At 60.9% G+C, this 57,297-nt stretch carries 52 protein-coding genes and 2 pseudogenes (2 of these 54 running past the window's edge); 35 read left to right on the top strand and 19 right to left on the bottom strand.

Going from position 1 to position 57,297, the window contains the following annotated elements:
• From LQ231_RS27305 to LQ231_RS18555, 4 genes and pseudogenes are all read left to right on the top strand, one after another.
• Positions 1-622, top strand: a pseudogene (locus tag LQ231_RS27305) (5-oxoprolinase/urea amidolyase family protein); its annotated part reaches 1,613 nt to the left of the window's first position; the annotation flags it as partial.
• Positions 623-892: 270 nt separating this feature from the next.
• Positions 893-2,113, top strand: a pseudogene (locus LQ231_RS27300) (carboxyltransferase domain-containing protein); the annotation flags it as partial.
• A complete protein-coding gene (atzF, locus tag LQ231_RS18560; RefSeq protein WP_230172831.1) occupies positions 2,113-3,921 on the top strand; it encodes an allophanate hydrolase in 1,809 nt (602 codons plus the stop codon). The pseudogene LQ231_RS27300 and the gene atzF, both read left to right, overlap by 1 nt.
• Positions 3,922-4,070: 149 nt before the next feature.
• Positions 4,071-4,916: an asparaginase domain-containing protein gene (locus LQ231_RS18555; protein WP_230172829.1), complete on the top strand. Its 846-nt coding sequence runs from the start codon at positions 4,071-4,073 to the stop codon at positions 4,914-4,916.
• Positions 4,917-4,947: 31 nt separating this feature from the next.
• On the opposite strand, the gene LQ231_RS18550 is transcribed toward LQ231_RS18555, so the two are convergent.
• Positions 4,948-5,661 (bottom strand): GntR family transcriptional regulator, encoded by a 714-nt coding sequence (locus LQ231_RS18550; protein ID WP_230172824.1) that lies wholly within the window; start codon positions 5,659-5,661, stop codon positions 4,948-4,950.
• Between the two features lie 258 nt (positions 5,662-5,919).
• On the opposite strand from LQ231_RS18550, the gene LQ231_RS18545 reads away from it, so the two are divergent.
• The 6 genes from LQ231_RS18545 (at position 5,920) to LQ231_RS18520 (ending at position 11,812) form a co-directional block, all read left to right on the top strand.
• Positions 5,920-7,008 carry an ABC transporter ATP-binding protein gene (locus LQ231_RS18545; RefSeq protein WP_230172823.1) on the top strand — a complete coding sequence of 363 codons (1,089 nt, stop codon included), beginning with the start codon at positions 5,920-5,922 and terminating at the stop codon, positions 7,006-7,008.
• Between the two features lie 31 nt (positions 7,009-7,039).
• Positions 7,040-8,329 (top strand): PotD/PotF family extracellular solute-binding protein, encoded by a 1,290-nt coding sequence (locus LQ231_RS18540; protein WP_230172814.1) that lies wholly within the window; start codon positions 7,040-7,042, stop codon positions 8,327-8,329.
• Positions 8,330-8,489: 160 nt separating this feature from the next.
• Complete coding sequence (locus LQ231_RS18535; RefSeq protein ID WP_230172812.1) at positions 8,490-9,395, top strand: ABC transporter permease; 906 nt, start codon at positions 8,490-8,492, stop codon at positions 9,393-9,395.
• A gap of 2 nt (positions 9,396-9,397) precedes the next feature.
• Positions 9,398-10,216 (top strand): ABC transporter permease, encoded by an 819-nt coding sequence (locus LQ231_RS18530; RefSeq protein ID WP_230172810.1) that lies wholly within the window; start codon positions 9,398-9,400, stop codon positions 10,214-10,216.
• A gap of 4 nt (positions 10,217-10,220) precedes the next feature.
• On the top strand, positions 10,221-10,964 hold the full coding sequence (locus LQ231_RS18525; RefSeq protein ID WP_230172808.1) for an aspartate/glutamate racemase family protein: 744 nt from the start codon (positions 10,221-10,223) through the stop codon (positions 10,962-10,964).
• Positions 10,965-10,966: 2 nt separating this feature from the next.
• A complete protein-coding gene (locus tag LQ231_RS18520) occupies positions 10,967-11,812 on the top strand; it encodes a GNAT family N-acetyltransferase (RefSeq protein WP_230172806.1) in 846 nt (281 codons plus the stop codon).
• 2 nt (positions 11,813-11,814) lie between these two features.
• Here LQ231_RS18520 and LQ231_RS18515 read toward each other — a convergent pair whose 3' ends face one another.
• The 5 genes from LQ231_RS18515 to LQ231_RS18495 are packed head-to-tail and all read right to left on the bottom strand — an operon-like array spanning position 11,815 to position 16,218.
• Positions 11,815-12,309 (bottom strand): GNAT family N-acetyltransferase, encoded by a 495-nt coding sequence (locus LQ231_RS18515; protein WP_113142384.1) that lies wholly within the window; start codon positions 12,307-12,309, stop codon positions 11,815-11,817.
• A 9-nt stretch (positions 12,310-12,318) separates the two neighbouring features.
• Entirely contained in the window at positions 12,319-13,242 is a 924-nt protein-coding gene (locus LQ231_RS18510) for an ROK family protein (RefSeq protein WP_230172804.1), read from the bottom strand.
• Entirely contained in the window at positions 13,239-14,423 is a 1,185-nt protein-coding gene (gene nagA / locus LQ231_RS18505; protein WP_230172802.1) for an N-acetylglucosamine-6-phosphate deacetylase, read from the bottom strand. Before nagA ends, LQ231_RS18510 begins: the two co-directional genes overlap by 4 nt.
• On the bottom strand, positions 14,420-15,442 hold the full coding sequence (locus LQ231_RS18500) for an SIS domain-containing protein (protein ID WP_230172794.1): 1,023 nt from the start codon (positions 15,440-15,442) through the stop codon (positions 14,420-14,422). The genes nagA and LQ231_RS18500 overlap by 4 nt, the downstream gene beginning before the upstream one ends.
• Before the next feature lie 23 nt (positions 15,443-15,465).
• On the bottom strand, positions 15,466-16,218 hold the full coding sequence (locus LQ231_RS18495; protein WP_159949771.1) for a GntR family transcriptional regulator: 753 nt from the start codon (positions 16,216-16,218) through the stop codon (positions 15,466-15,468).
• Positions 16,219-16,726: 508 nt separating this feature from the next.
• Here LQ231_RS18495 and LQ231_RS18490 point away from each other — a divergent pair.
• The 5 genes from LQ231_RS18490 to ugpC all read left to right on the top strand — a co-directional run bounded on the left by LQ231_RS18490 (position 16,727) and on the right by ugpC (position 22,181).
• Complete coding sequence (locus LQ231_RS18490; protein ID WP_230172790.1) at positions 16,727-17,911, top strand: Gfo/Idh/MocA family oxidoreductase; 1,185 nt, start codon at positions 16,727-16,729, stop codon at positions 17,909-17,911.
• Between the two features lie 11 nt (positions 17,912-17,922).
• Entirely contained in the window at positions 17,923-18,807 is an 885-nt protein-coding gene (locus LQ231_RS18485) for a sugar ABC transporter permease (protein WP_113142378.1), read from the top strand.
• A complete protein-coding gene (locus LQ231_RS18480; RefSeq protein ID WP_113142377.1) occupies positions 18,804-19,664 on the top strand; it encodes a carbohydrate ABC transporter permease in 861 nt (286 codons plus the stop codon). The genes LQ231_RS18485 and LQ231_RS18480 overlap by 4 nt, the downstream gene beginning before the upstream one ends.
• Positions 19,665-19,726: 62 nt before the next feature.
• Positions 19,727-20,947 carry an extracellular solute-binding protein gene (locus LQ231_RS18475; protein WP_113142376.1) on the top strand — a complete coding sequence of 407 codons (1,221 nt, stop codon included), beginning with the start codon at positions 19,727-19,729 and terminating at the stop codon, positions 20,945-20,947.
• A 103-nt stretch (positions 20,948-21,050) separates the two neighbouring features.
• A complete protein-coding gene (gene ugpC / locus LQ231_RS18470) occupies positions 21,051-22,181 on the top strand; it encodes a sn-glycerol-3-phosphate ABC transporter ATP-binding protein UgpC (protein WP_230172788.1) in 1,131 nt (376 codons plus the stop codon).
• Positions 22,182-22,259: 78 nt separating this feature from the next.
• Here the strand turns inward: ugpC and LQ231_RS18465 are convergent, their stop codons facing one another.
• From LQ231_RS18465 to LQ231_RS18450, 4 genes are all read right to left on the bottom strand, one after another.
• On the bottom strand, positions 22,260-22,676 hold the full coding sequence (locus tag LQ231_RS18465; protein ID WP_230172785.1) for a GFA family protein: 417 nt from the start codon (positions 22,674-22,676) through the stop codon (positions 22,260-22,262).
• 61 nt (positions 22,677-22,737) lie between these two features.
• Positions 22,738-23,826: a D-TA family PLP-dependent enzyme gene (locus LQ231_RS18460; protein ID WP_230172784.1), complete on the bottom strand. Its 1,089-nt coding sequence runs from the start codon at positions 23,824-23,826 to the stop codon at positions 22,738-22,740.
• Positions 23,826-25,307: a M81 family metallopeptidase gene (locus LQ231_RS18455; RefSeq protein WP_230172782.1), complete on the bottom strand. Its 1,482-nt coding sequence runs from the start codon at positions 25,305-25,307 to the stop codon at positions 23,826-23,828. The genes LQ231_RS18460 and LQ231_RS18455 overlap by 1 nt, the downstream gene beginning before the upstream one ends.
• A gap of 39 nt (positions 25,308-25,346) precedes the next feature.
• Positions 25,347-25,832, bottom strand: a complete 486-nt coding sequence (locus LQ231_RS18450) for a hypothetical protein (protein WP_230172781.1) — start codon at positions 25,830-25,832, stop codon at positions 25,347-25,349.
• Positions 25,833-25,944: 112 nt separating this feature from the next.
• Between LQ231_RS18450 and LQ231_RS18445 the strand changes: the two genes are divergently transcribed.
• The 7 genes from LQ231_RS18445 to LQ231_RS18415 all read left to right on the top strand — a co-directional run bounded on the left by LQ231_RS18445 (position 25,945) and on the right by LQ231_RS18415 (position 33,441).
• Entirely contained in the window at positions 25,945-26,331 is a 387-nt protein-coding gene (locus LQ231_RS18445) for a RidA family protein (protein ID WP_113142370.1), read from the top strand.
• A gap of 16 nt (positions 26,332-26,347) precedes the next feature.
• Positions 26,348-27,211, top strand: a complete 864-nt coding sequence (locus LQ231_RS18440) for a MurR/RpiR family transcriptional regulator (RefSeq protein ID WP_230172780.1) — start codon at positions 26,348-26,350, stop codon at positions 27,209-27,211.
• A gap of 47 nt (positions 27,212-27,258) precedes the next feature.
• Positions 27,259-28,035, top strand: coding sequence for an SDR family oxidoreductase (locus LQ231_RS18435; protein ID WP_230173414.1), 777 nt, complete (start codon positions 27,259-27,261; stop codon positions 28,033-28,035).
• A gap of 26 nt (positions 28,036-28,061) precedes the next feature.
• The gene (locus LQ231_RS18430) at positions 28,062-29,984 is read left to right on the top strand and encodes a family 20 glycosylhydrolase (RefSeq protein ID WP_230172779.1); all 1,923 of its coding nucleotides are present in this window, start codon (positions 28,062-28,064) and stop codon (positions 29,982-29,984) included.
• A gap of 18 nt (positions 29,985-30,002) precedes the next feature.
• On the top strand, positions 30,003-31,442 hold the full coding sequence (locus tag LQ231_RS18425) for a M81 family metallopeptidase (protein WP_230173412.1): 1,440 nt from the start codon (positions 30,003-30,005) through the stop codon (positions 31,440-31,442).
• Between the two features lie 61 nt (positions 31,443-31,503).
• A complete protein-coding gene (locus LQ231_RS18420) occupies positions 31,504-32,715 on the top strand; it encodes an MFS transporter (protein ID WP_230172778.1) in 1,212 nt (403 codons plus the stop codon).
• Between the two features lie 9 nt (positions 32,716-32,724).
• The gene (locus LQ231_RS18415; RefSeq protein ID WP_113142366.1) at positions 32,725-33,441 is read left to right on the top strand and encodes a copper homeostasis protein CutC; all 717 of its coding nucleotides are present in this window, start codon (positions 32,725-32,727) and stop codon (positions 33,439-33,441) included.
• Between the two features lie 26 nt (positions 33,442-33,467).
• On the opposite strand, the gene LQ231_RS18410 is transcribed toward LQ231_RS18415, so the two are convergent.
• The gene (locus LQ231_RS18410; protein WP_230172777.1) at positions 33,468-35,468 is read right to left on the bottom strand and encodes an EAL domain-containing protein; all 2,001 of its coding nucleotides are present in this window, start codon (positions 35,466-35,468) and stop codon (positions 33,468-33,470) included.
• Positions 35,469-35,677: 209 nt separating this feature from the next.
• Here LQ231_RS18410 and LQ231_RS18405 point away from each other — a divergent pair, with 209 nt between their 5' ends.
• Positions 35,678-36,274 (top strand): DUF922 domain-containing protein, encoded by a 597-nt coding sequence (locus LQ231_RS18405; RefSeq protein ID WP_230172776.1) that lies wholly within the window; start codon positions 35,678-35,680, stop codon positions 36,272-36,274.
• An 8-nt stretch (positions 36,275-36,282) separates the two neighbouring features.
• Here the strand turns inward: LQ231_RS18405 and pcaF are convergent, their stop codons facing one another.
• The 3 genes from pcaF to LQ231_RS18390 are packed head-to-tail and all read right to left on the bottom strand — an operon-like array spanning position 36,283 to position 38,909.
• On the bottom strand, positions 36,283-37,488 hold the full coding sequence (gene pcaF, locus LQ231_RS18400) for a 3-oxoadipyl-CoA thiolase (RefSeq protein ID WP_230172775.1): 1,206 nt from the start codon (positions 37,486-37,488) through the stop codon (positions 36,283-36,285).
• A 12-nt stretch (positions 37,489-37,500) separates the two neighbouring features.
• Positions 37,501-38,205, bottom strand: coding sequence for a CoA transferase subunit B (locus tag LQ231_RS18395; RefSeq protein WP_230172773.1), 705 nt, complete (start codon positions 38,203-38,205; stop codon positions 37,501-37,503).
• Positions 38,202-38,909: a 3-oxoacid CoA-transferase subunit A gene (locus LQ231_RS18390; RefSeq protein ID WP_230172771.1), complete on the bottom strand. Its 708-nt coding sequence runs from the start codon at positions 38,907-38,909 to the stop codon at positions 38,202-38,204. The genes LQ231_RS18395 and LQ231_RS18390 overlap by 4 nt, the downstream gene beginning before the upstream one ends.
• Before the next feature lie 156 nt (positions 38,910-39,065).
• Here LQ231_RS18390 and LQ231_RS18385 point away from each other — a divergent pair, with 156 nt between their 5' ends.
• Complete coding sequence (locus tag LQ231_RS18385; protein WP_162742688.1) at positions 39,066-39,821, top strand: IclR family transcriptional regulator C-terminal domain-containing protein; 756 nt, start codon at positions 39,066-39,068, stop codon at positions 39,819-39,821.
• Positions 39,822-39,831: 10 nt separating this feature from the next.
• Here LQ231_RS18385 and pcaQ read toward each other — a convergent pair whose 3' ends face one another.
• A complete protein-coding gene (pcaQ, locus tag LQ231_RS18380; RefSeq protein ID WP_113142359.1) occupies positions 39,832-40,755 on the bottom strand; it encodes a pca operon transcription factor PcaQ in 924 nt (307 codons plus the stop codon).
• A 96-nt stretch (positions 40,756-40,851) separates the two neighbouring features.
• On the opposite strand from pcaQ, the gene pcaD reads away from it, so the two are divergent.
• The 11 genes from pcaD to LQ231_RS18325 all read left to right on the top strand — a co-directional run bounded on the left by pcaD (position 40,852) and on the right by LQ231_RS18325 (position 53,950).
• The gene (gene pcaD / locus LQ231_RS18375; RefSeq protein WP_230172770.1) at positions 40,852-41,664 is read left to right on the top strand and encodes a 3-oxoadipate enol-lactonase; all 813 of its coding nucleotides are present in this window, start codon (positions 40,852-40,854) and stop codon (positions 41,662-41,664) included.
• Positions 41,657-42,076, top strand: a complete 420-nt coding sequence (pcaC, locus tag LQ231_RS18370; protein WP_230172769.1) for a 4-carboxymuconolactone decarboxylase — start codon at positions 41,657-41,659, stop codon at positions 42,074-42,076. Before pcaD ends, pcaC begins: the two co-directional genes overlap by 8 nt.
• Positions 42,069-42,818 carry a protocatechuate 3,4-dioxygenase subunit beta gene (pcaH, locus tag LQ231_RS18365; protein ID WP_230172768.1) on the top strand — a complete coding sequence of 250 codons (750 nt, stop codon included), beginning with the start codon at positions 42,069-42,071 and terminating at the stop codon, positions 42,816-42,818. Before pcaC ends, pcaH begins: the two co-directional genes overlap by 8 nt.
• The gene (gene pcaG, locus LQ231_RS18360; RefSeq protein ID WP_230172767.1) at positions 42,818-43,432 is read left to right on the top strand and encodes a protocatechuate 3,4-dioxygenase subunit alpha; all 615 of its coding nucleotides are present in this window, start codon (positions 42,818-42,820) and stop codon (positions 43,430-43,432) included. Before pcaH ends, pcaG begins: the two co-directional genes overlap by 1 nt.
• Positions 43,433-43,452: 20 nt before the next feature.
• On the top strand, positions 43,453-44,502 hold the full coding sequence (locus tag LQ231_RS18355) for a 3-carboxy-cis,cis-muconate cycloisomerase (RefSeq protein ID WP_230172766.1): 1,050 nt from the start codon (positions 43,453-43,455) through the stop codon (positions 44,500-44,502).
• A gap of 248 nt (positions 44,503-44,750) precedes the next feature.
• On the top strand, positions 44,751-47,291 hold the full coding sequence (locus LQ231_RS18350; RefSeq protein WP_230172764.1) for a HAMP domain-containing methyl-accepting chemotaxis protein: 2,541 nt from the start codon (positions 44,751-44,753) through the stop codon (positions 47,289-47,291).
• A gap of 265 nt (positions 47,292-47,556) precedes the next feature.
• A complete protein-coding gene (locus LQ231_RS18345) occupies positions 47,557-49,281 on the top strand; it encodes an ATP-binding protein (RefSeq protein ID WP_230173411.1) in 1,725 nt (574 codons plus the stop codon).
• Complete coding sequence (locus LQ231_RS18340) at positions 49,278-50,651, top strand: sigma-54 dependent transcriptional regulator (protein ID WP_113142353.1); 1,374 nt, start codon at positions 49,278-49,280, stop codon at positions 50,649-50,651. The genes LQ231_RS18345 and LQ231_RS18340 overlap by 4 nt, the downstream gene beginning before the upstream one ends.
• Positions 50,652-50,883: 232 nt before the next feature.
• Positions 50,884-51,864: a tripartite tricarboxylate transporter substrate-binding protein gene (locus LQ231_RS18335; protein WP_230172761.1), complete on the top strand. Its 981-nt coding sequence runs from the start codon at positions 50,884-50,886 to the stop codon at positions 51,862-51,864.
• Positions 51,865-51,973: 109 nt separating this feature from the next.
• On the top strand, positions 51,974-52,435 hold the full coding sequence (locus LQ231_RS18330) for a tripartite tricarboxylate transporter TctB family protein (RefSeq protein WP_113142351.1): 462 nt from the start codon (positions 51,974-51,976) through the stop codon (positions 52,433-52,435).
• Positions 52,436-52,444: 9 nt separating this feature from the next.
• On the top strand, positions 52,445-53,950 hold the full coding sequence (locus LQ231_RS18325; RefSeq protein ID WP_113142350.1) for a tripartite tricarboxylate transporter permease: 1,506 nt from the start codon (positions 52,445-52,447) through the stop codon (positions 53,948-53,950).
• Between the two features lie 50 nt (positions 53,951-54,000).
• Here the strand turns inward: LQ231_RS18325 and LQ231_RS18320 are convergent, their stop codons facing one another.
• The 4 genes in view from LQ231_RS18320 to LQ231_RS18305 are tightly spaced (at most 59 nt apart) and all read right to left on the bottom strand, a layout consistent with a single transcriptional unit that may run on beyond the window.
• Entirely contained in the window at positions 54,001-55,083 is a 1,083-nt protein-coding gene (locus LQ231_RS18320; RefSeq protein WP_230172759.1) for an ABC transporter substrate-binding protein, read from the bottom strand.
• The gene (locus LQ231_RS18315; RefSeq protein WP_230172754.1) at positions 55,083-56,474 is read right to left on the bottom strand and encodes a sensor histidine kinase; all 1,392 of its coding nucleotides are present in this window, start codon (positions 56,472-56,474) and stop codon (positions 55,083-55,085) included. Before LQ231_RS18315 ends, LQ231_RS18320 begins: the two co-directional genes overlap by 1 nt.
• Positions 56,461-57,138, bottom strand: a complete 678-nt coding sequence (locus tag LQ231_RS18310; protein ID WP_113142347.1) for a response regulator transcription factor — start codon at positions 57,136-57,138, stop codon at positions 56,461-56,463. Before LQ231_RS18310 ends, LQ231_RS18315 begins: the two co-directional genes overlap by 14 nt.
• A 59-nt stretch (positions 57,139-57,197) precedes the next feature.
• Positions 57,198-57,297, bottom strand: partial view of a hypothetical protein gene (locus tag LQ231_RS18305; protein WP_230172751.1) — the end only. 137 nt of this gene lie beyond the right edge of the window; 100 of the gene's 237 nt are visible here — the last part of the coding sequence; its start codon lies beyond the right edge, outside the window; it ends in the stop codon at positions 57,198-57,200.

Below are 57,297 nucleotides of genomic sequence, written 5' to 3'. Positions count from 1 at the left end.
AGCCACTGTTGTCAAGGCAGGGCAGACGTTGGCCATCGGCGCGATCGAGGGAGCAGGGCAACGCGCCTATCTGGCGGTGGCGGGTGGGTTTTCGGCGCCGGTCGTGCTCGGTTCGCGCGCGACCTTCGGGCTTGGCCAGTTCGGCGGCAATGCCACCGGTACGCTTCGGGCCGGCCATGTGCTCAGGCTCGCCCGGGCTGCGCAGCCGGTGGCGAAAGCCGCGAGCGAGCCTGCGTTGCTTTCCCGCGAATGGTCTGTCGGTGTCGTCTATGGCCCGCATGGTGCGCCCGATTTCTTCCTTGAGGAGGATATCGAAACCCTGTTTGCGACCGAATACGAGGTGCATTTCAACTCGGCCCGGACCGGGGTGCGGCTGGTCGGACCTGCACCGAAATGGGCGCGCACCGATGGCGGCGAGGCGGGGCTGCATCCCTCCAACCTGCATGACAATGCCTACGCGATCGGCGCGATCGATTTTACCGGCGACATGCCGATCATCCTCGGCCCGGATGGACCAAGCCTCGGCGGTTTTGTCTGCCCGGCAGTGATCGCCCGTGACGAGCAGTGGAAGATGGGCCAGTTCAAGCCGGGCGACAGGATCCGGTTTCATCCGGTGGCGCGGGATGGGGATGTGGGCATTGATGGGTTGAGCGTTGTGTCGGCTGTACCCCCCTCTGTCCTGCCGGACATCTCCCCCACAAGGGGGGAGATCAGGGATGCAGCCGTTTCACCCAAGGTTCCGGTGGAGGATTGGGTAAGGTCGTCTACAAAGAGTGTCGAGGCTGGCGTTTGGCCGATCTCCCCCCTTGAGGGGGAGATGTCCGGCAGGACAGAGGGGGGTAAGGCCCAGCATTCCACCATCGGTTCCCCGATCCTCGCAACCCACACAACCGGTCCCGTGGCGGTCGTCTATCGCCGGCAGGGTGACGACAATCTGCTGGTCGAATATGGCGAGATGCAGCTCGACATTGCGCTGCGCCTGCGTGTTCATCTGCTGATGCAGGCGGTGAAGGCGGCCAAGCTGCCGGGCCTGATCGACCTGACGCCCGGCATTCGCTCGCTGCAGATCCATTATGACGGAACGACACTGACCCGCAGCCGCCTGCTCGGTCTGCTGAAGGAGATCGAGGCTGGTCTGCCGCCGGCGCAGGCGGTGACGGTGCCGAGCCGTACCGTCTACCTGCCGCTGTCGTGGAACGATCCGCAGGCGGAGCTCGCCATGCAAAAATATCAGGAACTGGTGCGCCCCAATGCGCCCTGGTGCCCGTCGAACATCGAGTTCATCCGCCGCATCAATGGCCTTGCCGACGAGCAGGCGGTGAAGGACACGATCTTCGATGCCTCCTACCTGGTCATGGGGCTGGGCGATGTCTATCTCGGCGCCCCTGTCGCAACCCCGCTTGATCCCCGTCATCGGCTGGTGACCACCAAGTACAATCCGGCGCGCACGTGGACACCGGAAAACGCGGTCGGAATCGGTGGCGCCTATATGTGCATCTACGGTATGGAGGGACCTGGCGGCTATCAACTGTTCGGCCGCACCATCCAGGTGTGGAATACCTGGCGCCAGACACGGGTCTTCCACAAGGACAAACCCTGGCTGCTCGATTTCTTCGACCAGATCCGTTTCTTTCCTGTCAGCCACGAGGAATTGACGGAAGCGCGGGCTGCCTTCCCGCATGGCGGTTATCCGATCAGGATCGAGGAGGGCGAATTCTCCTACGCGTCCTATGAGGCGGAGCTTGCCGCCAATGCCGCGAGCATCGGCGCGTTCAAGCAGAAGCAGCAGGCGGCCTTCGAAACCGAGCGCCTGCGCTGGAAGGAACAGGGGCTCGACAGCTTCATCGTCGATGAGGGCGTGGGGCCTGGCCTTGGCGGCGACATTCCCGACGGTTGTTTCGGGGTCGAAAGCGCCGTGCCCGGCAATATCTGGAAAGTACTTGTCGAGCAGGGCCAGACAGTTCAGGCCGGCGATACACTTGCCATCATCGAGTCCATGAAAATGGAAATCAATGTCACCGCTCACGCCGCAGGCACCGTTCGCGATCTTCGCGCCGGTCCGGGGCGCAACGTAAAGGCCGGCGATGTGCTGGTCGTGCTGGAGGAAATCTGATGCTCCCCACCATTCTCGATCTTTCGTCGCTCAAGGCCGCCTATGCCGCGGGTCTGACACCGCTCGCCCTGGTCGAAGAGGTGATCGCCCGTCGCACGGCCTCTGATGATCCGGCCGTCTTCATCACCGAGACGCCGGATGACGATCTGCGCGCTGCTGCCAGAGAGCTTATCGCGCGGGCGCCGGAGCCGAACAGCCTGCCGCTCTGGGGCGTGCCATTTGCGGTGAAAGACAATATCGACGTCGCCGGTCTGCCGACGACTGCGGCGTGCCCGGCCTTTGCCCATGATCCAGCGACGGATTCCACCGTCGTTGCGCGGCTGAAAGCGGCTGGTGCCTTGGTGATCGGCAAGACCAATCTCGACCAATTCGCGACCGGCCTCAATGGCACGCGCTCGCCCTATGGCGCGCCGCGCTCGGTGTTCGACAAGGCCTATGTGTCGGGTGGGTCGTCGTCGGGGTCGGCCGTGACCGTCGCCTCGGGGCTTGCAAGTTTTGCACTGGGTACCGACACGGCCGGTTCCGGCCGGGTGCCAGCCGCCTTCAACAATCTTGTCGGCATCAAGCCGACGCCGGGGCTTGTGCCGAATGTCGGCGTCGTGCCGGCCTGCCGCAGCGTCGACGTGGTGACGGTGTTTGCTGCGACCGTCGGCGATGGCGTGGCGATCCGCAAGGTGATGGATGGCTATGATGCCGGCGATCCCTATTCGCGGAAGGCGGTTCCGGCCTCTTTGCCGGCCAGCGGGCTCAGGATCGGCGTGCTGGATGGCGCCGAACGCGAGTTCTTCGGCAACAGCCAGGTGGAGGCGCTCTACGATGCCGCGATCGAGCGGGCAAAATCGCTGGGCGCGACCATCGTTCCCTTCGATTATGCGCCATTCCGGCAGGCGGCCGAACTGCTCTACAACGGTCCATGGGTGGCGGAGCGTCTGGCGGCGGTGAAGGACTTCATCGGCACCAACGCCGATGACTTCGACCCGACGGTGCGGACCATCATTGAAGGCGCCAAGGCGTACGATGCGGTTGCCGCTTTCGAGGGGCAGTACAAGCTCGGCGCGCTGAAGCAGAAGACGCTGGTCGAATGGGACAAGGTCGACATATTGATGCTGCCGACCTCGCCGACGACCTATACGGTCGCGGACATGCTTGCCGATCCGATCGTGCGCAATGGTCATTTCGGTCGCTATACCAACTTCGCCAACCTGTTTGGCTATGCGGCGATCGCCATTCCCGCCGGCTTCGATTCCGACGAGCATCTGCCCGCCGGTGTGACGCTATTCGGCCCGTCTTTCTCCGATGATGCGCTGGCGCTGTTTGCCGATGCCATGCACCGGGCATTGGCTGCCGGCATGGGGAAGGACAAGACGGCCGTCATTCCCGAAGCCAGCCGAGTCGCGGTCGCGGATGACGGTCTTGTCACCATCATGGTGGTCGGCGCGCATCTTACTGGCATGCCGCTCAATCACGAACTGACCGGCCCTGGCGGACGTCTGGTGAAGACCTGCCGCACTGCCGGCGACTACCGCCTCTTCGTCCTGCCCAATACGGTGCCGCCAAAACCGGGCTTGATCCGGGAGCCGGGGTTCGCGGGCAAGGGGCTGGAGGTCGAGGTGTGGAAGGTGACGCCGGCTGCCTTCGGGCGTTTCGTGCAAAACATTCCGGCGCCGCTCGGGATTGGCAAGGTGACGCTGGACGATGGCAGCCAGGTTTCGGGCTTCCTCTGCGAACCTTATGCGATCGAGGGCGCGCAGGAAGTCACCGACCTTGGTGGCTGGCGCGCCTATATCGCCTCGCGCAACAAGGGTTGATGTCTGAACATGGTTGAACCCCGGCTTTGCCAAGTCCGGGGTTCTCCACCTATCTGCCAATGCCGCGCAATTGATCTCCTCGATTGTCTCGCCTATGACGGCGCGGCATGCCTTGGTAAGGGCGCAGACATGGCAGGGAGACATCGCGAATGAAGCTGTTGCTCATCCATACGGGAGGCACGATCGGCATGGTGCCGACACCGGACGGTCTGGCACCGCAGGCCGGCATGGTGGAAGGCGCGCTGGAGGCGATGTTGCCGGCGGGTATCACGCTCATTCGCCATATCTTCGATCCGCTGCTCGACAGTGCCGATGTTGGTCCGAGCCAGTGGAACATCCTGTTGAACGTGATCCGGTCGCATCCGGAGACGCCGGTGATCGTCACGCACGGTTCCGACACAATGTCGTTTACCGGTGCCGCCCTGTCGCAGGCTCTGGCGGGTGAGGGGCGGCGTGTGGTGCTGTGCGGTTCGATGAAACCGCTCGGCCAAAATGCAGATGCCGAGGGCAATCTGGCGCTGGCGATCGGCACTGCGCTTGCCCCGGGCGCCGGTGTGTTTCTCGCCTTTGCCGACAAACTGCTGCCGGCGGCCGGTCTGGTCAAGCATGACAGTCAGGCAGAAGATGCGTTTTGCTCACAGCCCCAGGCACCACTGGGCCCGGCGCAATCGCGTCTGTTCTCGGATAAACGCCTGGGCATTCTGTCCCTGTCTCCCGGTATGGACGGGGCGTTCCTCGCGGCGGCGATCGATGCGCTCGATGGCGCGGTGCTGCGGGTCTTCGGTTCCGGGACGGCAATGTCGGATCCGGCAGTGCTTTCGGCCCTTGCAACGGCGGTGTCGGGCGGCAAGCGCGTGCGTGCTGTCAGCCAGTGCGAGGCTGGCGGGCTCGAACCCGGCGCCTATGCCGCGGGGGCCGGGCTATGGGCGGCAGGCGTTGAAAACGGTGGCGCTGAAACGCCGGAGGCGGCGCTGATCCATCTGTGGCTGAACTGAGCCGTTCGAGGCAAACTTTCAGAGCACTCTTTCAGAGCGCCAGGGCGTCCTTCAGCGTGCGGGTCTCGCTGGGCGCAAGGTCGAGATCGGCCTCGATGTGGTCGATATGATGCATCATCAGATGCGTGGCGCGGACAACGTCGCCTTTTTCCAGCGCGTCGAGAATGTCGCCATGTTCGTCATGGCCGCAGCTTGAAACGCCGGTGCGCCCATAAAGCGCGATCACCAGCGATGAGCGCGCGACGAGTTCGTCCATGAACTTTTCCAGCACGGCATTGCCGGCGACCTTGGCAAGCAGCAGGTGGAAGTCGCCGGACGCCTTGATCTCGGCGCGGCGGGCGCTGGCGCCGCGCTCGGTCCGGTGTCTTTCTTCTTCGCGCAACTGGTCTCGAAACTGAGCGATGTCGGCCGGCTTCAGCCGTTCGGCGGCGGCTGCAATGATGCCGGCTTCGATCAGGCGACGTGATGCGAAGACCTGGCGCGCTTCCTCGGTGCTTGGGTTTGAGACGAAGGCGCCGCGATTGCGCTCCGTGCGCACCAGACCTTCGAAGGCGAGCATCTGCAATGCGTCGCGCACGACCGTCCTGCTGACATCGAACAGGGTGCCGACCTCGGCTTCCGACAGCTTTGTGCCGGGGGCAAGACGCCGATCGACGATGGCATCGCGCAACGCATCGCGGATGGCGCGGGCGCGGTCTTCCTGATTCTGGTCCAGCAGTCTGTGCGAAGTCGCTTTGAGGTTCATGGGTATAATCCGATGTTCTCTCTATTTAGACGCAGCCGCGATAAATTGGAACCCGCATTGTCCGTGATTGCTTTTCAGATTGTATGCAATCTTGCCTCGATATCGAAGACAATCGATTATTTTTTGTGCATACAAGTTAGCCGCCTGTCCATGTCTTTTGCGCAATGCGCAATGGCGTTCGTGAATCCAAGCACTTAGCCGGATCGGCTGAAACTGGCACGGCATATGCATTCCCTTATCGCAGATGAGGGAGCTATCATGAGCAAAGCCGCTGAGATCGATATCGCCGCTGTCTCCAAGGTCTATGGCAACACCACCGCGGTGCATGCCATCAGCCTGAAGATTCCTGCAGGCACCTATTGCTGCCTGCTTGGCCCCTCCGGTTGCGGCAAGACGTCGACACTCCGGATGATTGCCGGCCATGAAAGCATCTCGTCCGGCGATGTTCGGCTCGGCAATGCGGTCGTGACCGACCTGCCGCCTGCCAAGCGTGGCACGGCGATGATGTTCCAGTCCTACGCTTTGTTTCCGCATCTCGATCTTGTCGACAATGTCGCCTTCAGTTTGAAGATGAAAGGTGTCGAAAAGGAAGAGCGCCGCCGCAAGGCGATGGACATGCTGAAGCTGATGCAGCTCGAGCCCTATGCGACGCGGCGGCCGGCCCAGCTTTCCGGTGGCCAGCAGCAACGCGTGGCGCTTGCCCGCGCCTTGATCACCAATCCCGAGGCGCTGCTGCTCGACGAACCGCTGTCGGCCCTCGATCCGTTTCTCAAGATCCGCATGCGGGCCGAACTGAAGAAGCTGCAGACCTCGCTCGGCATCACCTTCGTGCATGTCACCCATAGTCAGGAAGAGGCAATGGCGCTGGCCGACATCATCGTCATCATGAACGAAGGGCGCATCGAGCAGGCGGCCCATCCGCGGGTCGTGTTCGAGACGCCTGCCACCGCTTTTGTCGCGCGCTTCATGGGCGATCACAATGTGCTGTCTGGGCGGATCGTCGAGCGTACACAAACCGGTCTTTTCATCGAGGTCAGCGGCGGTGGTCGGTTCTTTGCCAAGGGGCAGGCGCCGGTCGAGGACGAAACCGCCGACATCGCCATCCGCACGGATCACGTCCGTCTGGGCGCTGCTCCAGCGAACGGGCTTGGTTTCGACGGGATCATTTCCAATCTCGAATATCTCGGCGCCAAGGTGAAGCTCACGATCACCACCGCCTTTACCGACGAGTTCACCGCAGTCCTCACCGACGCGGCCTTCTTTGCTGCCCCCGTCAAGGTTGGCGAGGTCGTCACCCTGTCATGGGATGACACGGATTCGATCGTTCTGGGACGTATCGGCAACTGAAACAATACCATCATAACAAGGAGAACAGCGCATGTCAGAGACAACCAAACCTACCAAGGGCATTAGCCGCCGCTCGCTTCTGAAAACGGCATCTGCTGCTGCCGGCCTTGCTGCCGGTTCTGGCGTGATCACCGGTTTCCCGACCATCTGGGCGCAGAACCCGATCACGCTGCGCCAGTTCGGCACCGGTGTGTCGAACCTCAATGCGATTGCCGACAAGTGCAAGGCCGACCTCGGCATCACGCTGGAAATGACGGCAACGGACAGCGATGCGGCTGCCCAGCGCGCCGTCACCCAGCCGAACTCCTACGACATCGCCGACATCGAATACTGGATCCTGAAAAAGGTCTTCCCGGCCGGCGTCATCCAGCCGATGGACGTCAAGAAGCTGAAATATTACGACAAGATCGTGCCGCTGTTCAAAAACGGCAAGCTGACGCCGGACAGTGTCATTGCGCAGGGCACCGCTCCGCACACCGTCGGTTATGTCGAAAAGGCCGGTGACAAGACCTTTGCCAAGGGCGAGACGGAATTGTTCACGATGGTGCCGACCATCTACAACGCCGACACGCTCGGCATCCGCCCCGACCTCGTCGGTCGCGAAATCACCACCTGGGCCGATATCATGGACCCGGCCTTTAAGGGCAAGACCTCGATCCTCAACATCCCGTCGATCGGCATCATGGATGCCGCAATGATCATGGAAGCCATGGGCAACATCACGTATGCCGACAAGGGCAACATGACCAAGGCGGAAATCGATGCGACGATCGAGTTCCTGATCAAGGCAAAGCAGGATGGCCAGTTCCGCGCTTTCTGGAAGTCGTTCGACGAGAGCGTCAACCTGATGGCATCGGGCGAAGTCGTCATCCAGTCGATGTGGTCGCCGGCCGTTGCCGCCGTGCGGGGCAAGGGCATCGCCTGCAAATACCAGCCGCTCAAGGAAGGCTACCGTTCGTGGGGCGGTGGTCTGGGTCTCGCCTCGCATCTGCAGGGTGCACAGCTCGATGCGGCCTATGAATACATCAACTGGTACACGTCCGGCTGGGTCGGCGCCTATCTCAACCGCCAGGGCTACTACTCGGCGGCCATGGAAACGGCCAAGGAACACATGTCGGCCGACGAATGGGGCTACTGGATCGAGGGCAAGGCTGCCCAGGGCGATATCGTCGCTCCGGACGGCAAGGTCATGGAAAAGGCCGGTGCCGTCCGCGATGGCGGCTCCTTCGAAGAGCGCATGGGCAAGGTGGCGTGCTGGAACTCCGTCATGGACGAAGACCGCTACATGGTTCGCCGCTGGAACGAATTCATCGCGGCTTGATGCATACCTGCCCCTCATCCCCCTGCCGGGACCTTCTCCCCGCAGGTGGGGCGAAGGGGCAAAATCGGCAACCGCATCGGACCTTCTCCCCGGTTACGGGGAGAAGGTGGCGGCAGCCGGATGAGGGGCGGACTTGGACTGATAACAGGAGACGGAAACCATGGCGACAGTGCGGTTCATAGGCGTCGGCGAGCCGAAGCCGAAGCGTGTCATCCGGCTGCCGTCGTGGTTGCCAGCCTATCTGCAGGCCCTGCCACTGACCTTGATCCTCGGCGGGTTTCTGCTGCTGCCGATCCTGATGATCAGCGTGGTCAGCTTCTGGGATTACGACTTTGCCCAGATGTATCCGGATTTTGTCACTTTCAACTACACCGAGACGCTGGGGTCCTGGGTCACCTGGAAGACCTATCTCAACACGTTGAAATTTGCCTTCATCGTCTGGGCGATCACCTTGTTCATCGGGTTCTGGGTCGCCTATTTTCTCGCCTTCCACATTCGCACGTCATCGATGCAGATGGTGCTGTTTCTGGTCTGTACGGTGCCGTTCCTGACCTCGAACATCATCCGGATGATCTCCTGGATCCCGGTGCTGGGGCGCAACGGGCTGATCAACAATACGCTCGTCGGCGCCGGCATCATTCCGCAGCCGATCGAATGGCTGCTCTATTCCGATTTTGCCGTCGTTCTTGCCATGGTGCATCTCTACACGCTGTTCATGGTCACGCCGATCTTCAATACGATGATGCGCATTGATCGCTCACTGATGGAGGCCGCGCGCGACGCTGGCGCTTCCGGGTGGCAGACGCTGACCAATGTCATCATTCCGCTGGCCAAGCCCGGCATGGCGATCGGCACGATCTTCGTCGTGACCCTGGTGATGGCCGATTTCTCCACCGTGCAGGTGATGTCCGGCGGCCAGAGCGCGTCGGTGGCCCTGATGATGAAGAACCAGATGTCGCTGCTGCAATATCCGGCTGCCGCCGCCAACGCGGTCGTGCTCTTGATCCTCGTCCTGATGATGGTCGCGGCGATCCTGCGCGTCGTCGATATCCGCAAGGAACTCTGAGCATGAACAGCGAAACCCGCTCCCGCGAATTCTATATCCTGGCGATCTTCTTCGCCCTGTTCGTCCTGTTTCTCTACGGTCCTCTGTCGGCGATCCTGATCCTTTCGTTCCAGGGTCCGAACGGAGGCCTGACCTTCCCGCTGAACGGGGTGTCGGTGCACTGGTTCGTCAACCTGTTCCAGACCCAGGCCGTCGGCGATTTCGGTGGGTCTTTCCGCCGCTCGCTGATGCTCGGGCTCATGGTCATGGTGGTCACGGTTGTGGTGTCCCTGCTTGCCGGACTTGCGTTTCGGCGCAAGTTCATCGGCGGTACGGCATTGTTCTATCTCTCGGTCGCCAGCCTCGTGGTGCCGTCGATCGTCATTTCTCTCGGTATCGGCGTGTTGTTCCAGCAGATCGGCCTGCAGCCCGCCTGGTATTCGTCCGGCTTCGGCGCGCATCTGACCTGGACGCTGCCGTTCGGTGTCTTGATCATGTTTGCGATCTTCAACCGATTTTCGCCGGCCTATGAAGAGGCGGCACGCGATCTCGGCGCCACGCCCTGGCAGACCTTTGCCCATGTTGTCCTGCCGATCATCGCGCCGAGCCTGATCGGTGTCGGCCTGTTCGGCTTCACGCTGTCTTACGACGAATTCGCGCGTACCTTGATGACGGCCGGCACATACAACACGCTGCCGCTCGAAATCTACGGCATGACGACCAATGTGACGACGCCGGTGCTCTATGCGCTCGGCACCGTGACGACGGTCTTTTCCTTCCTCGTGATCGCGGGAACACTGGGCCTGATTGTCGGCATGAGCCGCCGCAGGAACCAGGGCTGAGCGCATGAAGATCGCAGTCATCAATCCGAATACGACCGCCAGCATGACGGCGACGATCGCAGACGCGGCAAGGCGCGTGGCCAATGCCGGGACGGAGATCGAGGCGATCACCTCGTCGATGGGCCCAGTGTCGATCGAAGGCTACTATGACGAGGTCTTTGCTATTCCAGGGCTTCTGGTCGAAATCGCCAAGGCGGAACGGGGAGGGGCGCAGGCAATCGTGATCGCCTGCTTCGACGATACGGGGCTTGATGCGGCCCGCGCGCTGGCGTCAATCCCGGTTATCGGCATCTGCGAGGCGGCGGTGGCGGCGACATCCTTCATTGCGCAGCGTTTTTCCATCGTCACCACGATGGAGCGCTCTCGGCTGCCAGTCGAGCATCTGGTGCATCGCTATGGCATGAGCGGACGCTGCAAGGTGCGGGCCGCCGACGTGCCGGTGCTGTCGCTGGAAGATCCGAATTCCAACGCGCGCGACCGGTTGCGCCGCGAGATCGTGGCGGCGCTTCGGGACGATCGCGCAGAGGCGATCGTGCTCGGCTGTGCGGGCATGGCCGACCTCACGCTCGAACTGCGCCACGAATTCGGCGTGCCGGTGGTCGATGGGGTGGCTGCAGCCGTCAAGCAGGCGGAGTCCCTCGTCGCGCTCGGGCTCTCCACTGCCAAGCGCGGCGCCTATGCCACGCCGATCCATAAACCGTATCTGGGCGCGCTCGAGAGTTTCTCGCCCGCCGCCATGGGTGTGTGACCGTGGTTTCCTCGTCTGCTGAAATCCGTGTGCTGACCACTGTCGAGGTCCAACAGCTTGTCAGTTGGGCGGCTGAGGAGGGATGGAATCCGGGAACTGCCGATGCGGTAGCGTTTCAAGCTGCAGATCCGCAGGGCTTTATCGGCTGCTTCGTCGACGGGTGCCTGGCCGCCGGCATTGCGGCGATCAGCTACGATGGGTTCGGCTTCATCGGTCTTTATATCTGCCACCCGGATTTTCGCGGGCAAGGGCTTGGACGCCAAGTCTGGGATGCCGGCATGGCGCATCTCGGTGCTGTGGTTCTCGGTCTTGATGGTGTGGTTGAGCAGCAGGAAAATTATGGCTGCATGGGCTTTGTTCCGCACTACCGGACGTTCCGCTGGTCGGTAAAAGAGGCGAAACCGATCGATGCGCCGCGACAGACTATCGCATCCGGTGGGCCGGGGAGGCTTTCGGAGATTGCCGCCTTCCACCGCGGCTTCTTTCCCGCCCCACGCACCGCTTTTCTGCGTCAATGGCTGGACGTTCCGCGTCATGCCCTGGTGAGCGAGACGGAGACTGGCATAGACGGATACGCGATCATGCGCCCTTGCGTGCAAGGCTACAAGATCGGGCCGATTTTCGCGGTCAGCGAAACCGTTGCCCTCGGCCTGCTGGATGCCTGTCTCGACAAGCTTCAGGGTCGGTCGGTGCATATCGACGTGCCGGAATATCAGCAGGCCTTCAGTGCCCGCCTCGCCGCCTGCGGCTTCGAGCAGGGCTTTATGACGGCCCGCATGTATCGCGGTGCGCCACCTGCCATCGAAGAGGAAGGTGTCTTCGCCATCACGACGTTGGAGCTTGGCTGAAGCTAGCTCGACACCCCGTTCGGGGCGGCCGTCGGGATCATGTCGCGATAAATACCCGGTTTGGAGCCCTCGATCGGGATCGCGCCGACACTCTTCTGGTAGAAGTCGACCGGGCCGGCGCCGCCGATCACTGCGTAGGCATATCCCTGGGCATGCATATCGAGCAGGGTGGTAATCAACAATGCATGGCCGATGCCCTTGCCGCGCGCGGCTTCGTCGACACCGGTCGGGCCGAAGAAGCCCTTCATCGTGGCGTCATGGCAGGCAAAGCCGAGCAATGTCGGTCCCTGATGGGCGATGAAGCAGGTCGCGGGCTGGCGCATGAGCGCCGCGGTCGCTTCGGCTGCCCAGCCGGCACCGAATCGTGGTTCGATCCAGTCGCAGATCGACCTGAGTTCGGGAACGAGAGCCCTGCGCAAGGTGATGTCCTGTGCTGCGATGCGCTGCTCAAGGGTGGCGTCGGGTTTCAAATCGTAGAGCTTGACCAGCATATCCATGGTATGTCCTCAAACTGGCGACAGTTCACGGGCCGCTGTCAGACCGAGCACGGCAGCGCCGATCAAGCCGGGTTCGACACGGCATTCCGCCGGGATGACGATGGGTTTGTCGAAACGGCGCAGGATGCGACGACGGACCGCCACGTCGATCGCGGCAATCAGTGCCGGAACATTGGAAAGACCGCCGCCAACGGGCAGGATCGTGGTTCCGGTCAGGTTGATGACCAGCGACAGCGGGTCGGCGATCACATCGACATAGACATCGATGGTGCGTGCCGCGATCGGGTCGCCCTTCTGCCAGTCGGAGAGAATGTCTTCGCTGGTCAGGGTCTCGCCATGCAAGTGATGATGAAGCTTTTCCAGACCGCGCGCGCTGCAGATCGCGTCGATGCAGCCGGTCTGGCCGCAACCACATTGAAAGCGCGGGATGCGGGCCCGAGGTTCACCGGCTTCTGTTGCCGAGATCGGACCATGGCCCCATTCTCCGGCAAAACCGCCCTGGCTGTTGATCAGTTTGCCGTCGATGACCAGGCCTCCGCCGACACCTGTACCGAGAATGATGCCGAATACGACCCGGTGGCCTTTCGCGGCACCGATTCCCGCTTCGGCGAGCACGAAGCAGTCGGCATCATTGGCGATAATCACGGGAAGGCCGAGGCGTTTTTCAAGATCGGCCTGGAGCGGCCGGCCGTGAATGCAGGGTATGTTGGCGACGACGGCGTTCGCAGTGTCCGGGTCGATGACGCCGGCAATCGAGATCGCCACGCAATCGGGATGTCCGCCCGCTTCGGCAATCACGGATTTCAGCGTGGCGACGAAGGCGTCAAAATCGTGGATCGGGGTCGGATGTCGCGGGAAGGGGCGGATATCGTCCGTGCTGTAAGCCACCGCACCCTTGATGGCGGTGCCGCCAATGTCGAAGCAGACAATCATGCGCTGGCCTTCCGTCGATCATCTTCCGCCTCATAGGCGCAGGCACCGGCGATCCAGGTGGACTGTAGGTCGAGATCATCGCTCAGGATCAGGAAATCGGCATCCTGGCCGGATGCAAGGTTGCCTTTTGTTGTCACGCCGATCGCTTTTGCCGGATAGACGCTCGCCATCCGCAGTGCTTCTTCCAATGGTTGGCCGAGGCGCTCATGAACGAAGCGCACGCAGGACAGCATGTCGATATCAGCGCCTGCCAATGTGCCGTCCGCCAGTGTGAGACGGCCATCGCGACGATAGACTGCGCGGCCATTCAGGTCGAAACCCGTGCTGTTGGTGCCGATGGTCGACATGGCATCGGTGACGAGGAAGATATGTGCCGGTCCTTGCTTTGCAGCAAGTGCCACGCGCATGGTGACCGGATCGACATGGAAACCGTCTGCGATCAAACCGCAATGGAGTTGCGCCGAGGAGAGCCCGGCACCGACCAGGCCCGGCTCGCGATTGCCAAGCTGGCTCATGGCGTTGAACAGATGGGTGACCAAAGTTGCACCCGCCTCGACATAGGCGTCGATCGCGGCACATTCTGAATCGGTATGGCCCAAGCTGACACGATAACCCGATGCAACCAGTCTGCGGACTTGGTCGGGGGCAACGCTTTCCGGTGCGACGGTGATCATCGGCAGGCCGAAATGTCCGGCATGATTTTCGAGATAGGCGAGGTCATCCTCGGTCATTGGACGGATCAGTGACGGATCGTGGGTTCCCTTGCGCGCGACCGAGAGATGCGGGCCCTCGAGATGAAGGCCGAGAAAACCCGGAACGGCGTTGGCCGCCGCCTTGCAGCCGGCGTCGACCGCGATGTTACGGATAACAGCCACATCGGTGATCAACGTAACCATGAGGGCTGTCGTGCCGAAGCGGGCATGAGCCGCGCAAATCGTCTCGATGCCGGCAACATCCGGCTGGTTGTTGAACAGCACGCCGCCACCGCCATTGACCTGCAGGTCGATGAAGCCCGGTGCAATCAGGCCGTTGCCGATCGGAAGCGTCTTCATGCCAGCCGGCAGTTTCGATTGGGGCATGATGGCGCCGACTTTAGCGCCATCGACAATCAGGGCGGCGTCCTGATGAAAACTCTGTCCATCGAAGACGCGGCTGGCGGTAATGGCGAAGACGGAAGTCATTGGGTCTGGGTGACCTTTTTCAGTGCGACGGGTTTGTCTGGATTGAAGCCCCGTGCACGGGAAAGCGATTCGACCATGCCATAATAGGGAACGATCAGCATCAGCGCATCGGTCAATGGATGGCCCGTTGCGATAAACGGCAGGCGGTTAGCGCCGTCGGAGTTTTCGGAAGTGATGAAGCAGGCGGCATTGTTGGACGCCAGTTTCGATATGGTCTGGGCGATCGAGGCTTCGGCCTTGTCACGGGCGGCAAAACCGACGACCGGGAAATTCCGGCCGACGATCGAAACAGGCCCGTGCAGAACTTCCGCCGATGAATAGGCTTCGGCATGCAGTTCGCAGGTTTCCTTGCATTTCAACGCTGCTTCGGCGGCAATTGCCAGCGCGGGACCACGGCCGAGCATATAAAGGGAATCCGCATTGGTCAGCGGTTCGATCAGCGCGCTCCAGTCGAGCTTCAGCGCCTGCGAAAAATGCTCCGGCAGGCGGGCGACGGCACTTGCCAGTTCCTTGTCGTCGCTCCAGCCGGCGACGATCGCGAGACCTGCGACAATCGAATTGACGAAAGACTTGGTGGCGGCAACCGCGATTTCCGGGCCGGCCTTGATGTCGACGGCGATGGTTGCAGCGTCGCCAAGCGGCGAGGGCAGCGTGTTGACCAGGCTGATCGTCGTTGCCCCACCGAGCCGGGCTCCGCGCATCATTGCAACGATATCCGGGCTTGCGCCGGATTGCGATACGGCGAAGGCCGCAGCGTTTTCCAGCTTCATCGGCGCTTCATAGATGGATGCCAGCGACGGGCCAAGGGAAGCAACCGGCAGGCCGAGCTGCAGTTCAATGGCGTATTTGAGGAAATAGGCCGCATGATCGGACGATCCGCGGGCGATCGTCACGACGACGCTGGGGTCCTTTCGGCGCAGCGCATCGGCGCATTCGCCGATGGCGTCGGACGATTCCTTGAGAAGGCGCGCTGCGGCTGCCGGGATCTCGTCGATTTCTTCTCGCATTTTCGTCAGCATTGCAGGTCTTTCAAGGTTCGGCGTCACGGAGATCCGATGGTCAGTTCTGCGACCAGATCATAGGCGTCGCTGCGGTAGAGGGCGCGCGACATTTCCATCACGCGGCCGGTTTCAAGATAGGCGATACGTTGCACCGACAGCGCGGCAGAGCCCTGCGGCACGCCAAGCAGTTTGGTCTCATCATCCCTCAGGATAACGGCGGATATGCGCTGGTTGGCGCGTACCGGCGTGATGCCGCTCTGACGCAAATGGAGATAGAGGGAATCGTCCATGGCATCCGGATCGGGCAGGATATCGTCGGGAAGGCTGGTGCGTTCCAGTGCGATGGGCATGTCATTGGCGGTGCGAATGCGCTCGATCCGGGCGACCCTCGCGCCGCCAACGAGACCCAGCATCATGGTTTCCTCTGCGGTCGGAAAATACAGCCCACGGTCGATCCAGTGCGATCCCGCCGTCATGCCGCGCCGGCGCATATCCTCGGTGAAGGAGGTGAGCTGGCTCAGTGGCTGCTGCATGCGCGGCACAGGCTTGACGACAAACGTGCCGGAGCCACGGCGGCGAACGAGCAGTCCGTCGTTGACCAGGTCGTCGATGGCTTTGCGCACGGTGACGCGACTGATCGCGGCGGCATCGGCAATGTCACGTTCGGCAGGCAAGGCATCGCCGTGTTTCAGTCGGCCGGACGACACCGCATCCTCAATCATCTTGCGAAGCTTGACGTAAAGAGGACCACCACGAACGGCCTGCAGCTGATCCAGAGGAAGGGTTGCGCTCATGGCTTGCCTTTGCCGAGATGATGAGAGGTGGGCCAACGGTGACAGGAAGGGCAATCCAGACTTTTCGCTATCCGCATTCCTTGAGCCTCCCAATGTCAGTTGCTTAAAAAGATACCAACCAAGCACCTATTTCGCAAATGGTTTCATCAGTTGAGTACCAAAAACCTGTTGCTGCTAGAAATATCGCCGTAAAATCATCTATTTATCGATAGTTCAAGCGTTTCTTGCGAATCTGGCTGGACGATTGGCATTTATTTGGTATCGTTTGTTAACTTTTGAAAAGTCGGGCCAAGTCGGCTCGGGGTTCGAAGGTCTGTGTGTCCGATCGCGTTGTTGTGCCTCGGCGACGATGTATCCTCGATCGATTGGGTGAGGCTGGAAGATAGCGGAAGCATCTGTTGCGTGAAAAGAATTTTCATAAGTTGATGAAAATTTCCACCGGATGTTGACGATGACCGGTTTCTGACGCAGTCTAAGAAAAATAATTGCGAAAGCAGGGGAATTACACATGAAGGTTGCCGTTATCGGGCTCGGATTCCGCCTCGGCTACTTGGGCCGAGTGTTCAAGGAACTCGATCCGGATTTCCAGATCGTCGGTTATGTGGATCCGGCGCCAGCTGGAATGCCGACTCTGACCGAAAACGGCATCTCACCGGGCAAGGCCTACGACACGCCCGAAGCGTTGATCGCCGGTGAGCGTTTCGACCTTCTGATGATCGGTTCGCCCAACCATCTCCATCTGGATCATATCCGTCTTGGTCTTGAGGCGGGGCTTACGGTCTTTACCGAAAAGCCGATCGTCACGACTATCGAGGAAAGCTATGCGCTGGCCTCATTGCTGCACACCCATGGCCATGACCGCCTGCTGGTCGGCCTTGTGCTGCGCTATTCGCCGCTCTACCGCGACCTGCGCAAGGCGCAGGCCGAAGGCAAGCTTGGCGATATCGTTTCGATCGAGGCGTCCGAGCATATCCAGCCCTATCACGGTGCATTCTTCATGCGCGACTGGCGTCGCTACGGCCAGTATGCCGGCGGTTTCATGCTGGAAAAATGCTGCCACGACCTCGACCTCTATAATGGCGTGGTCGGCGCGCGCCCGCGTTTCGTCGCCAGCTTCGGTGGCCGCAAGAGCTTCGTGCCGTCGAATGCGCCGGAAAATCACGGCGTCAACGATATGGAAGTCTATCATCGCAAGCCGAGCGGCTGGATGGGCTCTGACAAGGTCTTCGACAGCGATGGCGACATCATCGATTTCCAGACCGCCATCGTTGAATACGAGAATGGTGCGTCGATGACCTTCCACACCAATCTCAATGTGCCGGACGAGTTTCGTCGCTTTTGCGTCATGGGCTCGAAGGGTATGGCGGAAGGCGATTTCGTCCGTGGTTTCATGGATGTGCATGATGCGCGCACCAATGAGAAGCTGATTGCAAACACCTATTCCGCGCCTTCGGCGACGTCGCATCACTATGGTGCCGACGAGCAGATGGCGGAAGATGTTCTCGCCTTCGTGCGCACGGGTGCCAAGCAGCCGGTTTCGGCGATCGACGCGCTTGAAGCGGGCATGTTGGCTCTTGCGATGGACGAAGCCCGTCTCGGCCGCAAGGTCATCGACATGAAGCCGGTATTCGAGCGTTTCGATGCCTGCCTTCACGGCACGAGCCAGGGCGTTGCCCAGGCGAAGTCAGCTTAAGGGGCGGTGTGATGCAAGCCAGACGAAGCGCTGTCATCTTTGCCTGGCTGCTGATTGCGCCGGCCCTTCTCTATATCGCTGTCATCGTCGCCTATCCGCTGGTCGAGACGTTCATTCTCTCCTTCACGGATGCGTCGCTGAAAAAGACGACCAACTGGGTCGGCTGGGTGAATTACGAGAAGATCTTCAACGATACCTTCGCGACTGTCATCGTCCGGACCTTCATCTGGACCTTCTTCTCGGTGTCGATCAAAATGATCATCGGGACGTTCGGGGCAGCGATGCTGAACTCGGCCGTGCCGGGCCGGACGCTGTTTCGGATCTTGACGATGCCGCCATGGATTGTGCCGATGGCCATCGGCATCTTCATGTGGGGCTGGATGTATAACGGCCAGTTCGGCATGATTTCCGGCGTATTGCAGCGCGTGGGCGTCGTCGATGGCCCCGTCGCATTCCTGGCCTACGGTTCGACCGCCTTCTGGGCGACCATTTTCACCGATGTGTGGATCGGTGTGCCGATGGTCACGCTCTACATGCTGGCCGCCATGCAGGCGATCCCGCAGGATCTTTACGAAGCAGCCTGGACCGATGGCGCCGGTCGTGCCTATCGCTTCCGTCGTATCACCCTGCCAATGATACTACCCGCCATGATCACCATGTCGATGATTTCGCTGATCTCGACCTTCAACTCCTTCGACATCATCTGGATCCTGACGCGCGGCGGACCGAGTGGCGAGACGACGACGATGATCATCGACACCTATCACACCGCGATCGGGTCGAAGAAATACGGCGAAGGGGCTGCGCGCGCCGTGCTGATCTGCATCTTCCTGTCGATCTTCTGCTTTGCCTATTTCCGTGTGACGAACCGGCTTTCCCAGGAGCACGCCCGATGAGCTACGACAAGACTGCCCTGATCAATCGCTACAAGTGGTATGAACTGGTCGGCATCTATGCGGGCATCGCCGTCTTCCTCACCTTCGTGCTCGCGCCCTTCGTCGAAGGTTTTCTGGTCTCGCTGAAGCCGCTCAGCCAGCTCTTTTCCTCGCCGTATCGGTTCTTTCCGGAGAATGGCTCCTTCGAGGCGTACCGGACGATGTGGGTGAGCGTTCCCGGCTTTGCCCGCTACATCTTCAATTCGTTCTTCATCTCGACCGTCGCTACCATCATCGTGCTGATCCTCGTGGTGCCGGCGGCCTATGCCTTTGCCCGTTTTGAGTTCAGGGGCAGCGGCCAGCTGCTCGGCGCCTTCCTTGCTGTCAACATGTTCTCCGGCGCCGTGCTGCTGATCCCGCTGTTCCGGCTGATGCGGTCGATGGGCGTGCTCAACACCTATTTCGCGATGATCGTGCCGGGTGTCGCCTTCCTGATCCCGACGGCCATCTGGCTGCTACGCACCTACATGATGCGCATTCCGCGCGAGCTTGAAGAGGCGGCCTATGTCGATGGTGCCGGCTACTTCTACACCTTCCGGCGGGTGGTCCTGCCGCTCGCCACGCCTGGCATCGCCGTGGTCGCGATCACGACCTTCATCGGCGCCTATGCCCAGCAGTTCATCTTCGCGCTCACCTTCAACTCCAAGACGGAATACATGCCGCTGCCGATTGGTCTGTTTGCCTATTTCGGTCGGCAGGAAGTAATCTGGAACGAGCTGATGGCCGCAAGCTTCGTCGGCATCGCGCCAGCGATGATCGTGATCTTCTTCCTGCAGCGTTTCCTCGTCAGCGGCCTGACCGCCGGGGCGATCAAATAAGGGCTGCCAATAAAATTCGGGCCAACCGGACGCTTTAACCTGTCAACAAAGGGGAACTACCGATGACGAAAAAACTGACCATGCTCGCAGGCTCGTTTGTCCTGCTGGCCAGCTCGGCGCTCACCACGCTGGCTGCCGACCAGGAAATCTCCTGGATCTATTGCGGCGACAAGATCGACCCGATCCATGAGAAATACATCAAGGAATGGGAAGGCAAGAATACCGGCTGGAAGGTCACGCCGGAAGTTGTCGGCTGGGAACAGTGCCAGGACAAGGCAACGACGCTCGCCGTCGCCGGCACGCCGGTCGGCATGGCCTATGTCGGCTCGCGCACGCTGAAGGAATTCGCCCAGAACGACCTGATCGTTCCGGTTCCGATGACCGACGAGGAAAAGGCTTCCTACTACCCGAACATCGTTGATACCGTGACCTTCGAGGACACACAGTGGGGCGTGCCGGTCGCATTCTCGACCAAGGCCCTCTACTGGAACAAGGACCTGTTCAAGGCTGCCGGCCTCGACCCGGAAGTCGCGCCGAAGACCTGGGCTGAAGAAATCGCCTTCGCCAAGCAGATCAAGGAAAAGACCGGCACCGCCGGTTACGGCCTGCCGGCCAAGACCTTCGACAACACCATGCACCAGTTCATGCACTGGGTTTATACCAACAACGGCAAAGTCATCGACGGTGACAAGATCGTCATCGACAGCCCGGAAGTCCTCGCAGCACTGCAGGCCTACAAGGACATCACGCCTTACTCCGTCGAAGGTGCGACTGCCTACGAGCAGAACGAAATCCGCGCCATCTTCCTCGACGGCAAGGTCGGCATGATCCAGGCCGGTTCAGGCGCTGCTGCCCGCCTCAAGGAAACCAAGATCAACTGGGGCGTTGCTCCGCTGCCGCTCGGCCCCGCCGCCAAGGGTGAAGGCACGCTGCTGATCACCGACAGCCTGGCTGTCTTCAAGGGCTCTGGCGTGGAAGAAAAGGCGATCGAATTCGCCAAGTTCATCACCTCGCCGGGTCCGCAGGGCGAATATGAACTGCAGGGCGGCGCTGGCCTTACCCCGCTGCGCCCTTCGCCGAAGGTTGACGAGTTCGTCAAGGCAGACCCGTCGTGGAAGCCGTTCATCGACGGTATCGCCTTTGGTGGTCCTGAGCCCCTCTTCACCGACTACAAGGGCTTCCAGAACGTTGTGATCGAACTGGTCCAGTCCGTCGTCACCGGCAAGGCAGAACCTGCCGATGCACTGAAGAAGGCTGCCGGCGAGCTCGAGCAGTACAAATAATCTCGTATATTCGAGGCTCCGCGGGCCGGCTTTGGCCCGCGGATTTCGATTGATGGTGAATTGGCCGGTCCAGCAGATTGACCGGCGCGCGAGGACAGAAGTCGTGGGTCAGCTATTTCTCAACAAGGTGCGAAAGTCGTTCGGACATTTCGAGGTGATCAAGGGTGTCAGCCTCGAGGTCAAGGACGGCGAGTTCGTGGTCTTCGTCGGCCCCTCCGGCTGTGGAAAATCCACGCTTCTGCGCATGATCGCGGGGCTTGACGACACCACCGACGGCGACATCGTCATTGCCGGTGAGCGGGTCAACGATAAACCGCCGGTCGAGCGCGGCATCGCCATGGTCTTCCAGTCCTATGCGCTTTATCCGCATATGTCCGTTTTCGAGAACATCGCCTTCCCGCTTCGGGTCGAAGGCCTGCCTGAAGACACGATCCGCGAGAAGGTCGGCGCGGTGTCGAAAATCCTGCAACTCGACCAGCGTCTGCAGCAGCGTCCCGGACAGCTTTCCGGCGGCCAGCGCCAGCGCGTCGCGATCGGCCGGGCGATCGTGCGCGAACCGAAGATCTTCCTGTTCGACGAACCGCTGTCGAACCTCGACGCAGCGCTCCGCGCCGACATGCGTATCGAACTGACCAAGTTGCACCGGGATCTGCAAGCGACGATGATTTACGTCACGCATGACCAGATCGAGGCCATGACCATGGCCGATCGGATCGTCGTGCTGAATGCCGGCAATATCGCCCAGGTGGGTGCACCGCTCGAGCTCTATCACAAGCCGCAGAACCTGTTCGTCGCAGGCTTTATCGGCAACCCGAAGATGAACTTCGTGCCGGTGACGTGTACAGCGATCGATCCGATCGGTGTCACCGTCTCCTATGAAGGCCAGAGCGTCATGCTGCCGGTCGAGCCGCGTGCCGATCTCGTTGGCCAGACGCTGACACTTGGTATTCGGCCGGAACACACGACCCTTGCGCGGGGCGACATCAACATCACCGTTATTCCGTCGGTCATCGAGCGGCTTGGCATCAATACGATTGCCTATGCCGCCCTGCCGTCCGGCGAGCCCTATTGCGCGCTGCTGCCGGGATCGGCACCCGTGCGTGCGGAAGAGCCGCTGGTCACCGGCATCATGGCAGCGGACTGCCATCTGTTTGACGGCAATGGTCAGGCGCTGGAGCGCCAGGTCGATTGGCGCACATTGGAACTTCCGGCTGCGGTTACTGCTGCCGAGTAAGAATTTGGTTCAGGTCCCCCGACCTTAACTCTGGTCCGCCTTCGGGCGGGCCATTTTTTGTTTGCGTTGAGATCTGCCTCACGGAAAGCCCTGATATTGCGGCAGGTCGTCGGTGATGTCGTACCACGGTGCTTTGGATCCGACGAAGATGTGCATCGTGGGATGCGCAGAGGGTGCATCGATCAGCGTGCCCATCGGGATATGGATCTTCACGCTGCCGTTTTCGGCGATCCAGGAATAGATCAGCGATCCGCAAGTCCGACAGTGGAGGTCATGGATGCCTTTCGCATCGCCGTGGACAAACAGGTCGTCCTTGCCCCGGATGATCCGGAAATCATCCACTTGCAGTCCTGCAATGGGCTTGAAGGCGGAGCCTGTGGTCCGGCGGCATTTCGAGCAATGGCAATTGAGCGCATAGAGGAACCGATCTTCGGCCTCGTATTCTACCGCACCGCACATGCAGCCGCCGCGCAGCTTCTGACCTGTGTCCGACATGAATGATCCTCCCGCAGCTTACGCTAGCGGAAGGTCGATCTGCGTCGCAACCGAAACCTTGCTACCAGACGAGGCCGCGGGCAGCGACGTTTTCGACTCTGGTGACCAAACCATTGCGATGGAAGGTCATGCTGTCGAACAGGTTGGAGACGACGCAGGTATGGTTCGGCACGATGCGCACCTTCTCGCCGATCGCCGGGCGCTTGCCGTCCACCTTGGAGAGGTCGACCGTGCCATGTTCTTCCGACAGGCCGGTGATCGACGCCTGCGGATATTCGACGATCAGGCCGAAATCGGAAAAGCCGAGAAGATCCGAGGTCAGCGTCTTGGAGCCGGCGTCGAGAATGGCGCGGTCTGCGGTCGGGCGCGAGACCACGGTCGCCAGAATATGCATGGCGCAATCATCGAGCGTGCAATGGCCGGCGCGCACCATTGAGCGGTCGTTGTAGACATAGGTGCCCGCCCGGTGCTCCGTGGCCGAGGGTACGAGATGGGCGGAGAACAGGCTCGGTGAGCCGCCATTGGAGACGATGGGGCAGGCGATGCCGAGGGCCTTAAGCGCGGCCAGGGTTTCGGCGAAGAAGGTCTCGACGTCGCTCTCGGTATTCGCCTTGGGATAGGTCAGCAGGCCACCAAAGATCAGAGGTATCATGCCGACGATCATCTGCGCCAACTCTACGGCCTCAGCCGGGGTCTGGACGCCGCAGCGCCCGCCACCGGTATCGCACTCGACCAGGACGGTGAGTGGTCGGCGGCCGGTGAAATAGGCAGACAGTCCCTGCACAGTTGCGGCGCTATCGGCGACGACCTTGAGGCCCGAAATACGTTCGTTCAAGGCGGCGAGGCGCTCGAGCTTTTCAAGCCCGAGAATATTGAAGGTGATCAGCAGGTCCTCGAAGCCGGCATCGGCAAACACTTCGGCCTCGGTGATCTTCTGGCAGTTGATACCTTTCGCGCCGGCCTCGACCTGGGCGTTGGCGATCGACGGGATCTTGTGGGTCTTGATATGCGGGCGAAAGGCAATGCCGCTGGCGTCCATATAGGACTGGACGCGGGTGATGTTCGCCTCCAGGCGGGTTTCATCGATCAACGGCAAGGGCGTCGACAGTGATTGCAGCGGCGCACCGATTTTTGGGCGAAGGTCAATCATCAGGCGGCCTCGTTTCCTTCGGGAGTATCATGGGGGTTGGCCATGATCGGCCAGATATCATGGCGTACACGGCGATAGGCGGTCGTGGCAGGGTTGTTCGGATACGGCGTGCCGGCCGAACAATACAATATCTCCGACGCGATCTTTGAAAAGGCCGCGTAGAAATGGTTGGTCGATTTGATCACAAGGATATGCTTTTGCGTCGGGTCGATGCCGAGCGCCGTAAACAGCGACGGGTCGTAGCTCTGCACGCGCACGCTGCTCAGGATGATATCGATGCCGTTCAAATGGACATGGGCCGCATCGCCGAATGGCGCGACGCTTTCGCCGAAATGCATCTCGGCATTCGGCACCACCTTGATCACCTTCACCAGTCCGTCGATCGGATTGCCTGTGCCCGGGGCCGATTTTGCCCCGAACCGCAGCGGGATTTCCGCGCCTTCGCCGGCCGCCATGCAGATCTGAACGGCGATCGGGTCCCAGATCATGCCGACGGCGACATTGGTGATGCCCTGCGCCAGTATTTCAGCCAGCACAACCGTTGCATCGCCTGCCGTTCCCCCGCCGGGATTGTCCCACATGTCGGCGAGCACAACCGGGCCTTTCGGGTAGGCTGCGGCGCGGGCAACCGCTTGGCGCTCGTCGATCTGCGGCATCATGAATGTGCCGCGTTTGGAGAACAGGTCGAGGCCGAGTTCACGGGCAAGCGCTGCCCCCTTGTCCGGCTTTGCATTGGTCACGGCGATTGTCTTGGTGCCCATTTCCGGAACGTCGCCAGCCATGAAGCCATGGATGACCGAAAGTGACAGTACATCCGCGTCTTCTTTTTCGATGGCCAGAAGCCTGTCAACAAAGCCGCGCATCGGTTCGCGTGACGTTGGGAAAACGTCGATCATGCGGCAGTCGAAGACCGACATGACGGGTTTCACACGGCCTTCAAGCGTGTCGACGGCGATGGCCCACAGATCTTCGGCGCGATCGACGAAGTCGGTATGGGGAAATTCCTTGAAGACGACGAAAAAATCGGTGGCAGCGACACGCTTGGCGGTCAGGTGGCTGTGGGGATCGAGTTCGGCACAGAGAAGGATGTCCGGACCGATGATCTCGCGGATCCGGGTGAGCAGATCACCTTCCGGGTCGATGTAACCATCGGCGACCATGGCGCCATGCAGTCCGAGCACGACGGCATTGACTGGCATCGCGGCCTTCAACTGGTCGAGGATTTCGTCGCGCAGGCTCTCAAAGGTCTGCCTGTTGATGAGGCCTGCCGGATCGGCCCAGGTCGCTGTGCCTTCGATCAGCGTCCAGCCTTTCCGCGCGCAGACCTTGCGACCAACGGTGATCGGCGCCGTGCATAGCGTTGGCGTTTCCGGATGCTGTCCGGGTGCCGCGTAGAGCGATTCCTCGAAGGCGCGCCGGTCGATGCAGATCGGAGAGAAGGTGTTGGTTTCCGTTGCAAGAGCGGCTGTGAAAATGCGCACGGGCTGGCTTTCTGATCTGTTGTCGAGGCGGACGGCGTCTTAGCCCATCGGGTTGGGCAGGTAGCCGGTAAAGCCGGAGATCTTCCAGCGACCCTCGTGCAGGCGACAGTAATAAAGCGTCTGCCACTTCATCACGTCAAAAGTGCCGTCAGCCTTCTTGATCCCGCCGTCGAACTTCTTGCGCACCAGCGCCGTTTCGCCTTCCACTTCGATAACCTCCAGCGTCGTGGTGGTGAAGATCGCAGTGCGGGTGTCTTCGCCATAGCTTTCGCCGGCAAAATCCTTCGCCTGTTTCAGCCATTCGTCGCGATAGGCGGTGAGGCTAGGGAAGGCAAGGCGCCAGTTGTCGGGATTGGCGTCGCGATTGCCGTTGATGCCGAGGAAGCCTTCCTCGACAAAGTCGCCGGCTACCATATCCCAATCGGCGGCGAGAAAGGCGTCGATATCGCGTTTCACCAGCATCTCCCAGATGCTGTGCCGCACTATGTCGCTTTCGGGAAAGGGATTTTTGAACGGATCGCGCATTCTGGGTCTCGCCTTTAAAATCTTTTCATAAACCGTGTTTTTCTCTGGTCAAATTCGGTTTTTTATGGTCGTTTGTCAACGATTGAAGAAAATAATTTGCATGGAGTGCCCTATGACGATCAAGCGTTACGGAGCTGAAAAGGCCGGTGCGGGTGGGCAGCGTCTTCCTTTCGCGCGCGCGGTCGAGGCCGATGGCTGGCTGCATGTGTCCGGCCAGGTGGCCATGGAGAATGGCGAAATCATCAGTGGCGGCATCATCGAGCAGACCCACAAGACGATCGCTAATGTCATCGAGATCCTGCACGAGGCGGGCTACGGCGTCGAGCATGTCGTGCGTTGTGGCGTCTGGCTGGATGATCCGCGCGATTTCTGGACCTTCAACAAGATCTACCAGCAGTATTTCGGCGAGCATCCGCCGGCGCGTGCCTGCGTGCAGGCGTCGATGATGGTCGATTGCAAGGTCGAGATTGACTGCATAGCCTACAAGTCTTCGAAATAGGGAAGAGGGCGGGCAGTTGGACATTTTCGCGACGATACAGCAAGAGGGGCCGCAATTTTCGGCCTCGGAGCAACGCATCGCGGATATTCTGCTGACCCAGTTCGATTTCGCCGTCAACGCCTCGATCATCGAGCTTGCCGAACGCGCCGAAGTGTCGCCGCCGACGGTGACGCGGTTCTGCCGGCGTCTCGGATGCCAGAGCTTTGCCGATTTCAAGGTCAATCTGGCCCGCACCGCCTATGTCGGCGTGCGTTATCTCAATCCGGAAGCCGAGAGCACCGAACCGGCCGATGTCGCGACCGATGTGATCACCAAGGCGCAGAATGCGCTGTTCATGGTGCATCGTGCGCTCGATGCCGTCGTGATGGAAAAGGTCGCCGATCGCGTGTCGCGCGCCGAAATGGTCTACGCCTTTGGATCGGGTGGCAATTCCTCGCTGATCGCCGGCGAGTTTCAGAACCGGCTGTTCCGGCTCGGGTCTCGGGTCAGCGTCAGCACCGATCACGGCCTGCAACTGATGCTGACGGCGGCGGCGCGACCCAATGACGTGCTGATCGGTTCGTCATTCTCGGGTCGCAATGCCGAGCTGGTCAAATGCTTCAATCTGGCACGCGAAAACGGGATTACAACGATCGCGCTTACCCAGAGCGACAGTCCCGTGGCCAAGGCGGCCGAACTGGTGATCGGCATCGACCTGCCGGAAGGTGACAATATTTTTCGGCCGACCTCGACACGTTTTGCCTATCTCGCAGTGGTCGATGTGATCGCCAGTCTGGTCGCCTATCGCAATCGCAAGCTCTCGCAGGTGACCCTGCGCCATATCAAGCAACAACTGGTCGAACACCGAGATGGTGACGACCGCCAGCTTCTGGGAGACTGACCCGTGTCCAGCCTGTTCCTGCCGTCCGTTTGCCCCAAGGTGGGTTACTGATGCCTTCCGTTGCTGTTGTAACAGGGGCCGCCGGCGATATCGGACGGGCGATCGCGCTTCGGTTGGCCGACAGCCATGATCTGGTGGTCCTCGTGGATATCGACGTTGCCGCAGCGGAAAAGGCTGCACGCGATCTCGGACCTCCGGAACGCTTCGTCGCACTTGGCTGCGACGTGACCAGCGAGGCGGAGCTTGCTCTGCTGGCGACGAAAATCGCCGGGTTCGGTCTTGTTCAAACTCTCGTCAACAATGCCGGCGCCGCGCGTGCGGTCAGCCTGCATGACACGGACGGCGATATCTGGCGCAAGGACAATGCGCTGAACCTCGAGGCGCCTTTCCTCTGCTTCCGGGCTTTCTCCGATGCGTTGAAACAGTCGCAGGGCTCGGTGATCAACATCTCGTCAGTCAATGGCATGGCCGTGTTCGGCCATCCGGCCTATAGCGCGGCGAAGGCCGGCCTTATTCACCTCACCAAGCTGATTGCGGTCGAATATGGCAAGTTCGGCATTCGCTCGAATGCGGTGGCGCCCGGCACCGTGCGCACGCAGGCCTGGGAAGCGCGGGCTGCTGCCAATCCTGAGGTCTTCGAGGAAGCCAAGCGCTGGTACGCGCTGCGGCGCATCGCAACCGCCCAGGACATCGCCAATGCGGTGTTCTTCCTGTCGGGCGACCAGGCGGCGGCGATTACCGGCGTCTGCCTTCCGGTCGATTGCGGCCTGACCGCAGGCCAGACGGAACTCGCCCGAACCTTCTCGCAATCCGAACATTACTGATCCAACGATAAGCCAGGGGAACCATCATGGCACCAGTCCTTTTCCGTCTCGAAAATGCTTGGCACCCGACCGAGGGTGGCCAGAACGGTCGTTTCACCTTCACGCTGGTCAACCTGTCCGATGCGGCGATCAGCGGCTTCAAGGTCGCCTATACATCCCTGACCCGGGTGATCGACAAGGCTGCCTGCAGCAATGCAACATTCGTCAACCGCAACGCCAATTTCCATCAATTCGCCCCGCCGCAGGGCTTCGTGCTAGCGCCAGGCGCTTCCTGGCAGTTTACCGTGGCCGGGCTGCATAGGCCGGCGGTGCATCGCACGGACGGTGCGAAATCCGCCTATCTGACCTTGGCAGACGGCAGCCACATGGCTGTGGCTGTGGCCGACCTGATGCTGGAAGGCAAGCATAGCGAACCGGCACCGGCTCTCCTGCCGGAAGGCAAGGTTAGCGAGCCCTTCGCCATGCTGCCCTGGCCCGCGGAGGCGACGCTCGTTGCTGGCGACAGCTTTCCCGTGGCGCTTTATCCCGCTGCAGGTGCTTCGCTTGCCGAATTGCGCACCGTGGAAAATGCGCTCCGGCTGTTCTGCCGGCTGTTTTCCGTCGGTCATGCGCCGCTGGCGCTGGCGCCGGTGCACGAGGGGCGTGCGCTGCGTTTCGAGGAAAAGGCAAGCCTCGGTGCTTCCGCCTATGGGATCGTCTTCTCGCAGGGTGATGTGAGCATTTCCTACGGCGATATCGCCGGCCTGCAATATGGCCTGACCATTCTCGCCCAGATGCTGCACGGCGCACGCATCAAGCCGGATCTGTTCCGGTTCCCGGTTTCGGGCAGCATTTCCGATCAGCCGCGCTACGGCTGGCGCGGTTGCCATCTCGATGTCTCGCGGCAGTTCTATCCGACGCATGACGTCAAGCGCCTGATCGACATTCTCGCCTGGTTCCGGATGAACATCTTCCACTGGCACCTGAGCGATGACGAAGCCTGGCGGCTTGAGATCAAGGCCTATCCGGAATTGACCACGCTCGGTGTCTTGCGTGGTCCCGACGAACCACTGCTGCCGCAGCTCGGCAATGGCGCGGAGCCGGTCGGCGGCTTCTATAGTCAGGAAGACGTCAAAGACATTGTTGCCCATGCCTCGGCACTGAATGTCGAAGTCATTCCGGAAATCGATATTCCCGGTCACAGCACGGCGACGCTTGTCGCCTTGCCGGATCTGATCGACGGCCAGGAAGCACCTGACAGCTATCGTTCGGTGCAGGGCTATCCCAACAATGCGCTGAACCCGGCGATCGAATACACCTATGAAGTGCTCGGCAAGGTGTTCGACGAGATGGTGGAACTCTTCCCCTCGGTGCTGATCCATATCGGCGGCGACGAGGTGGCGTCCAACACCTGGATGGCATCGCCATTGGCGAAAAAGCTGATGGAAGACGAAGGCATCGAAGGCACGTTCGGCCTGCAGAGCTATTTCATGAAACGTATCCAGCAGATGCTGGCCGAGCGCGGCAAGAAGCTGGCCGGCTGGGACGAAGTCAGCCATGGCGGCGGCGTCGATCCTGACGGCACGCTGCTGATGGCGTGGCAGAAGCCGGAAGTCGGGTTGGAACTGGCGAAGCAGGGCTATGACGTCGTCATGACACCGGGCCAGGCCTACTATCTCGACATGGTGCAGGCGACTGAGTGGCAGGAGCCGGGGGCCAGCTGGGCCGGCACCGTGCCGCCGCATCATACCTATACCTATGAAGCCGTGGCGGAGTTTCCGGCGGAACTGGCGGCGCGCATGCGTGGCGTGCAGGCCTGCATCTGGTCAGAGCATTTCCTCAATCGCGACTATTTCAATCATCTCGTCTTCCCGCGCCTGCCGGCCATCGCCGAAGCAGCCTGGACGCCGAAGGAGCGCAAGGACTGGCTGCGGTTTGCCGCCATCGTTCCCTTGAGCCCGCGCTACTGAGGAGAGACCGACATGACCTTGCGTATCGCCGTTGGTGGCATTCACACCGAGTGCAGCACGTCTTCGCCAGTTCTGATGCAGCCGGACGATTTCCGCGTGCTGCGTGGTGAGGAACTGCTGGGCGCCGAGTATTTCAACTTCCTCGACGCCGAGGATATCGAGCATCATCCATTGCTGCATGCGCGCGCGGTTCCGGGCGGTCCGCTCGCACGCGCCACCTATGAAGGCTTCAAGGCGCAGTTCCTCGAGCTTCTCCGGGACGCGTTGCCTGTGGATGGTCTCTATCTCGCCATGCATGGCGCGATGAATGTCGAAGGCATGGACGATGCGGAAGGCGACTGGATTTCTGCGGCGCGTTCGGTGGTCGGGCCTGATGTGCCGGTTGCCGCGAGCTATGACCTGCATGGCAACGTGACGCAGAAGATCATCGACCAGCTCGACATCTTCGCCGGTTATCGCACGGCACCGCATATCGACGTGCGCGAAACCATGGTGCGCGCCTGGTCGATGCTGGTGCGGGCGCTCACGACCGGCGAAAAGCCAGGCGTCGCCTGGGCGCCGGTCCCTGTCCTTCTGCCGGGTGAGCGGACCTCGACGGAGGACGAGCCGGCCAAGGGTCTTTATCTGAAGCTGCCGGAGCATGACAAAGCGCCGGGCATGTGGGATGCCAACCTGATGGTCGGTTATGTCTGGGCAGACGAACCGCGCGGCACGGCCTGCGCCGTGGTGACGGCAGACAACGAGGTTGCAGCCGCAACGGCAGCAGCCGCGATTGCTCAATCCTATTGGGATGCGCGCTCCGATTTCCAGTTCGGACCGGTCACCGGTCCGTTGGAGGACATGCTCGACATTGCTGAAAAGGCGCAAACCCGTCCGGTGATCCTGGCGGATTCAGGCGACAACCCGACCGGTGGTGGCGTCGGTGATCGTGGCGACGTGCTCAAGGCGCTGATTGCCCGCAATTTCGACGGCGCTCTGGTCGGCGGCATTACCGACAGGCCTGCCGTCGAGGCCTGCTTTGCGGCCGGCGAGGGCGCGGAGATCAGCCTGAAAATCGGCGGTTCACTCGACCCGGCCAGTCCGTTTGTCGAAACGACGGCAAGGGTGCTCAGGCTCGATGATGCCGGCGTACCGGCAGAGCGTCAGGCCGTTGTGGCGATTGGTGGCATCACGGTCATCCTGGCGGCAAAACGCCGGCCGTATCACAACATTGCCGATTTCACCCGACATGGTGTCGACCCGCAGTCCGCCCGGCTTCTGGTCGTGAAATCGGGTTATCTGTCGCCGGAACTCAGCCCGATCGCCAACCCCAATCTGATGGCGCTCACCGATGGGGTGATCAACCAGGATATCGAGGCCTTGCCGAGCAAACGGCGCCAGCAGCCGACCTATCCCTTCGTCAAGGATTTCGAGTATACACCCCTGGTTCGCCTGTCCGCTCGATTCCCGGGCGCCTAGCGAAGCATCTCTTGCGTGCCGCTGCCGGTGGCACGCTCCCTCCATGTGAACGTATTGTCCGATGCTGTCGACCCTGACGCTTGTCTATCGCCATCCACCCATCCGGGTGAGTGCGCTCGCGATCTTCTTTTTCGGTTTTTCCGGAGCAGCGACCTCGCCCTATATGTCGCTTGTCGGCATTCGTGAACTGGGCCTGTCGGATGCGATCTATTCCGTCCTGATGATGGCGGCGGCGCTGGTCAATGTCAGCGCCAGTGTGACGGCCGGCATTCTCGCGGACCGCCTGGGGCATTTTCGCTCACCGATGCTGTTTGCCGGAACATTCGGCGTTGTCGGCTTCGGCATCGTGTACCTGCTGCCGTCACAGTTGGTCTTCATCATCGCGGCACTTGTCTTCATCCCGATCTTCAATTCGGTCAATTCGCTGATCTTCGCCAATGTGCGGGCAGTCTCGGCCGGCATGCCGGTCAGGGAGCTCATCGCGGTCAATTCGGCGATCCGCGCCGTTCTGTCGCTCTCTTGGGTTCTCGTTCCCGGCGTTGTCGGTGCTATGCTGGCCGGTGGCCCCAGCATGCTGCCGGCCTATCTGCTGGCCGCTCTTGCCTGCCTGATCTGTCTGGCGCTGTTCTTTTTCGGCATGCCGAAAGAGCCGCCGCCGGTTGCCGAAAACAGGCCGCATTACTCCTTCTTCGCGTCAATCCGCCAGATCGGCTCGCGCTCTGTCGTGTCACGGCTGCTGGCGATCGCGTTGATCTCGTCCATGCTGCATGTCAACGGCGCGGTGCTCCCGCTTGTCGTCACGGGCAAGGCTGGCGGCACGACGGCCGATGTCGGCGTGATCGTCGGCATTGTCGCGTTCCTCGAAATCATCTTCATTCTGTTCTGGGGCTGGGTGGAGATGCGCACCTCGACCGTCATCGCCATGTCGGCCGGCGCAGTGGTCTACTGCGCCTACATGATCTTCCTCGGTCTCGCGGATCAGCCGCGCGATATATACATCCTGACACTGGTGAGCGGCCTCGGGGCTGCCGGTATCATCGCCATTCCGATCACCTATCTGCAGAACTTGATCGCCGACCGCGCCGGGCTCGGCAGTTCGCTGATCGCGGTGAATATCTTTGTCAGCGGTGGACTGAGTTCCTTGCTGTTTGCCGTCGGCACCGCCGTCAGCGACTATGCGGGAACGGCGATATTGGGGGCTGTCGCGGGCCTGACCGGTATTCTACTGCTCTGGTTCCTCGACAAACCATTCGCAACCGTGACGGACAGGTAAGGGGGCAGGATGCAGGCGAGGATCCTGGAAGTCTGTGTTGACGATGCCGATGGCCTTGCCGCAGCGATTGCCGGCGGTGCGGATCGCATCGAACTGTGTTCCGCACTTGGCGTGGGCGGGCTGACCCCGACACGGGGTTTCATGGCGCTGGCTGCGAAAAGCCCGATCCCGGTCAATGCCATCATCCGTCCCCGCATCGGCGGCTTTGCCTATTCGGATGACGAGATTTCAATCATGCTTGCCGATATCGAGGCTGCCTGCGATGCCGGGCTCGCAGGTGTCGTCATCGGTGCATTGCGACCAGACGGCACGCTGGATCGGGCAGTCCTGGAGCGGCTGATCAAAGCTGCCGGCACGCTCGATCTCACCTTGCACCGGGCCTTCGACATGGTGCCGGACTTTGATGTCGCTGTGGAAATGGCGATCGATCTCGGTTTTTCGCGGGTTCTCACCTCCGGTGGCGCCCGGCATGCCGAGGCCGGCCTGCCGGTATTGCGGCGTGTCGCCGAGGTGACGAGCGGGCGCATTTCGATCATGCCCGGTGGTGGCGTGCGTCCAGGCAATGCGGCGGATTTCCTTGCCATTCCCGGGGTTTTCGAGCTGCACGCCTCTTGCACTCAGCCGATGGAGCCGAATGCCGATCTTGTCGATTTCGGCTTTTCACCTACCAATGCGCGGCGGACCGATGCTGATACGGTGCGGCAGATGAAAGCGATCTTGGCGTGACATAGTGCGAGTGCCGGTCTGCCGGGTCAGGAGGCCGCAAGCAGTCTTCCCCGATCTGCGAACCATGCAAGCGTCTCCTCCGCCTTTTGCGGACGCGAGAAATAGAAGCCCTGCACGGCTTCCACGCCGAGGCTTTCGAGGATCTGCAGCTCTTCCTCTGTCTCCACACCTTCGACAATCGCCTTCAGATCCATTTCGGCACAGAGCGCCAGCACGGACTTGACGATCTTGAAGCTCGACTGATGCTTGTGGATATCGCGCACGAAGCTGCCATCGATCTTGATTTTCGTCAGCGGCAGCTTGTGCACATGGCTGAGACTGGAGTAGCCGGTGCCGAAGTCGTCCAGCGCGATACCGGAGCCGAGATCGCGCAATATCTGGATCGAGGCATTGGCCTGTTCGAAATCGTGCATGACGGCGGTTTCGGTGATCTCGAAATTGATGCGGCGCGGATCGAAGTCGCTGGCCAGAACGATGGCGGCAATCTTCAACGTACTTTCGCTGGAGGTCAGGTCGTGCGGCGAGAGATTGAACGAGAGGAACACCCCTGGCGGCCAGTCCTTTGCCACTTTCAGCGAACGCTCGAGCAGAAGACGGGTCATCATGGCAATGCGCCCGTTATGCTCTGCAATTGGGATGAATTCCGCCGGGGAGACCTGGCCGATCAGCGGACTTTCCCAGCGGGCAAGGGCTTCGAAGCCGATGCAGCGGCGACTGGTCATGCAGACGATCGGCTGAAAAACCAGGGATAGCTCCTTGGCCAGGTCGGCTGCGATCAGCGCTTCTTCGACAATTTTCTGGCGGGTCAGTTCGTTGGCCTGCACGGCGTTGAAAATCACCACGCCGGCGCGCTGATGCTTCTTGGCGTTGTAGAGCGCGTAATCGGCCCGCTCATAGAGTTCCAGTCCGGTGACACCGACGTCCGGATAGATGGCAAAACCGACCGAACCGGTGACCTGAACGATACCGGAGCCGATGTTGATGCGCTGGGCTATGGCGTCGCAGACGTTCAGTCCAAGGCTCTGAATGTGGCGTTCGGTGATCGGACCCTTGACCAACAGCCCGAATTCATCACCACCAAGGCGGTAGACAGACAGGTTTTCATCCGCGATTTGCGTGAGGCGATTGCTGACCTCGATCAGCACCTTGTCTCCCGCCGAATGGCCGAACATATCGTTGACCGGCTTGAAGCCGTCCAGATCGATGACGCCTACGGCCAAGGTTTGGTTTGAGGATGTGGCTCTGGCAAACTCGGTCTCGAGCATCTGGAAGAAGCTGCGACGGTTGGCGAGAAGGGTCAGGCTGTCGAGATTGGCCAAACGCAGGTTTTCGTCCGACAAAACCTGCATGGCCCGGTTCTGCTCGTGCAGAGCATCCTGTTGGGTGATCAGAACCTGACGGGATTCGTTCAGTTGGCGAAAATCGCTGTAGTGGGTCAGGAGGATCATCACCATGGCGCCGCTGACGAGCACGACATTGACGCCGGTTGCGATGAAGGTCGGTTCGCCGCTCATGCACATGGCGACAAAGAGGGGGATATTGACCAATGCCGTGACCAGCAGCGCTGCGGAGCGCAGATGCATGAGACAGAAGATACAGCCGATAACCGTGATCGCCATGAAGAAGGCAACGTGTGCCTGCTGGTAGGCGCTGCCATAGGGAAACAGGGCAAGAGCCCAACCGGTGAAGTAGATGGCGAGGATGCCGGCCAGCACATTGGTGGCGCGGAGCTTGCGGTATGCCTGTGCCGGGGTTTGCTCGACATTGCGTCGCGTCAGCCAGGCAATCGCCCGGACGGTGCAGATCAGCGTAAAGAATCCTGGCAGATAGATCACCAGATAGTCCGGCGCGATGCCCTGATGGGTCACCGAGAGCGAAACCATGTTCGTCGCAAGAATGAAATAGAGCAGCGGGACCTGTTTCGAAAACGCCTTGAACTGCGCCAGAGTGAGTTCTGGGTTGTCATTCGGGACGGTGAACAGCGCAAATGCCCGTTCAAAACCAGTCCTCAGCGTATCTCTCGACATCTAGAATACAGCTCCACCATCACAAATGATTATTGATGTTCGAGAATGCTACATCAGTCGGAGTTAAATTTAAGCAAAGCGCATATTGTAAGATCCGGTGATCTGGCGTGCAAACTAAAGCAATTTGTGGCGCTTTCGGACGGAGTTGATTGAATGCGGTGCCTTGGACAGTTAAGTCTTGCCGGTCATTGCCAACGATCGGAAGTCGCGTGATCCAGCTTTTCAGAGCCAGCCTCGTTCTTGCCTTTGCCGTCTTTGCGTCTGCCAATTATGCGCTTGCGGATTGGGTAGCGACCGAAAAGGTCGTGCCCTACAAGATCAACGGTGCGACACCGATGGAGCTTTACCGTTCGATCGGAGACAGAGGGCCGCAGATCGGTGCGGGACGCGTGATCGCACACACCAATTTCAAGCTGACCTGGCAGCGGGATTACCAACCGCAGGGCACCGCCTGCGTGCTGGTGTCGGCCAAGCCGAAGCTGATCATCACCTATACGTTGCCGAAACCCAGCCAGACACTGCAGGGGGATACCAAGGCTAGGTGGGACCGGTTCTACGCAGGCATCGTTGAGCATGAAAAGCTGCATGGCGAGTTCATTCGCGACCTTGTGCGGCAGATCGAGCAGATTTCGGTCGGTTTGCGGGCCGAGAATGACCCGCAATGCCAGAAAGTCCGCCAGGCGCTGCAGGCGCAGCTGAAGCCGATTTCGGATGCCCATGTGGCGCGCCACGGCGAATACGACCGGGTCGAGATGTCGCCGGGCGGAGCTGTCCACCAGTTGATCCTGACGTTCCTCAACCCTTAAGCGGGGCCTCAGACCCGTTCGAGAACGATCGAAATTCCCTGACCGACGCCGATGCACATGGTCGACAGCGCATAGCGGCCGCCGGTCTCCTGCAGTTCGAGAGCCGCCGTGCCGGTGATGCGGGCACCTGACATGCCGAGCGGATGACCCAGCGCAATGGCGCCGCCATTTCGATTGACCCGGGCGTCGTCATCGGCGATGCCGAGATCACGCAGCGTCGCCAGTCCTTGCGAGGCAAAGGCCTCGTTCAGTTCGATAACATCCATCTGTTCCTGTTTCAGGCCGAGACGGGCGAGCAATTTCTTCGAAGCCGGTGCCGGGCCGAAACCCATGATGCGCGGCGGCACGCCGGCCGTGGCGCCGCCGGCGATGCGGGCGATCGGCGTCAGTCCGTATTTCTTCACGGCTGCTTCGGAGGCGATGATCAGGGCGGCTGCGCCATCATTGACGCCAGACGCGTTGCCGGCAGTCACCGTGCCGCCTTCCTTCTTGAACGGCGTGCCGAGCTTGGCCAGAGTCTCGATCGTGGTGGCGCGGGGATGTTCGTCTTGCGAGACGATCACGGGTTCGCCCTTGCGCTGGGGAATTGTCACCGGAACGATCTCCTTGGCCAGCCGGCCATTCTGTTGGGCTGCCGCTGCCTTGTTCTGGCTGCGCACGGCAAACGCGTCCTGGTCCTCGCGGCTGACATGAAAGTCTTCGGCGACGTTTTCGCCAGTCTCGGGCATGCTGTCGACGCCGTATTGCTTCTTCATCAGCGGATTGACGAAGCGCCAGCCGATCGTCGTGTCGTAGATCTCGGCGTTGCGGGAAAAGGCCGCGTCGGCCTTCGGCATGACAAAGGGCGCGCGGCTCATGCTTTCGACGCCGCCGGCGATCATCAGTTCGGCCTCACCGGATTTGATGGCGCGGGCCGCCGCGATGACGGCATCCATGCCGGAGCCGCAGAGGCGGTTGATCGTGGTGCCGGTTACGGACACCGGAAGTCCGGCGAGCAGCAGCGACATACGCGCCACGTTGCGGTTGTCTTCGCCCGCCTGGTTGGCGCAGCCGAAGATCACGTCATCGACGGCTTCCCAGTCGATGCCGGCATTGCGCTCCATCAGCGCCTTCAGCGGAATGGCGCCGAGGTCGTCGGCCCGGACAGACGATAGCGCGCCGCCGAAACGGCCGATGGGGGTGCGGATATAGTCGCAGATATAGGCTTCGGTCATATCGCAGATCCTTCAGAGTGCCGGGACGACGAGGTCGGCGACGGGGCCATCGGTGTGAAGCGGCGCGCCGGTCATCGCCTGCAGTTCGTCCATGGTCATCGCAGCGAGCTTTTCGCGGACAACGAATTGACCGTCTTTGATGTCGATGACCGCATGGCTGGTATAGATGCGGGTGATGCAGGCGACGCCGGTCAGCGGGAAGGTGCAGGCCGCGACCAGCTTCGGCTTTCCGTCCTTGGTCACATGCTCGGTGATGACAAAAACCTGCTTGGCGCCGTGCACGAGATCCATCGCGCCGCCGACGGCGGGTACGCCCTTGGACCCGACACGCCAGTTGGCGAGATCGCCGTTCTGGGCGACCTGATAGGCGCCGAGGATTGCGACATCCAGGTGGCCACCGCGGACCATGGCAAAGCTGTCGGCATGGTGGAAAAAGGCGGCGCCAGGTTTCAGCGTCACGGCCTTCTTGCCGGCATTGATCAGGTCCCAGTCTTCCTCGCCTTCGGCCGGTGGTTCACCGAAGTTGAGGATGCCGTTTTCGGTGTGGAAGATCGCTTCGCGGCCGGGCGGCTGGTATCGAGCGACCATTTCCGGAAAGCCGATGCCGAGGTTCACATAGGCGCCGTCCTCAATGTCCTGGGCGGCGCGCCAGGCGATCTGGGCGTTGGAAAGCTTGATGTCTTCGCGGGTGTCGATTGGCTGTGTTTCGGTGGTCATGCGTATACAACTCCGGCCCGGATGAGCTCTTCTTCCTGCTGCGGATCAGCGACCTCAACGACGCCGTTGACGAAGATGCCGGGCGTGATCACCTGCTCGGGATCGATCTCGCCGGCCGCCACGATCCTCGATACCTGCGCGATGGTCCTGGTGGCTGCCATGCACATCAGCGGGTTAAAGTTGCGGCCCGCCTTGTTGTAGGTGAGGTTGCCATGCACATCGCCGAGATGCGCCTTGACGATGGCGAAATCCGCCTTCAGCCAGCGCTCCTGCACGTAAGGGCGGCCATCGAATTCGCCGATGACCTTGCCATTGGCAAGTTCCGTTCCGTAGGCGGTCGGGGTGTAAAAGGCGGGAATGCCAGCGCCACCGGCGCGAATGCGCTCGGCGAGCGTTCCCTGCGGCACAAGTTCAAGCTCGATTTCGCCGGCCAGATAACGGTCGGTGAAGGCGCGGGGATCAGACGAACGCGGGAAGGAGCAGATCATCTTCTTGACCATGCCGGCATCGATCATCGCGGCAATGCCGATGCGACCGTTGCCGGCATTGTTGTTGATGACCGTCAGGTTCTTCGGGCCCTTGTCGATCAGGGCATGAATGAGTTCGATCGGTGCGCCGGAGCCGCCGAAGCCGCCGATCATGACGGTCGCACCGTCACCGATGTCCGCGACGGCTTTTGCCGTGCTCACAATTGTCTTGTCCATGCGGGGTCTCCCGTTTCCCATGCGGTCAGCCTCATTCCACTGACCGAACTGGCTCGTCTCTGACTTCAGAATTAGATCCGGACCGGATCGACAGCAAGAAATTTGTGCGATATACGATATTTGTTCGATTATCGCACAAATGGGGATGGTATGCAGATCAAGGAGCGGGACCTGATGGGTGGGCTCGCCAAGGGCCTGAGCATCATCGAGGCGTTCAGCGCCGAGCGCCAAAGATTGAGTATTTCCGAGGCTGCCGAGATCGCCGGGTTGGACCGCGCAACTGCACGGCGCTGTCTGCTGACATTGTCGGAACTTGGCTATGCGCGCTACGACGGCAAATATTTCGAGCTGACGCCTCGCATCTTGCGGCTGGGCAATGCCTATCTGTCGGGCACGTCGTTGCCGGCGCTGCTGCAGCCCTATCTCGATGAGTTGTCGGAAAAGCTCGGACATAGCGCATCGGCTTCGGTGCTGGACGGAAGCGAGATCGTCTATATCGCCCGCGCGTCGCAGAAGCGGGTGATGTCGATCAATCTCATGCCGGGCTCGCGTCTGCCGGCCTATTGCGCCTCGATGGGCCGGGTTCTCTTGGCTGCCCTTGGCGATGCGGAGGTTGCGGCAATTCTCGCAACCAGCGTGCTCAGGGCCAATACGCCGTTCACCCTGACGGATCCTGCGGAATTGCTGACAGAGATCGGCCGCGTGCGAGATCAGGGCTATGCCGTGATCGATCAGGAACTCGAGATCGGGCTCTGCTCGATCGGCGTTGCGGTGCATGACGCGCGCGGACGTGTCGTCGCCGCGATCAATGTCGGCGCGCCGTCGGCCGTGCTGCCTGCGGCCGATCTGGCCGGCCATTGTCTTGGTGCCATGCGCGAGATCCAGGCACGGCTGCGATCCTTGCTGCCGTAAAGAAACGCATCTAGCTGGTCGCAACCTCACGGGCCGCTTGGCGGATGGTATCGGTCAGCACGGTCAGGGGCATGGAAGGGATGGCGTCGGTTCGCACGGTCAGGCCGACCGGGCCCTTGGTCTCACTGGTGTCGATCGGCAGGCTCGCCAACGTGCCATCGTCGAGGTCGCTGGCAACCACGCCTGCCGAAATAATCCATATTGCATCGGTATTGCGGACAAAGGCCCGGCCGAAGGAATCCGAAACGGTTTCGATCTGGGTTGGCAGGGCCGAGATGCCATTGGCAATCAGGTATCGCTCGACGAATGGCCGGATGATTGAAGCGCGGGTCGGCATCAGGACGGGGTATCGGTCGAGTGCGGTAAACACTGCCGAGCCTTCGCCGAGCAAAGGATGTCCGGCGCGAACGCAAAAAATTACCTGCTCGGAATACAGATGCTCGAAGGAAAAGCCGGTCATCTGTTCCGGTGCCGCCAAGCGACCGACCACGAGGTCGAGATCGCCGATGCGCAATTGTTCGAGCAAAACCGCATTCTCGCCGGTGACGATCTTGATGCGGGCTGGAATGTCCTCCTGCAAAAACAGGGTCATGGCGCGTGGCATGATGCGGGTCGAAACCGTCGGCAGGGCGCCGACGCGGATCGGCGGAGCATCCGCGTGGACGGCATGGGAGACGGAATCGAAGCCCTGGCGCAACGCGGTCAGCGCGGCGCCGGCATGTTTCAGGAAGGCCTCTCCATAGCGGGTGATGCGGATGCCGCGGCCGTCGCGTTCGAACACCGCAACGCCCAGGACCTCTTCCAGCTCCCGGATTGTCTTGGTCACGGCCGGCTGGCTGATATTGAGCAACTGAGCCGCCTTCATCACGCTTTTCTGGCGGGCCACTTCGACGAAGGTTTGCAGATGGCGAAACTTGATGCGGTTGTCGATCATGAAGATTCATAACTCATGAGTTAATGATTGATTGGAAAACATCATTTTACCTAACCAAACGCCGCAAGCAATATGGCAGCGTTGGAGGAGACATTCGTGCAATTCGTTCGTGTTAACGGCATCACGCTGCATCACCAGATCATTGGTGGTCCGGCGAACCGCCCCGTCATCGTGTTCATCAATTCGCTCGGTACCGATTACCGCATCTGGCGCGACGTGCTGGTGCGTCTGGCGGGTGATTGCCCCCTGGTCGCCTATGACAAGCGCGGGCATGGCCTGTCGGATGTTGGCAGCGCTCCTTACAATATCGATGATCATGTCGATGATCTGATCGGCCTTCTGGAGCATCTGCAAGTCAGCCAGGCAGTGCTTTGCGGCCTGTCGGTCGGTGGGCTGATTGCGCAAGGGCTTTATGCGCGGCGTCCCGACCTTGTGCGGGCATTGGTGCTGTGCGACACGGCCGCCAAGATCGGCGCCTCGGAGATGTGGGATGCGCGGATCGCGGCTGTTGAAACGCACGGCATCGAAAGCATTGCCGATCTGGTGATGGAGCGGTGGTTCACACCGCATTTCCGCCGGACCGACAATCTGGACTATCCCGGTTATCGCAACATGATGATCCGTCAGCCGGCCGAAGGTTACATCGGAACCTGCGCTGCTATCCGCGACGCCGACTTCACCGTTGAGGCCGGTCGCATCGCCGTGCCGACGCTCTGCGTGGTCGGCGATCAGGACGGCGCGACGCCACCGGATGTTGTGCTGGGCATGGCCAAGCTCATTCCCGATGCCCGTTACGAGGTTATCCCTGGAGCCGGACATATTCCCTGCGTCGAGCAGCCGGAAATGCTGAGCGCGATGATAACCGCTTTTCTCACGCCGCTCGTTTCAGGAGAAAAACAGCATGGCTGATGCGTCTGGTTCGTCCGAACGATACCGGCAGGGGATGGCGACCCGCCGTTCCGTGCTGGGCGATGCCCATGTCGATCGCGCCTCCGGCCTGGCGACGGGTTTCGACCAGCCCTTCCAGGAGATGATCACGGAAGGGGCCTGGGGAACGGTCTGGTCGCGACCCGGTTGGAGCAAGCGGGAACGCTCTATGGTAACGATTGCGCTTCTGGCCGCACTTGGCCACGATGAGGAAGTGGCGATGCATGTGCGGGCGACCGTCAATACCGGCGCAAGCCGCGACGACATCTGCGAGGCGCTGCTGCATGTGGCGGTCTATGCCGGGGTTCCGGCGGCCAATCGCGCGTTCAAGCTGGCCAAGCAGGTGTTCGAGGAGATGGATGCCGGGCAAGCGATGGGAGAAAAAGATGAGTGACCTGTCGAACAAGAAGCCGGAAACGGGCGCCTTCTTCGGGCGCGACCGGAGCCAGCATCCGCCAGCCTTTACGCCGAGCTACAAGACCTCCGTGCTGCGCTCTCCGCAAAAGGCATTGCTGTCGCTGGACGGGACGGTATCTGAAATCACCGGACCGGTGTTCGGCCATTCGATCCTCGGCGAACTCGACAATGACCTGATCCACAATTTTGCCAAGTCCGGCGAAAGCGCCATCGGTGAGCGTATCATCGTGCATGGCCGGGTGCTGGACGAACGGGCGCGGCCGGTGCCGGGCGCATTGGTCGAGTTCTGGCAGGCCAATGCCGGTGGGCGGTACCGGCACAAGAAGGAAAGCTATCTTGCGGCGCTCGATCCGAATTTCGGCGGCTGCGGCCGCGCGATCACCGACGAGAACGGTTATTATATCTTCCGGACGGTCAAGCCCGGTGCCTATCCATGGCCAAATGGTGTGAACGATTGGCGGCCGGCGCATATCCATTTCTCGATCTTCGGCCATGGATTTGCCCAGCGCCTGATCACCCAGATGTATTTCGAAGGCGATCCGATGATCTGGAAATGTCCGATCGTTCAGACCATCCCGGATCGTTCGGCGATCGAACAGCTGGTGGCCGCGCTCGACTGGTCCGCGACCATTCCGATGGATGCGCGCGCCTACAAGTTTGATATCGTCTTGCGTGGCCGGCGTTCGACATTGTTCGAAAACCGGCTGGAGGGAAATTGATGGTTCAGCCCCTGGGTTATCTGAAGGAAAGCGCGTCACAGACCGCCGGTCCCTATGTGCATATCGGGCTGACGCCGAATTTTGCCGAGATCACCGGCGTCTATCCGGTCGATCTCGGGACCACGATGGTCAATGACAAGACGCTGGGCGAACGCATCACAGTGACGGGCCGGGTGATCGACGGATCGGGGACGCCGCTCAAGGACGCTTTGATCGAGATCTGGCAGGCGGATGCCGCCGGGCTCTACAACAGCCCGTCCGAAATGCGCGGCAGTGCGGATCCGAGTTTCACCGGATGGGGGCGCTGCCCCTGCGATCTCGCGACCGGCGAATACCGCTTCGAGACGATCAAGCCGGGCCGCGTTCCGTTCAAGGATGGCCGCCTGATGGCGCCGCATATCTCGTTCTGGATCGTCGCGCGGGGCATCAATCTCGGGCTGAATACGCGGATGTATTTTGGCGACGAGGCGGCGGCCAACGCCGAGGATCCTGTTCTGGCGCGTGTCGAGCACCGGGTCCGCGTGCCCACCCTGATTGCCATCCGCGATGGTTCCACATATCGCTTCGACATCCATCTCCAGGGCGACAGGGAAACGGTGTTCTTCGACATCTGATCCTCATCCAGCAGGGCTTCATGAGCATTTCCGTTTTCGATCATCCGATCCTGTCCGGCCTTCTTGGTGACGCGGAGATTGCCGCGCAGTTTTCCCTTGCGGCGGAGCTGTCGGCACTGCTCGCGTTCGAAGTTGCCTTGGCAAAGGCCGAGGCTGGGGCGGGACTGATCCCGCATGCGGCTGCCGAGGCGATCAGTGTCCTGCCGGAGCATTTCATGCCGGATGTCGATGCCATTCGCGAGGCTACCACGCGCGACGGCGTCGTCATTCCAGAGCTTGTGCGGCAGTGGCGCGCAGCGCTGGGCAATCAGGGCAGTCATATTCATTTCGGCGCGACCAGCCAGGATGCGATCGATACCGGCCTGATGTTGCGCCTGACGCAGGTGGTTCGCCTGCTCGATGCGCGGCTTGAGGCCGTTATCGTTGCGACCGATGCGCTTGAAGCGCGTTTCGGCACGGTACCCTTGATGGGCCAGACCCGCATGCAGGCGGCAATCAGTATCTCGGTTGGTGACCGTCTGGCATCGTGGCGGGCGCCGCTGGTGCGGTATCGGCAAATGCTGAGGCCGTGGCTTGAGGGAGGCCTGCCGGTCCAGTTCGGCGGCGCTGCGGGAACGCTGGAAAAGCTGGTTGACATGGCGGACGCGGTGCGGGCACGGCTTGCTGTCGATCTGGGGCTGGCCGACCGGCGGCAATGGCACAGTCAGAGGGACGTGATTGCCGAGTTCGGCGGACTGCTGTCGCTGGTCAGCGGCAGCCTCGGCAAGATGGGGCAGGATCTGGCACTGATGGCCAGTGCGGGGACGGCTCTGATTGGCGGCGGCGGCGGATCCTCTGCCATGCCGCACAAGCGCAATCCGGTCAAAGCCGAGGTTCTCGTGACACTTGCCAGGTTCAACGCCGTTCAACTGTCAGGTCTGCATCAGTCCATGGTGCATGAGCAGGAGCGCTCCGGCAGTGCCTGGACGCTGGAATGGATGATCCTGCCGCAGATGGCGGTTGCCACGGGTGCTGCACTTCGAACCGCAACAGAGGTGCTTGGCTCCCTCGAGCAAATGGGCGAGGTCTGATCAATCCGGGGTGGGCGAAGTTTTGGCTCATGCGGCTGATCATCCGGATCTGGCGGGTGAAGTTGCGACACTTGTCGCAGGTGAGGCTGTGGCCATGTCAGCCTCATTATCCGCTACTTTAGTCATGGACCATTAAGGTGGCGTTAGCTATCCGTCACCTACTCTTGTCCGATTAGGCAGGAATGTTTCTTGTTCGCTTTGTGCGCATTTGGCGCTGCGATTGAGATGTTCGGAGGAGAGGTTAGTCCGTGTTTATTGATCGTATTTTGTCGCGATTTAACATCCAGACCAAGGTGTTGATCTTCATCCTCCCCTTTGTCGTCAGTATTTCAGCCGTCGGGTTCACCGGTCTTTATGCTTCGGGTCTCCTCCAGGGCCGTATCGAAATCTCCAACAGTGTACTGCAGTCGCTGAGCGGTTTCCGCGATGTGTCGGCTGCGATGAGCAGTTTCCTTGCCGAAACGACCGCTGCAGGACGCGAGGACGTCACCAGTCGGCTGAAACAGCAGCAGCAGGTTCTGCAGGACACACTTGCGCAGCTTCCGGCCAATGCCGATGGCCGCACCGAGCTTGAGCAGGCCGGAAACCTGGTCGATCAGGTGGTCAAGCACATCGATGAACTGTGGCGTCTGCATGAGACCGAATCCGGTCTGGTCCAGTCGCTTCAGCAGGGTGTGGGTGTCGTCGTGGCCTCGCAGGCGCTGGCAACCGATGCCATGGCCAAGGTGGAAAGTGCCGTTCAGGCGGACGATACCGCAGCGAAGTCGATGCTCCGCGATGCGGACCGCATTCGCAGCACGGGTACATTCCTGACCGAAATGAATTCGGCCTATACCAAGGCCAAGTTGCCGGACGAAAAGTTTGCCGTCATCGCATCGCGTCTCGACGAAATGAAGCAGCGCCACAGCGTGCTGGTGACGGCCTTGCCGGAAGCCAACAAATCGGCCGCCAAGACCATCGACAAGATCATGGGCGAGTTGACGGTCATTCTGGCTGCGAACGACAAGTCAGAAGCCGTCATCACCGATGTCACCGGCAAGCTTCGCAACTTCACCCAGTTGAATGCCTATCTCGGCCTTGCGGCTCAGCAGAAGATGAAAGAGGCGACGATCAAGTTCGGCGAACTCGATGCGCCTTTGGCGAAGGCTCAGGCAGTCTTGAGCGATGGCCGGAAGCTGGTGAGCTCCAGCTACCAGACGCAGATCATGATGGCGCGCTTCCTGCTGGAACCGACGGAAGAAAATCGCGGGCTGCTCGAACAGCGGGTGGCCGGAATGCGCGATGATGTGGCAGTCCTGGAAAAGTCCGCCACTGACCTGCCGTTCATGACGCAGCTCAGAGCTGAGCTTTCTCCTGCCATCGAGGTCATGGACACCGCCAGTCTGGATCTCGTGAAGATCAGCCAGGATCGTAAGGCGAGCTACGGTCAGGCCGCAGCCGATCTCAATACGATCTGGACACGTCTGACGTCGTTCGCCGAATTGCAGAAGGTCAGTGCCGGTGAAGAACGCCGTGACGCCAATTCGATTTCGATCGGCGCGACCGGCCTCGGCATCCTGATCTCCATCTTTGCCGGCATCGGACTGGTGCTGACCTTCAAGGGGCCAATCGGCCAGATCACGGCTGCCATGCGGCGTCTTGCCGATGGTGTGCTCGACACCAAGATCAACGGGGAAGCCCGCGTCGATGAAATCGGCGAAATGGCCCGTGCGCTTGGCGTATTCAAGCAAAATGCCCTTTCGAAGATCGAAATCGAGAGCCGCAGTGATGCGGAGCGGGCTGAAGCCGAAGAAGAGCGTCGTCGCAACGACCGCGAGAAGCAGGATGTCGACCGGCAGATCGACTTTGCCGTCAACGCGCTCGCCGCCGGTCTCGGCCGGATGGCGCAGGGCGATATTTCAAAGACGATCGATACGCCTTTCCACGGCCGCCTCGAGCAACTTCGCACCGACTTCAACCAGTCTCTGGAGCGCCTGCAGGATACCGTCACCCGCATCCGCTCCAACACATATATGATCCAGCGCAACGCTGCGGAAATGAGCAGTGCGGCCGATCAGCTGGCCAAGCGTACGGAACAGCAGGCCGCCTCGCTCGAGCAGACGGCGGCCGCCGTCGATGAGATCACCGTCACGGTCAAGTCTTCGGCCGAACAGGCCGAGGAGGCCAACAGCATCGTTGCCGATACCAAGGGACGCGCCGATACATCGTCCGTGGTCGTGGCCAGCGCAATCGATGCCATGGGTCGGATCGAGGACGCATCGGGACAGATCGTTCAGATCATCGACGTCATCGACGAAATCGCCTTCCAGACCAATCTTCTGGCGCTGAATGCCGGCATCGAGGCAGCCCGCGCCGGCGAGGCCGGCAAGGGCTTTGCCGTCGTCGCACAGGAAGTTCGCGAACTTGCCCAGCGCTCGGCTGGAGCCGCCCAGCAGATCAAGGACCTGATCCACAAGTCGAGCACCGAAGTCTCCTCGGGTGCCAAGCTGGTCCAGCAGACCGGTGCCGTGCTGGCCGAGATCTCGGCCAATATCATCACCGTCTCCGAACGTGTCTCGATCATTGCCATGGCGAGCCGTGACCAGTCGAATGCGCTGGGCGAGGTCAATTCCTCGGTCAACGAGATGGACCAGATGACCCAGCGCAATGCCGCGATGGTGGAAGAGACCAATGCCGCCACGCGCCAGCTCGCAGACGAAGCGGATGCGCTGATGCAACTGGTCGATCAGTTCAAGCTTGCGCCGGAAGGCCAGAGACGCGCTGCGACGCCGCATTCCAGGGCAGCCTGAAGACGGGTGATCGCCTGATTGAAGATCAAGCCGCCAGCAACCACTGGCGGCTTTTTTGTTCAACTGACATCGGATCGGCAGGCCGGCGCGCGGTCTGCCCTTGGAAATTTGCGCGGGGCTCGATATCCTTGAACCCGGAGGAGGACCGAGTTTGACGATATTGAAGGCCGCAGGGAAGACCGGAAGGCCATGGCAGCGCGTGGCGACCGCACGGCGCACGATTGGCGTTCTCGTCATCTTGCTGGTCATTGCCGCGGTCGGCGTCATGACTACCGGCCAAAGGCTTCTTACCCGCAATGTGATGGACGAGGCATCGCTACAGGCCGAAAGTGCGCTGCGACTTGCCGTTGCTGCACTGAGTGGCCATCTCAAGCGATACGAGCCTTTGCCGGCGCTGATCGCCGACGATCCCGACATGAAGGAACTGGTCCGGCGCCCGGATGACGCGGTCTTGCGCGGTCAAGCCAATACCTATCTGAAGGCGATCAACGCATTGCTCAAATCCTCCGATATCTACATCATGACGATGGATGGCGTAACCATTGCCGCCAGCAACCATGATGGGCCTGCGAGTTTCGTCGGTGAGAATTTCAGCTATCGTCCCTATTTCCAGGAGGCTGCCGCGGGGCAGCAATCACGCTTCTATGCGCTTGGAACGACATCGGCCAAACGAGGCTATTACTTCGCATCCCCCATCCATGTCGACGGTATCGTGCGTGGCGTCATTGTCTTCAAGGTCGATATCGACAGTATCGAGGCATCCTGGCGTGGCGGCGAGTATAAAATCCTGGTGTCAGATCCGGAAGGCATCATCTTCATGACCGGCAGCCCAGGCTGGCTCTATTCGTCGGTGCTGCCGCTGACAACCGAGCGGCTGGAGCGCACGACGGCCTCGCGGCGCTATTCCGACGCCGTGCTCAAGGAACTGCCGATCACACGCAGCCAGTTCGATGCGCACCAGTTGGTGACGGTTCCGACGAATGGCGTTTTCCGCGAATATCTGGAGCGGTCCGACTACATGATCGATGCCGGCTGGAATGTCAGCGTTCTGCTCGATACGGGTTCGATCCATAGTCAGGCGCGCACGATGCAGATCGCCATCCTTCTGTCGCTGTGCCTGATGTTCCTGTTGCTCGCGGTCGTCATCCAGCGCCGTGCGCGGCTGGAGGAGAGGATGCTGATGCAGGTGGAGGCCCAGGCCGAGCTGGAGCGGCGGGTCGACGAGCGCACCGCGGATCTTGCCCGTGTCAATTCACAGCTTCGCCAGACCCAGGCCGACCTGATCCAGGCCGGCAAGCTGGCGGGCCTCGGCCAGATGTCGGCAGCGCTTTCGCACGAATTCAACCAACCGCTTGCGGCCGCCAAGACCTATGCCGACAGTGCGGCCATGTTGATCGATCGCGAACGGGTCGGCGAGGCGCGCGAGAACCTCACCCGCATTTCCGGACTGATCGATCGCATGGCCTCGATCAGCCGACATTTGCGCAACTTCGCCCGCAAGCCGAACGAGAAGCTTGCGGCGGTGGCGCTTGAGGACGTGGTGCATGATACGCTGGAAATTATCTCCGCACGTCTGTCCACGGCCGATGCCGAGCTCATCATCAACATCGCCCCTGGTCTGCCGCCGGTTCATGGCGGTTCGGTGCGTCTGCAGCAGGTGCTGGTCAACCTGCTCTCCAATGCCTGCGATGCCGTGGAAGGGCTCGAGAACCGAACAATTCACCTTGACGGACGACGCGATGGCGACCGAATTGTGATCGAGATCGGCGATCGTGGTCCGGGCGTACCGCCGGCAATCACCGAGCGCATCTTCGATCCTTTCTTCACCACCAAGGGTGTCGGCCGGGGGCTCGGTCTGGGCTTGTCGATCTCCTACAATATCATCAAGGATTTCGGCGGCAGCCTGACTGTCGGCCCGCGTGACGGCGGCGGCGCCCTGTTCAGGATCGAGCTCGTTGTCGCGGAACCTGTCAGCGAGGCCGCGGAATGAGCGAAGGACTGGTGCTTCTGGTCGATGACGAGGAGGAACTGCGGTTCTCCACCGCGCAGGCGCTTGAATTGCACGGATTGAAGGTGAAAGCCTTTGCTTCGGGGGAGGATATTCTCGAGCGGGTCGGTTACGGCTTCGACGGTGTCGTGGTGACGGATATCCGCATGCCCGGGATCGACGGCATGACGCTGCTGCACCGGATCCGGGAGCTCGACCATGAGATACCGGTGATCCTTGTCACCGGCCACGGCGACGTGCAACTGGCGGTCAAGGCCATGCGTGAGGGCGCCTATGATTTCATCGAGAAGCCGTTCGCCAGCCAGGGCCTTGCCGGTGTTGTGCGCCATGCGCTGGACCGGCGGTCGCTGGTGCTGGAAAACCGGCGTCTGAGAGCCGTTGCTGGCAAGCGCGACGACATCGAGAGCCGGCTGCCGGGGCGCACACCGGTCATGGTCGATCTGCGTTATCGGCTGCGCGCGATCGGGGCAACGGAGGCCGATACGCTGATCATCGGCGAAACGGGGGCGGGCAAGGAGGTGGTGGCGCGCAGCCTGCATGACATCAGTGCGCGCGCCAAGGGGCCTTTTCTGGCGATCAATTGTGCCTCTCTTCCGGAAACGCTGATCGAGAGCGAGTTGTTCGGGCATGAGGCCGGGGCGTTTCCGGGCGCACTCAGGGCGCGCTACGGCAAGTTCGAGCATGGTCGTGGCGGTACGATCCTGCTGGATGAAATCGGCTCCATGCCGAACGACCTGCAGGCGAAATTCCTGCGTGTGCTGCAGGAGCGGACGATCACGCGGCTTGGGTCGAACGAGACAGTGCCGCTCGATGTACGGTTCATTGCCACGAGCAAGGTCGACCTTGCCGAGGAGGTCGCCGCCGGTCGTTTTCGCGCGGATCTCTTCTACCGCCTGAATGTCGTTACCATTCGCGTGCCGTCGCTGGCGCAGCGGCGTGCGGATGTTCCTCTGTTGTTTCTCCAGTTGGTGCGGGAGGCTTGCGCCCGCTACGGTCGTGACGACATGCCGGTTGCACCTGAGATCATTTCTGAAATTGCCGAGCGGGACTGGCCGGGCAATGTCCGCGAGCTGCGCAACGCGGCTGACCGCCTTGTGCTTGGCCTTGAAACGGGACTGGATTCCGCAACGGCTGACGCAAGGGAAGGGTTGAAGCTGAGCGACAAGGTCGGTGCCTATGAGAAACAGGTGATCGCAGGCACGATTGCGGCACATGGAGGCAGTTTGCGTCCTGTCTACGAGCAGCTCGGGATTTCACGCAAGACCCTCTACGAGAAGATGCAGAAATACGGACTCGACAAGAAACTCGCGCTTGTCGAGCGCGATTCCGAAGCTTTCGGCGCAGAGACCTGAGTGGTTTTCGCTCTCTTGCGACAGGACTTGCTACGGCATGGGTGGATTTCCACCCGTCGCTTTTACCGCATGGGCAAAAATCCACCCATGATGCGGCGCACCAAGCGCCTTTAGTCTGTTCTCCCGATCCTCGGAGCATTGCGCGGCGGTTAAATGCGGCAAAAAACTCATTCATCCAAGACCGGCCTGGGAGGAGCCATGCCGGCGGGAGACGTCATATCGGGAGGATTCCATGACATTTTTGAAGTCGTTGTTCAGCGCAACTGCGCTTGCCGCCACCCTCTTTTCCGCACAGGTATCCGCCCAGGGCTATCCGGAGCGTTCGATCACCATGGTCGTGCCGTTTGCCGCTGGCGGACCGACGGACACGGTTGCCCGTCTTGTCGCGGAAGCCATGTCGCAGGATCTTGGCCAGCAGGTGCTGGTGGAGAATGTCGGCGGCGCCGGCGGGACGCTGGGTGCAGGCCGCGTCGCGTCATCCCAGCCGGATGGCTATACGATGCTGCTGCATCACATCGGCATGGCAACCTCAGCCAGCCTCTACCGCAAGCTCGCCTATGATCCGCTCAATGCTTTCGACTATGTCGGCCTTGTCACCGATGTTCCGATGACGATCGTCGCGCGCAAGGATTTTGAGCCGGCCGACCTCAAGAGCCTTGTGGACTATGTCAAGGCGAATAAGGATACGGTGACCGTTGCCAATGCCGGCATCGGCGCGGCCTCGCATCTTTGCGGCATGCTCTTGATGAGCCAGATCGAAACGCCGCTGGTCACCGTTCCCTACAAGGGAACTGGCCCTGCAATGACCGATCTGCTTGGCGGACAGGTCGATATCATGTGCGACCAGACCACCAACACGACAAAGCAGATCCAGGGTGGCACGATCAAGGCTTATGCCGTCACCTCGCCAGCGCGTCTCGACGTCCTGCCGGATGTGCCGACAACGGCCGAAGGCGGTCTCAGCGATTTCCAGGTTGGTATCTGGCACGGCGTCTATGTGCCGAAGGGCACGCCGAGCGAAGCGATCGACAAGCTCAATGCATCGCTGAAGAAGGCGCTGAAGGATGAGAACGTGGCCGCCCGCTTTGCGGAACTCGGCACCGCACCCTCGCCGGATGCCGATGTGACGCCGGCTGCGCTCAAGGCAAAGCTGGAAAGCGAAATCGCCCGCTGGAAGCCTGTCATCGAAGCGGCCGGCCAGTACGCCGACTGACACCTGCCATTCGAAGCGTGCGCGGATCCGGTCATCTGGCCGGGTCCGCCCATCGTTTCGCCGGGGTTTTCCAAGCCTCGTCGCGGAACCATTCAGTTCGGGGGACCCAATGAAATCTGTTCGTCTCGATCCAGCCAATGCGCTTTGCGGTCTGCTCTTTATCGGGCTCGGCCTGTTCTTCACCTATCAATCCTTCCAGCTTGAACTGGGCACGGCGTTCCGCATGGGGCCGGGCTATTTCCCGCTGGTGCTTGCCATCATCCTCTCTTTGCTCGGCATCGTCATCCTGGTGCAGGCGACGCGTGTTTCCCCTGAACTGATCGGGGCCGTTGCCTGGCGGGGCATGCTGTTCATCCTGCCGGCTCCGGTGGTCTTCGGACTTCTGGTGCGTGGTGCAGGCTTCGTACCGGCGCTGTTCGTCGCGGCCTTCATCGCGAGTTTCGCATCGGAACGGCTGCGGGTTCCGGCGGCACTGTTGCTGGCCACCGGCATCACCTTCTTCTCCGTGCTCGTGTTCAGCTATGGCCTCGGCCTGCCGTTCGAGCGTTTCGGCCCCTGGCTCCGCTTCTGAGGTCCCGACATGGAATTCATCGACAATCTTGCGCTTGGCTTTTCGACGGCCGGCTCGATCGAAAATCTCTTCTTCTGCCTGGTGGGTGTCATTCTCGGCACGTTGATCGGCGTGTTGCCCGGCATCGGCGCGACGGCGACCATTGCCATGCTGCTGCCCATCACCTTCCAGCTTGAACCGGTCTCATCGCTGATCATGCTGGCGGGCATCTATTATGGCGCACAGTATGGCGGTTCGACCACGGCGATCCTGATCAACATGCCGGGGGAATCATCATCCGCGGTGACGGCGATCGACGGCTATCAGATGGCCCGCAAGGGTCGGGCGGGTGCTGCACTGGCCATTGCGGCCATCGGTTCGTTTTTCGCTGGCACCGTCTCGACGTTCCTGGTTGCGATCTTTGCGCCACCGCTGACGGCTATCGCTCTTCAGTTCGGTTCTGCCGAGTATTTCTCGCTGATGATCGTCGGTCTGGTGTCGTCCATTGCCCTGGCGCATGGTTCGATCATCAAGGCGCTTGCCATGGTGTCGCTTGGCCTGTTGCTCGGTCTGGTCGGCACCGACATCTATTCGGGCACGCCGCGTTTTACGATGGGGATCACGGAATATGCCGATGGCTTGAATTTTGTCGCGGTTGCCGTTGGCGTCTTTGGCGTCGCGGAAATCCTGCGCAATCTGGAAAGTGACCGGAACCGCACCGTGCTGATCTCCAAGGTCAGCGGGTTGATGCCGACACGGGATGACTTCCGTCGGATGTTCTGGCCGGTTATCCGTGGCACCGGCATCGGTTCGGCGCTCGGCATTCTACCGGGTGGCGGCGCCATCCTGGCGTCCTTTGCCTCCTATACCGTGGAAAAGCGGATGTCGAAGACGCCGGAGGAATTCGGTCATGGCGCCATCGAAGGCGTTGCCGGTCCGGAATCGGCCAACAATGCCGGAGCACAGACCTCCTTCATTCCGTTGCTGACGTTGGGCATTCCTGCCAATCCGGTGATGGCGCTGATGGTTGGCGCGATGATCATCCAGGGTATCGTTCCCGGACCCAATGTCGCTGTCGAGCAGCCGGCGCTGTTCTGGGGCATCATTGCGTCGATGTGGATCGGCAACCTGATGCTGCTGGTGCTGAACCTGCCGCTGATCGGGCTCTGGGTGAAGCTGCTGACGATCCCATACTACGTGCTGTTTCCGATCATCATGGCTTTCTGCTCGATCGGGGTCTACAGCGTCAACGCCAATATCTACGACCTCTATGCCGTCGCCTTCTTCGGCTTCATCGGTTACATGCTGGTCAAGCTGCGCTGCGAGCCGGCGCCGCTGTTGCTCGGTTTCGTTCTCGGGCCGCTGCTTGAGGAAAACCTGCGCCGTGCGATGATCCTGTCGCGTGGCGATCCGTCGACTTTCGTCACCCGGCCGATCAGCGCCACGCTGCTTCTGATCGCGCTTGCCGTGCTGATCATCGTCTTCCTGCCGAGCGTCAAGAAGAAGCGCGAGGAGGTTTTCCAGGAAGAGGATTGATCCTCTCCCTGGTCATTTGAGCAAGGCCCGGCCCCTGTGTCGGGCCTTTTTTATGGGTCCAGTTCCGTGAACAGGGCCGTCCAGTTGCGGATGAAACGTTCGCGAGTGGCGCGATCCTGCGCTGCCAGCAAGGCCGGGCCGATGCGGATCGGCCGGCCGATGCCGGATTCGATCAATGAGGCAGGGCCTTCGACGCCTTCGGGCAGGGGGTCGTCTTCGGAGAGGAAGAACGCCTCTTCGCGCGCAACCCTCTTGCCTCTTGATGAGAGAAGATAGTCGATGAATCGGCGGGCGAGATCGGTTTGCTGCGACTTGACGGGGATCAAGGCTGCGCGCGGCAGGATCAAGGCATAGTCGCGCGGTATGACAACACGCAGGTTTGGGTTCTTGAGGAAGGCCGCATAGGCGTAGGAGCCGAGAATGTTGTAGGCAATGCGCAAGCGCCCGCTGGCGATCTGGTCCAGCACTTCGTTGTTGCAGCAGCCGGTTACGACTTCCGCGCGGCTGAAGCTTTCCAGAAGTCGGCCATAGATCGTCGGCGCCTGAAGCGCGTCGTGAAAGGCGAGCAGGTATCCCACGCCGGAGAGCTGGATATTGTAGGTTCCGATCCGGTCGCGATATTCCTCCGGCTTGCGGCGCAGAAGATCGGCAATGTCCGCATGGCTGCGCGGCACATCCGCTTGCGGGACACGCGAGGCATCGTAGACGATGACGGCGGGCTCGAAGACGAAGCCGAAGACCTCATTGCGCCAATTCGCCCAACTTGCGAGCGCGTCGGTTTCTGCCGAACTGTGAGGAATGGCGCAGCCGTCATTGGCGAGCTTGACGAGTTGGTCTGCCGAGGACGAGATCAGCAGATCACCGTAATTCTGCCCGGTGCTGCAAGCCCGCTCCGCCTCGCGGAAAAGATCGTTGGAAACGTAGTCGTTGAATTCGACGGTGACATCGGTCGCGATCTTCTGGAAGTCCAGGATCAGCGGTTTGATCGCGTCCGCATCGGTCACACCATTGATGATCAGCCGTGATTTTTCAGGGCCGGGTGACTGGAAAACCGTCTTTTCGCCTTCAATCGCAAAAGCCGCGGTTGGGACCAGCAGGATGATGTTGGCAAGTAACAGGATTTTCCGGAGCATCAGCTTATCGTCTCCGAAGCGAGAGGTAGTTCCAGCACAATGGTAAAGCCTTTCTCAGGCGTCTTTTCACGGAAGGAAAGGCCGCCTTTCAAGGCAATCGCGACTTCCGAGGCGATGGCAAATCCGAGGCCGGAGCTACCGCTGCCCGACTTCGATGAAACGAAGCGTTTGGTGACCTGACCCCAGTCGGCCGGGGGGATGCCGGGACCGTCATCTTCAACCTCGACCAAGGCGAAATTGCCCCGCCTCAGGACACGGACGTCCAGCTTGAAACGGGTACCGTGGCGCAGGGAGTTGTCGATGATGTTGACGATGGCTTCGCGCAGGCTGAGGCCATCGCCGAGGATGATCAAGGTTTCGTCCGGCGCTTCGAAGGACACAACGGTGTCGGGGTCGATGGTGATGGGAACGGCGGCACGGAACGCCTTGCGCGCGATCTCGGTGACGTCGAGCGGTCCAAGCTGGGCGCTGTCAAAACGGTGGATCACCATGGCATGATTGAGGAGCTGGCCGGTAAAATGCGCGAGTTCTCCGGCGCGGTCTTTCACGCGTTCGAGGTGTCGTCGGTCATTGCCTGAGAGCGCATCCTCATCGATCAGACTGACCTGAGCCGAGAGTGCGGTGAGTGGCGTTCTGATCTGGTGGGCGCTGTCGGCAATGAAGCGTTGCAGCAGGCGGACGCGTTCATCGAGGCGCCGCATGAAGTGGTTGATGGAATCGACGAAGGGAGAGAGCTCCCCGGGCACGGCGACGGATAGCGGTGTCAGGTCCTGCGGATCGCGGCGCAGCAGCATGTCGCCGAGCTGATTGACGGGGCGCAACGAATAGCGGATGGCGAGCGCTGTGCCGGCAAGCGCCAGCGCACTCATGATAAGCACAAGAACGAGCGCGCGCGTCGTCAGTTCGGAGACAAGCTCTTTTCGCGCTTCCGTCGTTTGTCCGACAAGCACATAGGCCCAGCCCCCGGCTGCCGCTTCGCTGATGGCGCGCCCGACAATACCGATCCGCAACGGTATATCGCGATAGTCCTGGGACAAGAAGACAGGTCCGGTCCGGGCAGGGGTCAGATCAACCGCCAAGGCCAGATCTTCATAACCTGTCAGCGTCAAGCCATCGGGCGTGACGACGCGGTAGAAGATGCGGTCGCGGGGTGCGAGACCAAGAAGTTCGAAGGCGGCGGGCGGCAGGTTGATGCCGATCCTGCCATCCTCAACGGAGAGGCCATCAAGGATCTGGATCGCCGCCCCTTGCAGCAAGCGATCATAGGCTTCATCGGCTGCAGCCTTGGCATAGAGCCATGCCGCGGTAATCAGAACGGCGGCGCCGGCGGACAGGACCAAGGCGACACGGACAACCAGCCGGTAAAAGAGCGAGCGTCTAGTCCTGGTCATCAGACACCAGCTGATAACCCAGGCCACGTACGGTCACGATCCTCGCCCTTGCACCTTCCAGCTTCTTGCGCAGTCGGCCGACATAAAGCTCGATGGCGTTTGGCCCTGCCGGTTCGTCGAAACCGAAGATCTGGTCGAGCAACTGGTCCTTGCTGAAGACGCGGCCGGGCCGAGACGCGAGGATCTCCAGCAATGTCATCTCGCGGCGCTTGAGCTGCACCTCGCGCTTGCCGACGTGGACCGAACGATTGGTGCGATCGAGCATCACGTCGCCGCAGGCAATCACATTGGTAGCCTCGCCGCCGGAACGCCTGCGCAACAAGACGCGGGCTCTGGCCTCGAGTTCGCGAAAGTCGAAAGGTTTGACCAGATAGTCGTCCGCCCCCAGATCAAGTGCGCTGACGCGGTCATCAATTTCAGAGCGGGCCGTGAGGACCATCACGGGTACCGCATTGCGGTTCTGGCGCAGCCGCTTGAGGATCTCGAAGCCGTCGAGGCCCGGCAGCATGACGTCGAGAATGACCAGATCGTAATCGGTAAAATCGAGTATCTCCGACGCGGCACGACCATCGGTCTCCCAGTCGACTGTATGGCCGATCGTCTCGAACCGGCGACTGATCGCTTCTCCCACGTCGTGTGTGTCTTCCACCAGCAATATTCGCATGGCGCAAAACCTGTCACGGATCGCCGAGCCGATCAAGGTCGGGCAGGTTGCGTCAGAGCCTAGAAGGAAACCACGTCTGCTGTCGGATAGGGTATCTCGCTGCCGGCTTTCGTGGGCGGCGCAGACATAGCCTCAATCAGCGAATTCATGATGGCTGCC

Origin of the sequence: Rhizobium sp. CECT 9324 (assembly GCF_918741265.1) — a bacterium.
Classification (GTDB): Bacteria; Pseudomonadota; Alphaproteobacteria; order Rhizobiales; family Rhizobiaceae; genus Allorhizobium.
This window is presented reverse-complemented; position numbering and strand designations above follow the sequence as displayed.

Bases quoted from the DNA above. Each gene is read 5' to 3' on its own strand.
- atzF (WP_230172831.1), top strand. From the start codon at position 2,113: ATGCTCCCCACCATTCTCGATCTTTCGTCGCTCAAGGCCGCCTATGCC.
- LQ231_RS18555 (WP_230172829.1), top strand. From the start codon at position 4,071: ATGAAGCTGTTGCTCATCCATACGGGAGGCACGATCGGCATGGTGCCG.
- LQ231_RS18550 (WP_230172824.1), bottom strand. From the start codon at position 5,661: ATGAACCTCAAAGCGACTTCGCACAGACTGCTGGACCAGAATCAGGAA.
- LQ231_RS18545 (WP_230172823.1), top strand. From the start codon at position 5,920: ATGAGCAAAGCCGCTGAGATCGATATCGCCGCTGTCTCCAAGGTCTAT.
- LQ231_RS18540 (WP_230172814.1), top strand. From the start codon at position 7,040: ATGTCAGAGACAACCAAACCTACCAAGGGCATTAGCCGCCGCTCGCTT.
- LQ231_RS18535 (WP_230172812.1), top strand. From the start codon at position 8,490: ATGGCGACAGTGCGGTTCATAGGCGTCGGCGAGCCGAAGCCGAAGCGT.
- LQ231_RS18530 (WP_230172810.1), top strand. From the start codon at position 9,398: ATGAACAGCGAAACCCGCTCCCGCGAATTCTATATCCTGGCGATCTTC.
- LQ231_RS18525 (WP_230172808.1), top strand. From the start codon at position 10,221: ATGAAGATCGCAGTCATCAATCCGAATACGACCGCCAGCATGACGGCG.
- LQ231_RS18515 (WP_113142384.1), bottom strand. From the start codon at position 12,309: ATGGATATGCTGGTCAAGCTCTACGATTTGAAACCCGACGCCACCCTT.
- LQ231_RS18510 (WP_230172804.1), bottom strand. From the start codon at position 13,242: ATGATTGTCTGCTTCGACATTGGCGGCACCGCCATCAAGGGTGCGGTG.
- nagA (WP_230172802.1), bottom strand. From the start codon at position 14,423: ATGACTTCCGTCTTCGCCATTACCGCCAGCCGCGTCTTCGATGGACAG.
- LQ231_RS18500 (WP_230172794.1), bottom strand. From the start codon at position 15,442: ATGCTGACGAAAATGCGAGAAGAAATCGACGAGATCCCGGCAGCCGCA.
- LQ231_RS18495 (WP_159949771.1), bottom strand. From the start codon at position 16,218: ATGAGCGCAACCCTTCCTCTGGATCAGCTGCAGGCCGTTCGTGGTGGT.
- LQ231_RS18490 (WP_230172790.1), top strand. From the start codon at position 16,727: ATGAAGGTTGCCGTTATCGGGCTCGGATTCCGCCTCGGCTACTTGGGC.
- LQ231_RS18485 (WP_113142378.1), top strand. From the start codon at position 17,923: ATGCAAGCCAGACGAAGCGCTGTCATCTTTGCCTGGCTGCTGATTGCG.
- LQ231_RS18480 (WP_113142377.1), top strand. From the start codon at position 18,804: ATGAGCTACGACAAGACTGCCCTGATCAATCGCTACAAGTGGTATGAA.
- LQ231_RS18475 (WP_113142376.1), top strand. From the start codon at position 19,727: ATGACGAAAAAACTGACCATGCTCGCAGGCTCGTTTGTCCTGCTGGCC.
- LQ231_RS18465 (WP_230172785.1), bottom strand. From the start codon at position 22,676: ATGTCGGACACAGGTCAGAAGCTGCGCGGCGGCTGCATGTGCGGTGCG.
- LQ231_RS18460 (WP_230172784.1), bottom strand. From the start codon at position 23,826: ATGATTGACCTTCGCCCAAAAATCGGTGCGCCGCTGCAATCACTGTCG.
- LQ231_RS18450 (WP_230172781.1), bottom strand. From the start codon at position 25,832: ATGCGCGATCCGTTCAAAAATCCCTTTCCCGAAAGCGACATAGTGCGG.
- LQ231_RS18445 (WP_113142370.1), top strand. From the start codon at position 25,945: ATGACGATCAAGCGTTACGGAGCTGAAAAGGCCGGTGCGGGTGGGCAG.
- LQ231_RS18430 (WP_230172779.1), top strand. From the start codon at position 28,062: ATGGCACCAGTCCTTTTCCGTCTCGAAAATGCTTGGCACCCGACCGAG.
- LQ231_RS18420 (WP_230172778.1), top strand. From the start codon at position 31,504: ATGCTGTCGACCCTGACGCTTGTCTATCGCCATCCACCCATCCGGGTG.
- LQ231_RS18415 (WP_113142366.1), top strand. From the start codon at position 32,725: ATGCAGGCGAGGATCCTGGAAGTCTGTGTTGACGATGCCGATGGCCTT.
- LQ231_RS18410 (WP_230172777.1), bottom strand. From the start codon at position 35,468: ATGTCGAGAGATACGCTGAGGACTGGTTTTGAACGGGCATTTGCGCTG.
- pcaF (WP_230172775.1), bottom strand. From the start codon at position 37,488: ATGACCGAAGCCTATATCTGCGACTATATCCGCACCCCCATCGGCCGT.
- LQ231_RS18395 (WP_230172773.1), bottom strand. From the start codon at position 38,205: ATGACCACCGAAACACAGCCAATCGACACCCGCGAAGACATCAAGCTT.
- LQ231_RS18390 (WP_230172771.1), bottom strand. From the start codon at position 38,909: ATGGACAAGACAATTGTGAGCACGGCAAAAGCCGTCGCGGACATCGGT.
- pcaQ (WP_113142359.1), bottom strand. From the start codon at position 40,755: ATGATCGACAACCGCATCAAGTTTCGCCATCTGCAAACCTTCGTCGAA.
- pcaC (WP_230172769.1), top strand. From the start codon at position 41,657: ATGGCTGATGCGTCTGGTTCGTCCGAACGATACCGGCAGGGGATGGCG.
- pcaH (WP_230172768.1), top strand. From the start codon at position 42,069: ATGAGTGACCTGTCGAACAAGAAGCCGGAAACGGGCGCCTTCTTCGGG.
- pcaG (WP_230172767.1), top strand. From the start codon at position 42,818: ATGGTTCAGCCCCTGGGTTATCTGAAGGAAAGCGCGTCACAGACCGCC.
- LQ231_RS18355 (WP_230172766.1), top strand. From the start codon at position 43,453: ATGAGCATTTCCGTTTTCGATCATCCGATCCTGTCCGGCCTTCTTGGT.
- LQ231_RS18345 (WP_230173411.1), top strand. From the start codon at position 47,557: ATGACTACCGGCCAAAGGCTTCTTACCCGCAATGTGATGGACGAGGCA.
- LQ231_RS18340 (WP_113142353.1), top strand. From the start codon at position 49,278: ATGAGCGAAGGACTGGTGCTTCTGGTCGATGACGAGGAGGAACTGCGG.
- LQ231_RS18335 (WP_230172761.1), top strand. From the start codon at position 50,884: ATGACATTTTTGAAGTCGTTGTTCAGCGCAACTGCGCTTGCCGCCACC.
- LQ231_RS18330 (WP_113142351.1), top strand. From the start codon at position 51,974: ATGAAATCTGTTCGTCTCGATCCAGCCAATGCGCTTTGCGGTCTGCTC.
- LQ231_RS18325 (WP_113142350.1), top strand. From the start codon at position 52,445: ATGGAATTCATCGACAATCTTGCGCTTGGCTTTTCGACGGCCGGCTCG.
- LQ231_RS18320 (WP_230172759.1), bottom strand. From the start codon at position 55,083: ATGCTCCGGAAAATCCTGTTACTTGCCAACATCATCCTGCTGGTCCCA.
- LQ231_RS18315 (WP_230172754.1), bottom strand. From the start codon at position 56,474: ATGACCAGGACTAGACGCTCGCTCTTTTACCGGCTGGTTGTCCGTGTC.
- LQ231_RS18310 (WP_113142347.1), bottom strand. From the start codon at position 57,138: ATGCGAATATTGCTGGTGGAAGACACACACGACGTGGGAGAAGCGATC.